This window comes from Zestomonas ipomoeae (genome assembly GCF_057128665.1).
Genome location: NZ_JBSKHQ010000015.1, coordinates 57,672 through 112,671, shown reverse-complemented (window position 1 = coordinate 112,671; position 55,000 = coordinate 57,672). Strand labels below are relative to the sequence as shown.

At 66.0% G+C, this 55,000-nt stretch carries 51 protein-coding genes and 3 pseudogenes (1 of these 54 running past the window's edge); 27 read left to right on the top strand and 27 right to left on the bottom strand.

Going from position 1 to position 55,000, the window contains the following annotated elements:
- Window positions 1–73 carry the start of a coniferyl aldehyde dehydrogenase gene (locus ACWKV7_RS16545; RefSeq protein ID WP_483858807.1) on the bottom strand. 1,397 nt of this gene lie to the left of the window's left edge, so the window shows 73 of its 1,470 coding nt (coding positions 1–73); it begins with the start codon at window positions 71–73; its stop codon lies beyond the left edge, outside the window.
- Between the two features lie 152 nt (window positions 74–225).
- Between ACWKV7_RS16545 and ACWKV7_RS16540 the strand changes: the two genes are divergently transcribed.
- Entirely contained in the window at window positions 226–894 is a 669-nt protein-coding gene (locus ACWKV7_RS16540; protein ID WP_483858786.1) for a TetR/AcrR family transcriptional regulator, read from the top strand.
- Here the strand turns inward: ACWKV7_RS16540 and ACWKV7_RS16535 are convergent.
- Genes ACWKV7_RS16535 through ACWKV7_RS16520 form a run of 4 tightly spaced genes read right to left on the bottom strand, consistent with a single transcriptional unit; the run spans window position 858 to window position 5,407 of the window.
- Entirely contained in the window at window positions 858–1,907 is a 1,050-nt protein-coding gene (locus ACWKV7_RS16535) for a hydrolase (RefSeq protein ID WP_483858785.1), read from the bottom strand. The two genes, ACWKV7_RS16540 and ACWKV7_RS16535, sit on opposite strands and share 37 nt — an antisense overlap.
- Window positions 1,908–1,964: 57 nt before the next feature.
- Entirely contained in the window at window positions 1,965–2,576 is a 612-nt protein-coding gene (gene rsmD, locus ACWKV7_RS16530; protein ID WP_483858784.1) for a 16S rRNA (guanine(966)-N(2))-methyltransferase RsmD, read from the bottom strand.
- 1 nt (window position 2,577) lies between these two features.
- Window positions 2,578–4,059 carry a M16 family metallopeptidase gene (locus tag ACWKV7_RS16525; RefSeq protein WP_483858783.1) on the bottom strand — a complete coding sequence of 494 codons (1,482 nt, stop codon included), beginning with the start codon at window positions 4,057–4,059 and terminating at the stop codon, window positions 2,578–2,580.
- Window positions 4,052–5,407, bottom strand: coding sequence for a M16 family metallopeptidase (locus ACWKV7_RS16520; RefSeq protein ID WP_483858782.1), 1,356 nt, complete (start codon window positions 5,405–5,407; stop codon window positions 4,052–4,054). Before ACWKV7_RS16520 ends, ACWKV7_RS16525 begins: the two co-directional genes overlap by 8 nt.
- A 131-nt stretch (window positions 5,408–5,538) precedes the next feature.
- On the opposite strand from ACWKV7_RS16520, the gene ftsY reads away from it, so the two are divergent.
- The 5 genes from ftsY to ACWKV7_RS16495 all read left to right on the top strand — a co-directional run bounded on the left by ftsY (window position 5,539) and on the right by ACWKV7_RS16495 (window position 10,349).
- Window positions 5,539–7,029, top strand: a complete 1,491-nt coding sequence (gene ftsY, locus ACWKV7_RS16515; protein ID WP_483858781.1) for a signal recognition particle-docking protein FtsY — start codon at window positions 5,539–5,541, stop codon at window positions 7,027–7,029.
- Window positions 7,026–7,694, top strand: a complete 669-nt coding sequence (gene ftsE / locus ACWKV7_RS16510) for a cell division ATP-binding protein FtsE (RefSeq protein WP_483858780.1) — start codon at window positions 7,026–7,028, stop codon at window positions 7,692–7,694. Before ftsY ends, ftsE begins: the two co-directional genes overlap by 4 nt.
- Window positions 7,691–8,704 (top strand): permease-like cell division protein FtsX, encoded by a 1,014-nt coding sequence (gene ftsX, locus ACWKV7_RS16505; protein ID WP_483858779.1) that lies wholly within the window; start codon window positions 7,691–7,693, stop codon window positions 8,702–8,704. The genes ftsE and ftsX overlap by 4 nt, the downstream gene beginning before the upstream one ends.
- A gap of 116 nt (window positions 8,705–8,820) precedes the next feature.
- Window positions 8,821–9,675: an RNA polymerase sigma factor RpoH gene (gene rpoH / locus ACWKV7_RS16500; RefSeq protein WP_483858778.1), complete on the top strand. Its 855-nt coding sequence runs from the start codon at window positions 8,821–8,823 to the stop codon at window positions 9,673–9,675.
- Between the two features lie 83 nt (window positions 9,676–9,758).
- A complete protein-coding gene (locus tag ACWKV7_RS16495) occupies window positions 9,759–10,349 on the top strand; it encodes a hypothetical protein (protein WP_483858777.1) in 591 nt (196 codons plus the stop codon).
- Between the two features lie 12 nt (window positions 10,350–10,361).
- On the opposite strand, the gene mtgA is transcribed toward ACWKV7_RS16495, so the two are convergent.
- Window positions 10,362–11,090, bottom strand: a complete 729-nt coding sequence (mtgA, locus tag ACWKV7_RS16490; RefSeq protein ID WP_483858776.1) for a monofunctional biosynthetic peptidoglycan transglycosylase — start codon at window positions 11,088–11,090, stop codon at window positions 10,362–10,364.
- 69 nt (window positions 11,091–11,159) lie between these two features.
- Here mtgA and ACWKV7_RS16485 point away from each other — a divergent pair, with 69 nt between their 5' ends.
- The 5 genes from ACWKV7_RS16485 to ACWKV7_RS16465 all read left to right on the top strand — a co-directional run bounded on the left by ACWKV7_RS16485 (window position 11,160) and on the right by ACWKV7_RS16465 (window position 14,985).
- Window positions 11,160–11,528 carry a DUF423 domain-containing protein gene (locus ACWKV7_RS16485; RefSeq protein WP_483858775.1) on the top strand — a complete coding sequence of 123 codons (369 nt, stop codon included), beginning with the start codon at window positions 11,160–11,162 and terminating at the stop codon, window positions 11,526–11,528.
- A 126-nt stretch (window positions 11,529–11,654) separates the two neighbouring features.
- Window positions 11,655–11,855 (top strand): sulfur carrier protein ThiS, encoded by a 201-nt coding sequence (thiS, locus tag ACWKV7_RS16480; RefSeq protein WP_483858774.1) that lies wholly within the window; start codon window positions 11,655–11,657, stop codon window positions 11,853–11,855.
- 18 nt (window positions 11,856–11,873) lie between these two features.
- A complete protein-coding gene (locus ACWKV7_RS16475) occupies window positions 11,874–12,668 on the top strand; it encodes a thiazole synthase (protein ID WP_483858773.1) in 795 nt (264 codons plus the stop codon).
- 22 nt (window positions 12,669–12,690) lie between these two features.
- A complete protein-coding gene (gene trmB, locus ACWKV7_RS16470; protein ID WP_487249222.1) occupies window positions 12,691–13,407 on the top strand; it encodes a tRNA (guanosine(46)-N7)-methyltransferase TrmB in 717 nt (238 codons plus the stop codon).
- A 264-nt stretch (window positions 13,408–13,671) separates the two neighbouring features.
- Window positions 13,672–14,985, top strand: a complete 1,314-nt coding sequence (locus ACWKV7_RS16465) for a DUF1329 domain-containing protein (protein ID WP_483858805.1) — start codon at window positions 13,672–13,674, stop codon at window positions 14,983–14,985.
- 148 nt (window positions 14,986–15,133) lie between these two features.
- On the opposite strand, the gene ACWKV7_RS16460 is transcribed toward ACWKV7_RS16465, so the two are convergent.
- From ACWKV7_RS16460 to ACWKV7_RS16410, 11 genes are all read right to left on the bottom strand, one after another.
- On the bottom strand, window positions 15,134–15,457 hold the full coding sequence (locus ACWKV7_RS16460) for a DUF3392 domain-containing protein (protein WP_483858772.1): 324 nt from the start codon (window positions 15,455–15,457) through the stop codon (window positions 15,134–15,136).
- Window positions 15,458–15,472: 15 nt separating this feature from the next.
- Window positions 15,473–16,654, bottom strand: coding sequence for a radical SAM family heme chaperone HemW (gene hemW / locus ACWKV7_RS16455; RefSeq protein ID WP_483858771.1), 1,182 nt, complete (start codon window positions 16,652–16,654; stop codon window positions 15,473–15,475).
- Window positions 16,651–17,244: an RdgB/HAM1 family non-canonical purine NTP pyrophosphatase gene (gene rdgB / locus ACWKV7_RS16450; RefSeq protein WP_483858770.1), complete on the bottom strand. Its 594-nt coding sequence runs from the start codon at window positions 17,242–17,244 to the stop codon at window positions 16,651–16,653. The genes hemW and rdgB overlap by 4 nt, the downstream gene beginning before the upstream one ends.
- A complete protein-coding gene (locus tag ACWKV7_RS16445; RefSeq protein ID WP_483858769.1) occupies window positions 17,241–17,660 on the bottom strand; it encodes a DUF4426 domain-containing protein in 420 nt (139 codons plus the stop codon). The genes rdgB and ACWKV7_RS16445 overlap by 4 nt, the downstream gene beginning before the upstream one ends.
- Window positions 17,661–17,683: 23 nt before the next feature.
- The gene (metW, locus tag ACWKV7_RS16440; RefSeq protein ID WP_483858768.1) at window positions 17,684–18,304 is read right to left on the bottom strand and encodes a methionine biosynthesis protein MetW; all 621 of its coding nucleotides are present in this window, start codon (window positions 18,302–18,304) and stop codon (window positions 17,684–17,686) included.
- Between the two features lie 2 nt (window positions 18,305–18,306).
- Window positions 18,307–19,446, bottom strand: a complete 1,140-nt coding sequence (metX, locus tag ACWKV7_RS16435; protein ID WP_483858767.1) for a homoserine O-succinyltransferase MetX — start codon at window positions 19,444–19,446, stop codon at window positions 18,307–18,309.
- Between the two features lie 134 nt (window positions 19,447–19,580).
- Window positions 19,581–21,569: a dynamin family protein gene (locus ACWKV7_RS16430; protein WP_483858766.1), complete on the bottom strand. Its 1,989-nt coding sequence runs from the start codon at window positions 21,567–21,569 to the stop codon at window positions 19,581–19,583.
- Window positions 21,570–21,711: 142 nt separating this feature from the next.
- The gene (locus tag ACWKV7_RS16425; RefSeq protein WP_483858765.1) at window positions 21,712–22,008 is read right to left on the bottom strand and encodes a DUF167 domain-containing protein; all 297 of its coding nucleotides are present in this window, start codon (window positions 22,006–22,008) and stop codon (window positions 21,712–21,714) included.
- A 1-nt stretch (window position 22,009) separates the two neighbouring features.
- On the bottom strand, window positions 22,010–22,603 hold the full coding sequence (locus ACWKV7_RS16420; RefSeq protein WP_483858764.1) for a YggT family protein: 594 nt from the start codon (window positions 22,601–22,603) through the stop codon (window positions 22,010–22,012).
- A 9-nt stretch (window positions 22,604–22,612) separates the two neighbouring features.
- The gene (gene proC / locus ACWKV7_RS16415) at window positions 22,613–23,446 is read right to left on the bottom strand and encodes a pyrroline-5-carboxylate reductase (RefSeq protein ID WP_483858763.1); all 834 of its coding nucleotides are present in this window, start codon (window positions 23,444–23,446) and stop codon (window positions 22,613–22,615) included.
- A 10-nt stretch (window positions 23,447–23,456) separates the two neighbouring features.
- Window positions 23,457–24,152, bottom strand: coding sequence for a YggS family pyridoxal phosphate-dependent enzyme (locus tag ACWKV7_RS16410; RefSeq protein ID WP_483858762.1), 696 nt, complete (start codon window positions 24,150–24,152; stop codon window positions 23,457–23,459).
- A 68-nt stretch (window positions 24,153–24,220) separates the two neighbouring features.
- Between ACWKV7_RS16410 and pilT the strand changes: the two genes are divergently transcribed.
- The 4 genes from pilT to ACWKV7_RS16390 all read left to right on the top strand — a co-directional run bounded on the left by pilT (window position 24,221) and on the right by ACWKV7_RS16390 (window position 27,901).
- Window positions 24,221–25,255, top strand: coding sequence for a type IV pilus twitching motility protein PilT (gene pilT, locus ACWKV7_RS16405; protein WP_483858761.1), 1,035 nt, complete (start codon window positions 24,221–24,223; stop codon window positions 25,253–25,255).
- Window positions 25,256–25,364: 109 nt separating this feature from the next.
- Window positions 25,365–26,510: a PilT/PilU family type 4a pilus ATPase gene (locus ACWKV7_RS16400; protein ID WP_483858760.1), complete on the top strand. Its 1,146-nt coding sequence runs from the start codon at window positions 25,365–25,367 to the stop codon at window positions 26,508–26,510.
- Between the two features lie 70 nt (window positions 26,511–26,580).
- A complete protein-coding gene (locus ACWKV7_RS16395) occupies window positions 26,581–26,982 on the top strand; it encodes an NINE protein (RefSeq protein ID WP_483858759.1) in 402 nt (133 codons plus the stop codon).
- Between the two features lie 121 nt (window positions 26,983–27,103).
- Window positions 27,104–27,901: a substrate-binding periplasmic protein gene (locus ACWKV7_RS16390; protein ID WP_483858758.1), complete on the top strand. Its 798-nt coding sequence runs from the start codon at window positions 27,104–27,106 to the stop codon at window positions 27,899–27,901.
- 23 nt (window positions 27,902–27,924) lie between these two features.
- Here ACWKV7_RS16390 and ACWKV7_RS16385 read toward each other — a convergent pair whose 3' ends face one another.
- The 7 genes from ACWKV7_RS16385 to gshB all read right to left on the bottom strand — a co-directional run bounded on the left by ACWKV7_RS16385 (window position 27,925) and on the right by gshB (window position 33,763).
- Window positions 27,925–29,196, bottom strand: a complete 1,272-nt coding sequence (locus tag ACWKV7_RS16385) for a dihydroorotase (RefSeq protein ID WP_483858757.1) — start codon at window positions 29,194–29,196, stop codon at window positions 27,925–27,927.
- Entirely contained in the window at window positions 29,196–30,206 is a 1,011-nt protein-coding gene (locus ACWKV7_RS16380; protein ID WP_483858756.1) for an aspartate carbamoyltransferase catalytic subunit, read from the bottom strand. Before ACWKV7_RS16380 ends, ACWKV7_RS16385 begins: the two co-directional genes overlap by 1 nt.
- A gap of 10 nt (window positions 30,207–30,216) precedes the next feature.
- On the bottom strand, window positions 30,217–30,723 hold the full coding sequence (pyrR, locus tag ACWKV7_RS16375; RefSeq protein WP_483858755.1) for a bifunctional pyr operon transcriptional regulator/uracil phosphoribosyltransferase PyrR: 507 nt from the start codon (window positions 30,721–30,723) through the stop codon (window positions 30,217–30,219).
- Window positions 30,724–30,740: 17 nt separating this feature from the next.
- Window positions 30,741–31,169, bottom strand: coding sequence for a Holliday junction resolvase RuvX (ruvX, locus tag ACWKV7_RS16370; RefSeq protein ID WP_483858754.1), 429 nt, complete (start codon window positions 31,167–31,169; stop codon window positions 30,741–30,743).
- Window positions 31,166–31,735 carry a YqgE/AlgH family protein gene (locus tag ACWKV7_RS16365; protein WP_483858753.1) on the bottom strand — a complete coding sequence of 190 codons (570 nt, stop codon included), beginning with the start codon at window positions 31,733–31,735 and terminating at the stop codon, window positions 31,166–31,168. The genes ruvX and ACWKV7_RS16365 overlap by 4 nt, the downstream gene beginning before the upstream one ends.
- Window positions 31,736–31,810: 75 nt before the next feature.
- Complete coding sequence (locus ACWKV7_RS16360; RefSeq protein WP_483858752.1) at window positions 31,811–32,704, bottom strand: energy transducer TonB; 894 nt, start codon at window positions 32,702–32,704, stop codon at window positions 31,811–31,813.
- A gap of 87 nt (window positions 32,705–32,791) precedes the next feature.
- On the bottom strand, window positions 32,792–33,763 hold the full coding sequence (gene gshB / locus ACWKV7_RS16355; protein ID WP_483858751.1) for a glutathione synthase: 972 nt from the start codon (window positions 33,761–33,763) through the stop codon (window positions 32,792–32,794).
- A gap of 244 nt (window positions 33,764–34,007) precedes the next feature.
- Between gshB and pilG the strand changes: the two genes are divergently transcribed.
- The 9 genes and pseudogenes from pilG (at window position 34,008) to ACWKV7_RS16315 (ending at window position 47,572) form a co-directional block, all read left to right on the top strand.
- On the top strand, window positions 34,008–34,415 hold the full coding sequence (pilG, locus tag ACWKV7_RS16350) for a twitching motility response regulator PilG (RefSeq protein ID WP_119692218.1): 408 nt from the start codon (window positions 34,008–34,010) through the stop codon (window positions 34,413–34,415).
- A 46-nt stretch (window positions 34,416–34,461) separates the two neighbouring features.
- The gene (pilH, locus tag ACWKV7_RS16345) at window positions 34,462–34,827 is read left to right on the top strand and encodes a twitching motility response regulator PilH (protein WP_483858750.1); all 366 of its coding nucleotides are present in this window, start codon (window positions 34,462–34,464) and stop codon (window positions 34,825–34,827) included.
- A 47-nt stretch (window positions 34,828–34,874) separates the two neighbouring features.
- Window positions 34,875–35,411, top strand: a complete 537-nt coding sequence (locus ACWKV7_RS16340) for a chemotaxis protein CheW (RefSeq protein ID WP_483858749.1) — start codon at window positions 34,875–34,877, stop codon at window positions 35,409–35,411.
- Window positions 35,412–35,569: 158 nt separating this feature from the next.
- Window positions 35,570–37,618 (top strand): methyl-accepting chemotaxis protein, encoded by a 2,049-nt coding sequence (locus tag ACWKV7_RS16335; RefSeq protein WP_483858748.1) that lies wholly within the window; start codon window positions 35,570–35,572, stop codon window positions 37,616–37,618.
- 65 nt (window positions 37,619–37,683) lie between these two features.
- Window positions 37,684–38,550, top strand: a complete 867-nt coding sequence (locus ACWKV7_RS16330) for a CheR family methyltransferase (protein WP_483858747.1) — start codon at window positions 37,684–37,686, stop codon at window positions 38,548–38,550.
- Window positions 38,547–39,404, top strand: a pseudogene (locus ACWKV7_RS23765) (Hpt domain-containing protein); the annotation flags it as partial. The gene ACWKV7_RS16330 and the pseudogene ACWKV7_RS23765, both read left to right, overlap by 4 nt.
- A gap of 1,245 nt (window positions 39,405–40,649) precedes the next feature.
- A pseudogene (locus tag ACWKV7_RS16325) lies at window positions 40,650–46,067 on the top strand (hybrid sensor histidine kinase/response regulator); the annotation flags it as partial.
- Window positions 46,060–47,091: a chemotaxis protein CheB gene (locus ACWKV7_RS16320; protein ID WP_483858746.1), complete on the top strand. Its 1,032-nt coding sequence runs from the start codon at window positions 46,060–46,062 to the stop codon at window positions 47,089–47,091. The pseudogene ACWKV7_RS16325 and the gene ACWKV7_RS16320, both read left to right, overlap by 8 nt.
- Before the next feature lie 10 nt (window positions 47,092–47,101).
- On the top strand, window positions 47,102–47,572 hold the full coding sequence (locus ACWKV7_RS16315; protein WP_483858745.1) for a chemotaxis protein CheW: 471 nt from the start codon (window positions 47,102–47,104) through the stop codon (window positions 47,570–47,572).
- 83 nt (window positions 47,573–47,655) lie between these two features.
- Here ACWKV7_RS16315 and ACWKV7_RS16310 read toward each other — a convergent pair whose 3' ends face one another.
- Both ACWKV7_RS16310 and ACWKV7_RS16305 read right to left on the bottom strand, forming a co-directional pair.
- The gene (locus ACWKV7_RS16310; RefSeq protein WP_483858744.1) at window positions 47,656–48,375 is read right to left on the bottom strand and encodes a 16S rRNA (uracil(1498)-N(3))-methyltransferase; all 720 of its coding nucleotides are present in this window, start codon (window positions 48,373–48,375) and stop codon (window positions 47,656–47,658) included.
- A 165-nt stretch (window positions 48,376–48,540) separates the two neighbouring features.
- Complete coding sequence (locus ACWKV7_RS16305; RefSeq protein WP_483858743.1) at window positions 48,541–49,947, bottom strand: adenosylmethionine--8-amino-7-oxononanoate transaminase; 1,407 nt, start codon at window positions 49,945–49,947, stop codon at window positions 48,541–48,543.
- Window positions 49,948–50,116: 169 nt separating this feature from the next.
- Between ACWKV7_RS16305 and ACWKV7_RS16300 the strand changes: the two are divergent.
- From ACWKV7_RS16300 to ACWKV7_RS16290, 3 genes and pseudogenes are all read left to right on the top strand, one after another.
- Window positions 50,117–51,508, top strand: a pseudogene (locus ACWKV7_RS16300) (flavin monoamine oxidase family protein); the annotation flags it as partial.
- Window positions 51,509–51,726: 218 nt separating this feature from the next.
- Complete coding sequence (locus tag ACWKV7_RS16295) at window positions 51,727–52,281, top strand: cytochrome b (protein ID WP_483858742.1); 555 nt, start codon at window positions 51,727–51,729, stop codon at window positions 52,279–52,281.
- Between the two features lie 32 nt (window positions 52,282–52,313).
- Window positions 52,314–52,892, top strand: a complete 579-nt coding sequence (locus ACWKV7_RS16290) for a YceI family protein (RefSeq protein ID WP_483858741.1) — start codon at window positions 52,314–52,316, stop codon at window positions 52,890–52,892.
- A 218-nt stretch (window positions 52,893–53,110) separates the two neighbouring features.
- Here the strand turns inward: ACWKV7_RS16290 and rhlE2 are convergent, their stop codons facing one another.
- Window positions 53,111–54,925: an RNA helicase RhlE2 gene (gene rhlE2, locus ACWKV7_RS16285; protein ID WP_483858740.1), complete on the bottom strand. Its 1,815-nt coding sequence runs from the start codon at window positions 54,923–54,925 to the stop codon at window positions 53,111–53,113.
- Window positions 54,926–55,000 lie beyond the last annotated feature (75 nt).

Sequence of the window (55,000 nt, the reverse complement as noted above, 5' to 3'; positions counted from 1 at the left end):
GGGTGCGTTGCAGGTAAGCGATGTCGGCGACCATTCGGGCGTTCCTCGGCGATCGGCTGTGGCGTGCGAGAATTTTTAGAGTAATTACTCTAAACTGTCAAATAGCATCTCGCGCCGGGTTAAGCTGCGCACCTGCCGAAAAGTTGGGCAGCCCCTGCCGGCTGCGTTACCTTTTGCCCGGCGCCGCCCTGCGGCAGCGCTACCCGAAAGCCGATCGAGCGAGTCATGGCCCCACGCAGCAACACCCGCGAACGTATCCTGCAAGCCAGCCTGGAGCTGTTCAACGCCCAGGGCGAGCGCAGCGTCACCACCAACCACATCGCCGCGCACCTGGGCATATCGCCGGGCAACCTGTACTACCACTTCGCCAACAAGCAGGTGATCATCGCCGAGCTGTTCGCCCGTTACGAAGGCCAGGTCGATGCCTTCCTGCGCCTGCCCGAGGGGCGCCGGCTGACGGTGGAGGACAAGACCTTCTACCTGGAGGCGCTGCTGGCCGCCATGTGGCACTACCGGTTCCTGCATCGCGACCTCGAACACCTGCTGGACAGCGATCCCGACCTGGCGGCGCGCTACCGGTTGTTCGCCGCCCGTTGCCTGCACAGCGCCCAGGGGATTTACCAGGGCTTCGTCGATGCCGGCATCCTGCGCATGGATGCCGCGCAGATCGAGGCGCTGACCCTCAACAGCTGGATCATCATGACCTCCTGGGTACGCTTTCTCGGCACCACCCGCGGCGACCCGGGCGATCTCAGCCAGGAACTGCTGCGCCGCGGCATCTACCAGGTGCTGGCGCTGGAAGGCGGCTATATCGCCCCGGAGGCGCAGGAGGCGGTCAAGGCGCTGTACCGCAAGCTCTACGTGCCGCTGGACGAGGTGCTCGCCGAGCGCTGACCGCTAGGGGGCGCCGACAATGGGGCGACTGCCGCCTGATCCAGCAGCCACTGCGGAATGCGCCGCTCCAGGTAATAGCCCGGGCGGTGCGGCGGGCCGTCGATAAAGCCGACGTGGCCGCCCTTGGCGTGCAGTTCGAATTCGGTGCCTGAGGAAAGCTCGCTCGCATCCGGCAGGCTGTGGGGAAAGATGAAGGGATCGTCGGCGGCCTGGACGATCAAAGTCGGTACGCGAATGGCACCGAGGAAGTAGCGGCTGGAGGCGCGCCGGTAGTAATCCTGGGCATCCTGGTAGCCGTGCAGCGGCGCGGTGATGCGACCGTCGAAATCCCAGAAGGTGCGCAAACCTTCCAGCGGGCCGAGCCGGTTGAGCACCGCCAGGCGCTCGGCCAGGTTCTGCTCGCTGAACAGACGTTGCTTGGTCTTCACATAGTCGATCATGGCGCGCATGAAGTGCGCCTGGTAGAAGCGCGACAGGCCGATGCCGATGCGGTCGGCACATTGGTCCAGGCGGAACGGCACGGAGACCGCCACCGCCGCCTGCAGCGGGCAGTGTGCGCCGGTTTCGCCGAGGTACTTCAGCAGCACGTTGCCGCCCAGCGAATAGCCCGCCGCGTAGAGCGGCGCCAGTGGTCGCTGCGCGCGCAGGTGCGCGACCGCTTCGGCGAGATCCTCGCTGGCGCCGGAGTGATAGCCACGGGGCAGCAGGTTCGGTTCGCCGGAGCAGCCGCGCCAGTTCAGCGCCACGCTGGCCCAGCCCCGGGCGGCCAGGGCCTGCTGCAGTCCGAGCACATAGAGCGAACGGGAGCTACCGGTCAGCCCGTGCAGCACCAGTACCAACGGTGTCCGCGCCTCGTGCGGGCCGTACCAGTCGAGATCGAGGAAGTCGCCATCGGTCAGCCACAGCCGCTCGCGGCGCCGCTGCAGCGGCGGCGGCCGACGGCACAGGGCCGACCAAACGGTTTGCAGATGCGCGCCGGGCAACCACCAGGCGGGAGAAAAGGTTGGGTGCATGGCTGAACGCTCGGGACTCTCCGCTTGCTGCGCCGCATGGCGCCGGGCCATCGGGGGCTAGGCGCCCCGTTGCCACAACGCGTAGTACACCTTGCCCGCCTGTTTCTCCCGGTGCAGGCGCCAGTTGTCCGGCAGGCCGAGGGAGGAGGGCGGGGCTTCGCTTTCGGTATAGATCCAGGCGTTCGGCGCCAGCCAGCCCTTCTGTTCCAGCAGCAGGCAGGTCGGGGTCAGCAGGTCGCGCTCGAACGGCGGATCGAGGAACACCACGTCGAAGGCGCTGGCGCTCTGGTGTTCCAGGTAGCGCAGCGCATCGCTCTGCAGCAACTGACCGTTGCCGCAGTTCAGGGTATCCAGATGCCGGCGCAGGTTGGCGATGGCGTCGCCGTTCAGGTCCAGTGCCAGGGCGCGCTCGGCGCCGCGGGACAGCGCTTCGAGGTAGAGCGCGCCGCTGCCGGCGAAGGGGTCGAACACGCTGGCCCCTTCGAGATAGGGCGCCAGCCAGTTGAACAGGGTTTCGCGCACCCGGTCGGGGGTTGGGCGCAGGCCGGGCGCATCGGGAAAGGCGAAGCGTCGCGAGCGCCACTGGCCGCCGATGATGCGCAACTGGCCCTGGCCGCCGTGGGCCTTGCCGGGGCGTGCCGGGCTGGGTTTCACGCTCTTGCCGCGCATCTCAATGCCTCGGCATGTCGAGCGGCTGCTCGGCTGTGCGCTCGGTGGGCGGCGGCAGCGCCTGCTGCTCCACCGTCGGGCCGGCGCTGACGACGACAAAGGCGCCCGGGTCCAGGTGCTTGGCCATCGCCGTCTTGACCTGCTCGGTGCTGAGCGCCTGAATCTGTTCCATGAAGTTCTCCAGGTAGTCCAGCGGCAGGTCGTAGAAACCGATGGAGGCGAGCTGGCCGACGATATCGGCGTTGCTCGCGGTGGTCAGCGGGAAGCTACCGGCCATCTCGCGCTTGGCGTCCTTCAGTTCCTGCTCGGTGGGGCCCTCGGCAAGGTAGTCGCGCAGGATCTCCTGCACCAGGGCCAGGGTGCCTTCGCTCAACGGGGCGCGGGTCTGCAGGCTGATCATGAACGGGCCGGTGGCCTGCATGGGGCTGAAGCCGGAGCTGATGCCGTAGGTCAGGCCGCGCTTCTCGCGCACCTCGGTCATCAGCCGGGTGCCGAAACCGCCACCGCCGAGGATCTGGTTGCCCAGGCTGAGGGCGGCGTAGTCGGGGTCGCCGCGGGCGATGCCGAGCTGGGCGAGCAGCAGGTGGGTCTGCTTGGAGGGGAACTCGATGTGCGTATGGCCGGGCTTGGGCGGCTCCGGTTGGGCGATCTTCGGCAGCGCCGGACCTTGCGGCAGCGCCTCGGATACCTGGGTGGCCATCGCTTCGGCTTCGGCGCGGCTGAGGTCGCCGACGATGGCGATCACCGCGTTGCCGGCGGTGTAGGCGCGGTTATGGAAGGCCCGCAGCTGGTCGACGTCGATGCCCGGCACCGTCTCCTCGTTGCCATCGCTGGAGTGGGCATAGGGATGGTCGCCATAGAGCTGCCGGAACAGGGCCAGGCTGGCCAGTTGGCCGGGGTTCTGCTTGCGGTATTCGAAGCCGGCCATCACCTGGTTCTTGATGCGTGCCAGGGCAAGCTCCGGGAACGTCGGCCGGCCCACCACCTCGGCGAACAGGGCCAGCGCCGGCGCGCGCTTGGCCGGGTCGCTCAGGCTGCGCAGCGAGGCGACCGCCATGTCGCGGTAGGAGCCGTTGCCGAACTCCGCGCCCAGCCCCTCGAAGGCTTCGGCGATGGCGGTGACGTCCTTGCCGGCCACGCCTTCGTTGAGCATGGCATTGGTCAGCATGGCCACGCCGGGCACGCCGTCATCCTGGCTGCTGCCGGCGGCGAAGGTCAGACGCAGGTCGAACATCGGCAGCTCGCGAGCCTCGACGAACAGCACCTTGGCGCCGCCCTCGGTGCGCCAGGTCTGGATGTCCAGGTCGCGGCGGCTGGGCGCATCGCCGTTGAGTTCGGCCAGCGACTCCAGGTGCGGCGCTTCGGTGCTGGGCGCGGCGTCGGGTTGCGGCTTGTGCTGGCGAGCCAACAGGGCCAGCAGCGCGAGCAAAATCAGCAGCCCCAGGCCGAGCAGGCCATAGCGCAGGCCGTTGCGTTCAGTCATGGGGTTTCTCCTCGGGTAGCACGTGGGCGACGCTCAGGCGCGCCGGGGTGAAATAGTGGCGTGCGGCCTCCTGGATGTCCTGCGGAGTGACCGATTCCAGGGCGGCCAGTTCTTCGTCCATCAGTTTCCAGGACAGGCCGACGCTCTCCAGTTTGCCGATGGCGGTGGCCTGGCTGGTGATGGAGTCGCGTTCGTAGACCAGGCCGGCGATCACCTGGGCGCGTACCCGTTCCAGTTCCTCGGCGGACGGCGGCTGGTTCTTCAAGGCGTCGAGTTCGCGCCAGAGCCCGGCTTCGGCATCCGCCAGGGTCTTGCCCTTCTGCACGTTGGGCGAGGCGGACAGCACGAACAGGCTGTCGCCGCGGGTGTAGGCGTCGTACCAGCTGGAGGCGCCGGTCACCAGCTCCTCGCCGCGCTCCAGGCGGGTCGGGATGCGCGCGCTGTAGCCGCCGTCGAGCAGGGCGGAAATCAGCCGCAGGGCATGCACCTGGCGGGCATCCTTGGCAGTGGCCAGCCCCGGCACGTTGAAGCCCATCAGCAGGCTGGGTAGCTGCACCCGCAGGTGCAGGGTCAGGCGTCGCTCGCCCGGCGCATCCAGTTCCAGCGGGCGCTTGGCCGGCGGCACCGGGTGGGCGGCGATGGGGGCGAAGAAGCGCTCGGCGAGGATCTTCACTTCGCTGGCGGCCACATCGCCGACCACCACCAGGGTGGCGTTGTTCGGGGCGTACCAGGCCTGGTACCAGGCGCGCAGGTCTTCGACGGTCATGCGCTGGAGGTCGGCCATCCAGCCAACGGTGGGCGTGCTGTAGCCGCTGGCGGGAAACGCCAGCGCCTTGAAGCGTTCGTAGGCCAGCGCGCTGGGGCGATCATCGGTGCGCAGGCGGCGCTCCTCCTTGATCACCTCGATCTCGCGGGCGAATTCGTCGGCCGGCAGGCGCAGGCTGGCCAGCCGGTCGGCCTCCAGCTCGAAGGCGACGCCCAGGCGGTCGCGAGCCAGCACTTGGTAGTAGGCGGTGTAGTCGTCGCTGGTGAAGGCGTTCTCCTCGGCGCCGAGCTCGCGAAGGATCAGCGAGGCCTCGCCCGGACCGATCTTGCGACTGCCCTTGAACATCATGTGTTCGAGCGCGTGGGACAGGCCGGTCTGGCCCGGCTCCTCATAGCTGGAGCCGACCTTGTACCAAAGCTGGGAAACCACCACCGGGGCGCGGTGGTCCTCGCGCACGATGATTTTGAGGCCATTGTCGAGGGTGAATTCATGGGTGGGTTGCGGTTCGGCGGCCAGGGCCAGCAGCGGAAGGCAAAGGCTGCCAAGCAACAGGCCGGCGACGTGGCGGGCAATCACATTCATCAGTGGATTTGAACCTGTCGAGTGGCCCGCGTGTTCTTAGCGTCGGCGGGCGGGGAGGTGCTAGGATACTCATCCGTTGTGCCGGCGGCCATGCCCGCCGGTGTGTCGCTCCCTTGAGAAAGCCGCCCTCCATGTTTGGTTCCGACGACGACAAGAAGACCCCCGCCGCCGCCGGCGAGAAGAAAGACCTGTTCGGCTGGCTGCGCAAAAAGCCGCAGGAAAAGCCCGCCGAGACGGCCGGCCAGCTGACTGGCGACGCCCCGGCGAGCGACGTGCCGCCGCCGCTCGCCGAACCCGAGCGCGCGGCGGCGCAACCGCCGCTGCCCGCCGCCGAGGAGCCGCTGCCATCCTCCGCGCCCGCTGCGCCGGAGAAGAAGAATCCGTTCGCCTGGCTGGGCATCAAGTCCAGCAGCAACGAGCCGACCACGCCGCCGGCTCAGGTCGAAGCCCTCTCGGCGCCGGCCGTCCCGCCCTCGGCTCCGGTCGAACAAGCTTCGGCCATCGAGCCGGCTGACGCAGCACCGACGCCAACCCAGCCGGCACCCACCCAGGCCGGTGTCGAGCCGGTGGCGGAGGATGAGTCGGCCACGCCGGGATTCCTCGCCCGTTTCAAAGGGGTCGCCAGCCCCGCGGTCGAGGCCCCGGTCGAGCCCCTGGCGCCGACTGCGCCGCTGGCCGCCAAGGACACCCAGGTCAACTTCTTCGCCCGCCTCAAGCAGGGGCTGTCGAAGACCAGCGCCAGCCTCGGCGAGGGCATGGCCAGCCTGTTCCTCGGCAAGAAAGCGATCGACGACGATCTGCTCGATGAATTGGAAACCCGCCTGCTTACCGCCGACGTCGGCGTCGAGGCCACCACCGCGATCATCCAGAGCCTGACCAAGCGCGTCGCGCGCAAGGAACTGGCCGACAGCGGAGCGCTCTATAAGGCCTTGCAGGAAGAGCTGGCGGCGCTGCTCACGCCGGTCGAGCAGCCCCTGGCCATCGACGGCGGCAAGCAGCCGTTCGTGATCCTGGTGGTCGGCGTCAACGGCGCCGGCAAGACCACCACCATCGGCAAGCTGGCGAAGAAGCTGCAGGGCGAGGGCAAGAAGGTCATGCTCGCCGCCGGCGATACCTTCCGCGCGGCGGCCGTCGAGCAGTTGCAGGTCTGGGGCGAGCGCAACCGCATCCCGGTGATCGCCCAGCACACCGGCGCCGATTCCGCTTCGGTGATCTTCGATGCGGTGCAGGCCGCCAAGGCCCGCGGCATCGATGTGCTGATCGCCGATACCGCCGGACGGCTGCACACCAAGGACAACCTGATGGAAGAGCTGAAGAAGGTCCGCCGGGTGATTGGCAAGCTCGATGAAACCGCCCCCCATGAAGTGCTGCTGGTGCTCGACGCCGGTACCGGGCAGAACGCCATCAACCAGGCCAAGCAGTTCAACCAGGCGGTCAGCCTCAGTGGCCTGGCGCTAACCAAACTGGACGGCACCGCCAAGGGCGGGGTGATCTTCGCCCTGGCCAAGCAGTTCAACCTGCCGATCCGCTACATTGGCGTCGGCGAGGGCATCGACGATCTGCGCACCTTCGCCGCTACCGACTTCGTCCAGGCCCTGTTCGCGGAGAAACAGCCGGCATGATTCGCTTCGAGCAGGTCGGCAAGCGCTACCCCAACGGCCATGTCGGGTTGCACGAACTGTCCTTTCATGTGCGCCGGGGCGAATTCCTCTTCGTCACCGGCCACTCCGGCGCCGGCAAGAGCACTTTGCTGCGGCTGATCCTGGCGATGGAGCGGCCGACCACCGGCAAGCTGCTGCTGGCCGGGCAGAACCTCGGGCAGATCACCACCGCGCAGATCCCCTTCCTGCGTCGGCAGATCGGCGTCGTTTTTCAGAATCACCAATTGCTGTTCGATCGCAGTGTGTTCGACAACGTCGCCCTGCCGCTGCAGATCCTCGGCCTGGCCAAGGCTGAAATCGTCAAGCGGGTCGGCGCGGCGCTGGAGCGGGTCAGCCTCGGCGACAAGGCCCAGCAGTTCCCCGGCGACCTCTCCACCGGCCAACAGCAGCGGGTCGGCATCGCCCGCGCGGTGGTGCATCGCCCGGCGCTGCTACTGGCGGACGAGCCCACCGGTAACCTCGACCCGCGCCTGGCGGCGGAAATCATGGGCGTATTCGAGGATATCCATCGCCTGGGCACCACTGTATTGATCGCCAGCCACGACCTGGCGCTGATCGCACGCATGCGCCACCGCATGCTGACCCTGCAGCGTGGCCGCCTGATCGGCGACGGAGAGGCCGCATGAGCGCCACCCGCACGCCGCCGCCCAAGCCCGCCGAGCGGGTTGGCGCTACGCCGAAGAAGGCCCGCACGCCCAGCAGCGGTGAGCCGGATTTCAACAGCCTGTTGCGTGCCTGGTTGGAAAGCCATCGCGCCAGCCTGCTGGACAGCCTGCGTCGGCTGGGCAAACAGCCGGTCGGCAGCTTCTTCACCTGTCTGGTGATGGCCGTCGCTCTCAGCCTGCCGATGGGGCTGTCTTTGCTACTGGGCAACGTCGAGCGGCTCAGCGGCTCCTGGCAGCGCGCCGCGCAGATTTCCCTGTTCCTGCAGCTCGATGCCAGCGACAGCGAGGGCCAGCAGCTGCGTGAGCAGATCGCCGCGATGGACGACGTGGCAGAGGCCGAATGGATCAGCCGCGAGCAGGCCCTTGACGAATTTCAGCAGCAATCCGGGCTGGGCGAGGCACTCAAGGAGCTGCCGGAGAATCCGCTACCCGGGGTGGTGCTGGTCACGCCCAAGAAAGTCGACCGTGCCGGCCTGGAGGCGCTGCGCCTTCGTCTGGCCGAGCTGCCCAAGGTGCAACAGGCGCAGCTGGACCTGCTCTGGGTCGAGCGGCTGACCGCGATCCTCAAGCTCGGCGAGCGCTTCGTCTTTGGCCTGACATTGATCCTGATCATGGCGCTGCTGCTGGTGATCGGGAATACCATACGTCTACACATCGAGAACCGCCGCAGCGAGATCGAAGTCATCAAGTTGGTGGGCGGTACCGATGGCTATGTGCGCCGGCCCTTCCTTTATATGGGCGCGCTCTATGGCTGCGGTGCCGGTCTGCTGGCCTGGCTACTGCTGGCCTTCGGCCTGGACTGGCTGAACGAATCGGTGGTACGCCTGGCCGGGCTCTACGGCAGCGATTTCTCGCTGGGCGGGGTGCCGGGCGACGATGGCCTGTCGCTGGTACTCGGTGCCGTGTTGCTCGGCTACATTGGCGCCTGGCTGGCGGTGGCGCGTCACCTGAGCGAGCTGGCGCCGCGCTGAGCGCCGTCGACGAGCGAGCGGTCTGCCTGGCAAGGTGTAACGAAACTTTTACGCCCCCTTGCAGTCAGATTGCTCGATGCTACACTGCCGCAGCTTTAGTGAATCGGAGGATTCGCATGACCACTTCCCTGCAACCTGTTTATGCCCTGGCCCCCGGTGCGAACCTCGAGGCCTACGTGCATGCGGTGAACGGCATCCCGCTGCTCACCCCCGAGCAGGAGCGCGAACTGGCCGAACGTCTCTTCTACCATCAGGATCTGGAAGCGGCCCGGCAAATGGTGCTCGCGCACCTGCGGTTTGTCGTCCACATCGCTCGCAGCTATTCCGGCTACGGCCTGGCTCAGGCCGACCTTATCCAGGAAGGCAACGTCGGCCTGATGAAGGCCGTCAAGCGCTTCAACCCCGAGATGGGTGTGCGGTTGGTGTCTTTCGCCGTGCACTGGATCAAGGCGGAAATCCACGAGTTCATCCTGCGCAACTGGCGCATCGTCAAGGTGGCCACCACCAAGGCGCAGCGCAAGCTGTTCTTCAACCTGCGCAGCCAGAAGAAGCGCCTGGCCTGGCTGAACAACGACGAAGTGAATCGCGTGGCCGAGAGCCTGGGTGTCGAACCCCATGAAGTGCGCGAGATGGAAAGTCGCCTGACCGGCCAGGACATGGCCTTCGACCCGGCCGCCGAGGCCGATGACGACAGCGCCTTCCAGGCTCCGGCGCACTACCTGGAAGACCATCGCTACGACCCGGCCCGCCAATTGGAGGATGCCGACTGGAGCGACAGTTCCACGGCCAACCTCCATGAGGCCCTGGACGGTCTCGACGAGCGCAGCCGCGATATCCTCTACCAGCGCTGGCTGGCCGAGGAGAAGGCGACCCTGCACGACCTGGCCGCCAAGTACAACGTCTCCGCCGAGCGCATCCGCCAGTTGGAGAAGAACGCCATGAACAAGCTCAAGGGCGTGATCCAGGCGTAACCCCAGTCCCCTCGAAAAAAGCCGCACCCTGTGCGGCTTTTTGCTATCCGAGATTGCCTTTCCTCCTGCTGTCGGAGCCCGCCATGTCGTCGCTGCGCCCCTTGCATTGGATTCTCTTCGTCGTGGTCGGCGTGCTGTTCTTCTCCTGGGGCGTCTGGCTGATGCAGTCCCGCCAGGCCAAACCGCTGCCCTGGTTGCTGCACTGGGACCAGCGCCTGCTGCAGCCGCTGGCAGACGATCGGCTGGATCTGCAAACCCTGCACGCGGCTGCGGACGGCGAGCTCTGGCTGCAGGCGCGGCTGGATCGACCGCACCTGTTGTACCGCGCCGAGGTGTCCGGCGGGCACGTGGAAGCCGAGCTGGGCCTGACCCCGCAGCAACGCGACAGCCTGGCGGCGGCCGTCGGTGCCAAGCCGGGTGCCGGAGACCAGCCGCTCGGTCGGCAGATGATCGGGGATCTGGGCCGGCAACCCATCGCCTCGATTGCGCTGAAACCTGCCGAACCGCTGGAGGGCGAGCGCCTGGTCGCAAGCTTCGGGGCGCCGAAACTACGCCTGGAACTGGCCGAAGGCCAAGCCTGGATGTACCCGCAACGGGGGCTTACCGCGCATGTGCAGGGCGACGAGGTACACCTGCTGCACGTCGTGCCGCGTAGCGCCCTGCGCCTGCCTTGAAGCGGCGCGCCTTCAAAGCCAGCTCGGCCACCACTGCGGATACTCGGGTTTCAGGCGGTTCAGGTAGTGGCTGCCGCCAAGCTGGTAGATCTGCTGGCGTACCCGCGCGGCCTCGCGATTGATGTAGGCGCTGGGATGGCCGGCGCTCCATTCCCGTGGGTTGGGCAGGGTGGCGGCGAGCAGGCTGGCCTGCTGGCGCGACAGATAGGCGGCGCCGACGCCGAAGTGATGACGGGCGGCGGCTTCGGCGCCGAAGATGCCATCACCCCATTCGGCGCTGTTCAGGTAAACCTCCAGGATGCGCTCCTTACTCCAGAACAGCTCGATCAGCACGGTGAACCAGCTTTCCAGCCCCTTGCGCAGCCAACTGCGGTCGGACCAGAGGAACAGGTTCTTCGCCACCTGCTGGCTCAGCGTGCTGGCGCCCCGCAGCGAACCGCCCCGCGCATTGTGGGCCAGCGCGGCACGAATGGCCGGCAGGTCGAAGCCCCAGTGCTCGTCGAAGCGCTGGTCCTCATGGGCGATCACCGCCATTTTCAGGTGGTCCGGCAGTTGGCTCCAGGGGCGCCATTCGCGCTTCAATTCCAGCGACTTGCCTTCGCGCCAGGCTTCGACCTTGCGTTCCACCATCAGGGCGCTGCCCGGTGGCGGCAGCCAACGCAGCGCCAGCACCAGCAGGGCCGAGGCGAGGAGGAGGTAGAGCAGGCCCCTGAACAGGCGGCGAAACAGGGATCGAAGCATGTCTGGCTTGGCCGGTGCTATTGAGCGGGCCATTATAGCGGCCGCCTTTCGACTATTTGGAGCTTACCCATGGCGCGTGGCTTTCTCCTGCTGGCCGCCTTTTTCGGCTTCACCGGCGTCGCCCTTGGCGCGTTTGCCGCCCATGGGCTGAAGAACCGGCTCGCCGCCGACTACCTGGCGGTGTTCCAGACCGGCGCGCACTACCAGCTGATCCACGCACTGGCGCTGTTCGGTGTCGCGCTGCTGGCATTGCATGCGCCGAGTCGCCTGCTGAATGCCGCCGGCGGGCTGTTCACCCTGGGCATCGTGCTGTTTTCCGGCAGCCTGTATGCGCTGACCCTGAGCGGCGTTGGCAAGTTGGGCATGATCACGCCGTTGGGCGGCACGGCGTTTCTTGCCGGTTGGCTGTGTCTGGCTTTGGCCGCTTGGAGGCTGTGACGGTTCCCTAAGGGCTTTTTTTGACCCGCGCGTCAGAAAATGAAGACGAATGACCGCCTTATGCCTTGGTGCGCCGTCGCGATCGGGCTAGAATGCCGACCCCTTCCAAGGTTGTGACCGCTGCGCATGCGCATACAGTTGAATGGCGAATCGCTGGAGCTGCCCGACGGCCAGACCGTCGCGGACCTGCTCGCACGCCTGGATCTGGGTGGGCGTCGCGTCGCGGTCGAGCTCAACCTGGACATCGTGCCGCGTAGCCAGCATGCCGCCACCGCGCTGCGCGACGGCGACCGGGTGGAAGTGGTGCACGCCATCGGTGGTGGTTAACCCGCACGAGGAATCCCCATGAGCCAAGTTCGCAGCGACAAGCCCTTCACCCTGGCCGGTCGTACCTACCAGTCGCGCCTGTTGGTCGGCACTGGCAAGTACAAGGATCTCGACGAGACCCGCGAGGCCATCGAAGCCTCCGGCGCGGAAATCGTCACCGTCGCGGTGCGCCGCACCAACATCGGCCAGAATCCGGGCGAGCCGAACCTGCTCGACGTGATCAGCCCCGAGCGCTACACCATCCTGCCGAACACCGCCGGTTGCTATACCGCCGAGGATGCGGTGCGCACCTGCCGTCTGGCCCGCGAGCTGCTGGACGGCCACAAGCTGGTCAAGCTGGAGGTGCTGGCCGACCAGAAGACCCTGTTCCCCAATGTCATCGAAACCCTCAAGGCCGCCGAGGTGCTGGTCAAGGACGGCTTCGACGTGATGGTCTACACCAGCGACGACCCGATCATCGCCCGCCAACTGGCCGAGATCGGCTGCATCGCGGTGATGCCGCTGGCCGGGCTGATCGGCACCGGCCTTGGCATCTGCAACCCGTACAACCTGCGCATCATCCTCGAAGAGGCAACCGTGCCGGTGCTGGTCGATGCCGGCGTGGGCACCGCGTCCGATGCGACCATTGCCATGGAACTGGGCTGCGAGGCAGTGCTGATGAACAGCGCCATCGCCCACGCCCAGGACCCGGTGATGATGGCCCGCGCCATGAAGCACGCCATCGAGGCCGGCCGCCTGGCCTACCTGGCCGGACGCATGCCGAAGAAACTCTATGCCAGTGCCTCTTCCCCCCTGGAAGGCCTGATCCTGTAAACCGCCATTCGCCGAGTTGATCATGGTTGAAGAGCTCACCCCCGAGCAGAACACTGCCGCCCGCCCGCTGCGTGCCATCAAGAGCTTCGTTATGCGGGCCGGGCGCACCACGCTCGGCCAGCAACGCGCACTGGAGCAGGGTTGGCCGCTGTTCGGCCTGGAACTGGCCGATGGTCCGCGAGATTTCGACCAGGTCTTCGGGCGCAGCGCGCCGCGCACCTTCGAGATCGGCTTCGGCATGGGCCAGTCCCTGCTGGAAATGGCCGTTGCTGCGCCGGAGCAGGATTTCATCGGCGTCGAGGTGCACAAGCCCGGCGTCGGTGCTCTGCTCAGCGGACTGCTGAGCCAGGAATTGCGCAACGTGCGGGTGTACAGCTGCGATGCGCTGGACGTATTGCGCGACTGCGTGGCCGATGCCAGCCTGGATCGCGTGCTGCTGTTCTTTCCCGACCCCTGGCATAAAAAGCGTCATCACAAGCGGCGTATCGTGCAGCCGGCATTCGCCGAACTGGTGCGCCGCAAGCTCAAGGTCGGCGGTGTGTTGCACATGGCCACCGACTGGCAGCCCTATGCCGAGTACATGGCCGAGGTGCTCAGCGCCGCGCCGGGCTATCGCAACCTCGCCGAGGGCGGCGACTTCGTCGAGCGCCCGCCGGAAAGGCCGATCACCAAGTTCGAACGCCGTGGCGAGCGCCTCGGGCATGGCGTCTGGGACCTCAAGTTCCAGCGCATCGAGTGACCCGTGGCGGCATGCCTGTGCCGTCGCCGTTCAGCGGACCAGGGGTCGATAGAGCCCCGTCCGGAATTGAAGTTGCATGGCCGCCTGGCGGCCGCAGGGACGATCAATAGACCGGGACCACCCGGCGTCAGGATGGCTTCCTCACCTCACGCAGACGGCAACAACCCAAGCGCGGCCTACACTGACCGTGCGCATAAAAAATGCAGTGCGCCCACTCGCTGCAAGGAGAATGCTGTGTTGAGAAGCTTCGCAACTCTGATCCTGATGACGATTGCCTGGCAGGTTCATGCCCAGGTCGACGCGGCCCAGGCGGCTCGCCTCGGCCAGGACCTGACGCCGCTTGGCGGCGAACGCGCCGGCAATGCCGCTGGCACCATTCCCGCCTGGGACGGTGGCCTGAGCAGGCCCCCGGCCGGTTACCAGCCGGGCATGCACCACCCCGATCCCTATGCCGGCGAGGCGGCGCAGTACGTGGTCAACGGCGGCAACGTCGAGCAGTACAAGACGGTGTTGCCGCAGGGCCTGCAGACGCTGCTCAAGCTGTATCCGGACTACCAGGTGCGGGTCTTCCCCACTCATCGCAGTGCCAGCGCGCCGCAGCGCATCTATGACGCCACGCGCTTCAACGCCACCCATGCCGAGCTGATTTCCGGCGGCAACGGCGTGTCTGGCGTAGCGGCCGGTATTCCCTTCCCGCTGCCGAAGACCGGCCAGGAAGTGATCTGGAACCACATCATGCGCTACCGCGGCGAGCAGTTTCATGCCGTCACCAACCAGGCGGCGGTGCTCGCCAGCGGCGGCTACAACCTGCTCAAGCTGGAGCGCGACATCTACTTCGTCTATGGTCGTGACGGCATGAGCCCGCAGGATCTGGACAACACCCTGTTCTATTACAAGTACCGCGTGGTTGCGCCCTCCAAGCTGGCCGGCTCGGCGCTCGTGGTGCAGGAAACCCTCGACCAGGTGCTGGCGATCCGCAAGGCCTGGCGCTTCAACCGTGGCGAACGCCGAGTCCGGCGCCTGCCAATGCTGGCCTACGACAGCCTGCAACCGGACACCAACGGCCTGGCCACCGCCGACGTGGTCGACGCCTACAACGGTGCGCCGGACCGCTATGAGTGGCAGTTGATCGGCAAGCAGGAAATGCTGGTGCCGTACAACAGCTACCCGGTGCACCAGAAGGGCATTCCCTACGAGAAGATCCTCCAGGACAAGACTGTCAACCCGGACCTGCTGCGCTACGAGCTGCACCGCGTGTGGGTGGTCGAGGCGAAGCTGCGCATCGGCTTCAGCCACCTGTACGCCAAGCGGCGCTTCTATGTCGACGAAGACAGCTGGCAGATCCTTGCCGTCGACCTGTATGACGATAAGGGCGAGCTGAGCGGCCTGCAGGAGATCCATCCGATCAACTACTACGACGTGCCGATGGTCAGCAGTACCCTGGAAACCCTCTACGACTTCAAGGGCGGCCGCTACTTCGTCGACGGCATGGACAACAACGAGCCCATGTACGATTTCGACGCCAACCTCAACCCTCGGGACTTCACACCCCAGGCGTTGCGCCGCGAAGGCAACTGAGTCGAAAGAAGCCGCCCCGAGGGGCGGCTTTGTCGTCAAGGGCAGGTGATCGGCGAGCCGCCGCGACATGATCAGGGGCGGGTGAATTCAGTCACCTGGGCGAATGAATGACTTTCTCGTCGGAGCCACGCTCAGCAGCCTGGCTGCCCTAGTTGCGGTCGGCGATCACGCCAATGAGGAAGAACACCAGCAACAGCACCGGAGCCAGGGTGAAGTTGTTGAAGTGGCCGAGGCCCTTGGCGACCCAGGGGGTGAGAAAGACGATCGCCAGGCCGTAGCCCACGGCGCAGACCAGTACGAAGATCAGTGTGCGCAGGAAGAAGTTGAACTGGCTGATGCTACGTTGCACCCAGGCGTTGAGGTGTGGGCCGAACAGCACGAACAGCGTGGCCATGATGGCCAGGGAAATGTCGTACAGGTGGCTGCGGCTCCAGCGGGAAACGGTGGCGATCAGGTCCAGTACCAGATCCATGGGCGGTCCTCGGGCTCAGGGTAGGAAGAGTTGAAGAAGGTCGTTGAGGAAGAGCTGGCCCTTGGCGGTGGCCGCCAGGCGCGACGGGTCGGCGAGCAGCAGTCCGCGGGCTTCGGCTTCGCTGCGGCCGTCCGCCAGGGTGGCTAGCGGCAGGGCGGTGCGCTGGGTGAACAGCTCGGCCGGCACGCCATCGCTCAGGCGCAGGGCGTTCATCAGGAACTCGAAGGGCAGTTCGGTCGCCTCCAGCGCGCGCGTTCCGGCGCGGAACGGTTTGGCTGGGTCGAGGTAATCCTTGGGCAAGCGGGTCTTCCAGGTGCGCTGGATACGTCCGTCGGCCTCGCTCAGCTTGCCATGGGCGCCAGCGCCGATGCCGATGAAGTCGCCGAAGGTCCAGTAGTTCAGGTTGTGCCGTGCCCGCCGTCCGGGCAGGGCGTAGGCGGAGACCTCATACTGGGCATAGCCCTGTTCGGCCAGCAGGGCTTGCCCCGCCTCCTGGATATCCCAGAGCACGTCGTCCTCCGGCAGCACCGGTGGCTGGCTCCAGAACACCGTGTTCGGCTCCAGGGTCAGTTGGTACCAGGATAGATGGGTCGGCGCCAGGGCGATGGCCTGGCGCAGGTCGGCAAGGGCGTCGTGCAAGCTCTGCCCCGGCAGGCCGTGCATCAGGTCCAGGTTGAAGTTGTCGAAGCCGGAATCGCGCGCCATGTCTGCCGCGCGCAGCGCCTCGGCACCGTCATGGATGCGGCCGAGGGCCTTGAGTTGCTGCTCCTGAAAACTCTGTATGCCGATCGACAGGCGGTTGATGCCGAGCGTGCGGTAATCACGAAACTTGGCCTGCTCGAAGGTGCCGGGGTTGGCTTCGAGGGTGATCTCGATGTCGGCCGCGAACGGCAGGCGGCGCTCGACGCCTTCCAACAGGCGGCCGAGGGCCTGGGCGGAAAACAGGCTGGGCGTGCCGCCGCCGAAGAAGATCGAGGTCAGCTCGCGGCCCTGGGCCTGCGGCAGGTCGCCATCGAGGTCGGCGAGCAGGGCGTCGACATAGGCGGCTTCCGGCAACTGCGGCCCGGCAGCGTGGGAGTTGAAGTCGCAGTACGGGCACTTTTTCACGCACCAGGGAATGTGCACGTAGAGCGCCAGGGGCGGCAGCTCTAAGCCGCCGTGGCGCCTGGCGACGTCGGCCTTGTCATCAGGGCTCATAGCCCCAACCGCTGCCTGAGCAGTGCAATCGCCTTGGCGCGGTGGCTCAGTCGGTTCTTGGTCGCGGCCGGCAACTGGGCGCTAGAGCACTCGCACTCCGGTACCCAGAACAGCGGGTCGTAGCCGAAGCCATGTTCGCCGCGCGGTGCGTCGAGGATGCGCCCGTGCCAGAGTCCTTCGCAGAGGATCGGCAGCGGGTCGTCGGCATGCCGGACCAGCGCCAGGGCGCAGACGAACTGGGCGCCGCGCTGTTCCTCGGGCACCTCGCGCAGGGCCTGCAGCAGCTTGGCGTTGTTCGCCGCATCGCCCTGGCCGTCGGCGTAGCGTGCCGAATAGATGCCGGGCGCGCCGCCGAGGGCATCGACCGCCAGCCCCGAGTCGTCGGCCAGTGCCGGCAAGCCGGATACCCGTGCGGCATGGCGCGCCTTGAGAATGGCGTTCTCGACGAAGGACAGACCGGTTTCTTCCGGCTCCACGTCGCTGAACTCGCCGATCGAACATAGCTGCACGGCGTCGCCGAGCATGGCCTGCAGTTCCTTGAGCTTGCCGGGGTTGTGGCTGGCCAGCACCAGTTGCTTGAGCGGCATCATTCTTCGGGGAAAAACTCCTGATTGAATTCGAAGCTGTGGGGCGGGCTGCCGGCGGTCTGTACCTGCACGTTGAACCGCAGGGTCTCGCGCCCCTCGAAGGGGAACTGTGCGAGGTAGTAGATGGCCTCGCCTTCCTTCACCTGTTTGAACTGCAGTTGATGGACCTGGCCGAGCAGGTTCTTCACCTGTCCGCTGACCTGGGCGGCGACCGGCTGCCCGGCCTTGCGCGCGGCAATGTTCAGCACGCCGAGGGTCTTGCTGCGCGCCAGGTTCGCGGCGGCGGCGATGTCCGGCTGGAGGAAACCGGAGTTGAACGCACTGTAGTGCACATCCAGGTCGCCGAAGCTTTGCTTGCGCTCGGCGGCGGCAGGCAGGGCCAGGCAAAGAGCGAGGAAGAAAAGCGCTAGACGGGACATGTGTGGCTCCTTGTCGTCGAGGTTCAGGGATGGGACCGGCGATCTGCCGCGCCCGGACGACTGACGCGATAGATGCCGATCTCACCCAACAGATTAGGCCATGCACGGCTCAGCCAGTCGTGGCGATGCGCGCGGTCGACCGCCAGGCGGTCCAGTACCTTGACCTGCTGCTGGTGGCAAAGTGCCTCGAAATCCTCGAAGGTGCAGAAGTGAATGTTCGGCGTGTTGTACCAGGTATACGGCAGGAACTCCGATACCGGCATGCGCCCCTTGGTCGCCAAGTACCAGCGGCAGCGCCAGTGGCCGAAGTTGGGGAAGGTGATGATGCAGGTCTTGCCGACCCGCAGCATTTCCGCCAGCACCTTGTCCGGATAGTGCAGGGCCTGCAGCGACTGGGTCATCACCACCACGTCGAAGCTGTCGCTGGCGAAGTTGCCCAGGCCCAGATCGAGGTTCTGCTCGATCACGTTGACCCCTCTTTCGATGCACTGGGCGATCTTGTCGGGGTCGATTTCCAAGCCGTAGCCGCTGACCTGCTTGTGCGCCTGCAGCCACGCCAGCAACTCGCCGTTGCCGCAACCGAGGTCGAGCACCCGGCTGCCGGCGGGAATCCAGTCTTGAATGATGTCCAGATCGGCTCGCATGGTTACACCGCAATCCGTTTCATGTAGCTGCTGAATGCCTGCAAGTAGCGGGGAATGGGCATCAGGAAGGCGTCGTGGCCCTGCGGCGCGTCGATCTCCAGGTAACTCACGTTCTTGCCGGCGGCCACCAAGGCATCGACGATTTCCCGCGAGCGTGCCGGCGAGAAGCGCCAGTCGGTGGTGAAGGACAGTACGCAAAAGTTCGCCTGGGCGACTGCCAGGGTTTTGACCAGATCGCCCTCGTGGGCGGCGGCCGGGTCGAAGTAATCCAGCGCCTTGGTCATCAGCAGGTAGGTATTGGCGTCGAAGCGCCCGGAGAATTCCTCGCCCTGGTAGCGCAGGTAGCTTTCCACCTGGAACTCGACGCTGTGGAAGTCGTAGTTGAGTTTTTCGCTCTTCAGGCCGCGGCCGAATTTCTCGCCCATGGCATCGTCCGACAGGTAGGTGATGTGGCCGACCATGCGCGCCAGCATCAGCCCGCGCTTAGGGATCACGCCCTGTTCCTGGAAGTGGCCGCCGTGGAACTCAGGGTCGGTCAGAATGGCCTGGCGCGCCACTTCGTTGAAGGCGATGTTCTGGGCCGACAACTTCGGCGCCGAGGCGATGGCCATGCAGTGGCGCACCCGCTCGGGGTAGCTGATCGTCCATTGCAGGGCTTGCATGCCGCCGAGGCTGCCGCCGATCACCGCTGCCCAGCGTTCGATGCCCAGGCGGTCGGCCAGCCGTGCCTGGCTATGTACCCAGTCCTCCACCGTCATCACCGGGAAGTCGGCGCCGAACGGCTTGCCGGTGGCCGGGTTGAGGCTGGACGGGCCGGTGGAGCCGTTGCAGCCACCGAGGTTGTTCAGGCTGACGACGAAGAACCTGTTGGTGTCGATGGGCTTGCCCGGGCCGATGCAGCTGTCCCACCAGCCGGGCTTGCGGTCTTCGGCGCTATGGTAGCCGGCGGCGTGGTGATGGCCGGACAACGCGTGGCAGATCAGCACGGCGTTGCTGCGCGCGGCATTCAGTTCGCCATAGGTTTCGTAGACCAGTTGGTAGTCGGCCAGGCTGCGCCCACAGGCAAGCGCCAGGGGTTCGGCGAAGTGCAGTACCTGGGGGGTGACCAGGCCGACGGAGTCATCGGGGAAGACGGATGGCACTATCCTGCTCTCGCTGAAAGGAGGCGCCAAAGTCTAATGGGAAGCGCCGCGCAATTCATCCTGTATCGCACCCTGGCGTGGCCCGACCCGGCCAAGGACTGGACTTCGGGCGGGCGCGAAGCGGCGACCGGGCGTCAGGCCTGGTCGCTGACTTCCTGCTGGCGCTTGGCACTGGGCAGGCTCACCACTTTGCCCTGGCGCAGGATCGGCGCCGGGCGGCGCAGGATGCGCAGCATGTCGTTGGCCTGGGCCTGCTGCTGTTCCAGGTCCTTGGCGTAGCGCGCCAGCTGCTCGCTGCGCTGGCGGGCCTGCTGGGTTTCCTGGGCCAGTGCTTTGAGCCGCAGCATATGGCTTTCCAGCATCTGCTTGTGCTCCAGGGCATGCTGCATCAAGGGCGTCAGGGTATCGCCGGTCCACTGTTCGGCATCCTTGCGCAGGCGCTGGTGCATGCCGATCACTTCCTGTACCAGGGTGGCGAAGAAGCGTCGGGTCAGGCTGCGCTGCTCGGTGAGCAGCGTCTTCGGATGCAGGCGGAAGTGGTCGGCCTTGGCTTGCAGATGCTGCAGCTCGCGGCGGTAGCGGGCGACGTTGAACTGCGGCGCGTCGATGCCGTGCAGCGGGTTTTCGTCATTGTGCCGGCGGTAGATGGCGGCAACGATCTTGTTGGCGATTTCCGCCTCCTGCTCGAGGATGTCCAGATCGTTCTCGACGCTGTTGAAGAAGTGCAGGATCGCCTGGTTGATGCCGACGGTGGTCCAGCTGCCGCTCAGGTTGCGGCGCAACTTGTTGAGGTGGGCCTCCAGGCGCTGCGGGCGGGTGCCCGAACGCAGGGGCTCGGCCTGGCGCACCAGCAGGCGCTGGTTGCTCTTCAGGCTCAGCAGGCGCTTGTGGTGCAGGCTGTGCTCTTCCTTGGTCTTGGCGGTGAGTTCGAGCAGCAACTGGCCGTTATCCTGTTGCTGGTTGCTGAGCAGGGTGTACTGCTCGCGCACCTTGTCCAGGCGCAGGTTGAGCACGTGCTGGCTGTTCTGCAGCAGGCCGAGCACCTGGTTGACCACGTGGTCTTCGAGCAGGCGCTCCTTCTGCGCGACGATGCGCTCGCACAGCAGGTGTTCCAGGTTGGACAGCTGGCTGCGTTCGAGCAGCGCCTGGTCGTTGCGCACCTTGGCCAGCAATGCCTGCTTGGCCGACAGCGGCAGCACGTCGTCCTTGTTGATGCCGAGCTGCAGGGCAGTGGCGGTCTGGATCTGGGCGATGGCGTTGTGCACGAAGGCGTCGCCGGCGAGGTCGTCCCAGAGCACGTCGATCTTGTTCAGCACGGCGAACAGGCTGGTCTGGGTGTCGTCGTCGAGCTGGCGAATGTGTTGCTGCCAGACCTGCATGTCGCTGGCGGTGACGCCGGTATCGGCGGCCAGCAGGAAGATCACCGCCTGGGCGCTGGGCAGCATCGACAGGGTCAGTTCCGGTTCGCTGCCCAGGGCGTTGAGGCCGGGGGTGTCGAGAATGCGCAAGCCCTGGCGCAGCAGCGGGTGATCGAAATTCACCAGTGCATGGCGCCAGGCCGGCACCAGCACCTGGCCGGGCTTGCCGGCGGATTCCAGCATATCCGGATGGAAACCGAGCTGGATCGCCTGCTCCACTGGCATCGGCTTGGTCTTGGCCACCTGGGTGAAGGCCTGGGCCATGTTGTCCGGATCGCTGATGTCCAGCGGGATGTTCACCCAGTGCCGGGGAATGCGCTTGAACTGGGCGATACTGGCATCGGCGACGCGGGTCTCGATGGGCAGCAGGCGGATATAGGAACGCTCGGAGCGCGGATCGAAGAACAGCTCGGTCGGGCACATGGTGGTGCGCCCGGCGTGGGAGGGCAGCATGCGCTGGCCATATTCGGAGAAGAACAGGCTGTTGATCAGCTCGGTCTTGCCGCGCGAGAACTCGCCGATGAAGGCCAGGGTGATGTGGTCGGTGCGCAGCAGGCGCAGGGCGCGTTCGAGCTTGGCCTGCACCGCGTCGGAGTTGAGCCGGTTGTGCTCCAGCCAGCTGCGGTAGCGGGTGATTTCGCGAATCAATTCGCGCTTCCATGCAACGTAGGCTTCAACCTGTTGGTTGAGACGTTCCATGCTCATTCTCGCTCTCCTCTGGGTAGCGCCTGCCAGGCCTCTGGGCTTACGGCCGCGCGGCGTGCAGCGCAACGGTGGGATGTTCGCATTATGCGGGGAGTCCCCGGTGCGTCAATCGCACTGGGTCACAGTCCCGCCTTAAGGTCGGTCAGGTGGGGCGAGCGGTCAGTTCGGGCAGCTCCGGCAGTCGCTGCGGGTCTTCGATGCGCACGCGCTTCTGGCGGTTCAGCTCGCCGGCCTCCAGCCGTACCCGGCTCTTGGCGACGCCGAAGGCCTCGGCGAGAAAGGCCAACAGGTGGGCGTTGGCCTTGCCTTCCACCGGCGGGGCGGTGAGGCGGATCTTCAGCCGCTCGCCATGCAGCCCGGCGAACTCGTCGCGGCTGGCCTTGGGCTGCAGGTGGCAGTCGAGCAGCAGGTCGGCGCCGTCCCAGCGGTAGTAGGCCATCTCACATGAACGGGCTGAGGATCGGCGGCATGCCGGTGGCGACGATCAGGTTGCCGAGCACGAAGCGGTCGATCAGGTTGATCGCGATAAAGGCGAAGATCGGCGAGATGTCCAGGCCGCCGAGGTTGGGTAGCAGGCGGCGGAACGGTGCCAGCAGCGGCTCGCAGATCTGGTTGACCAGTTGCGCGGCGGGGTTGTAGCTCTGCGGCGCGACCCAGGACAGGATCACGCTGACGATCAGGGCAAAGAAGAACACCTTGAGGAACAGCGAGGTGATGCTGATGATCGACCAGATCAGCAATTGCACCAGCAGACTGCCGAATCCGTAGCCCATGAGCATCAGGGTGACCACCATCAGCAGCAGCTGGATGAGGATCGCCAGCAGCAGCGAGGACATGTCCAGCCCGGCGAGGCTGGGAATCACCCGGCGCATCGGTCGCAGCAGCGGCTGGGTGGCGCGCACGATGAACTGGCTGAGCGGGTTGTAGAAGTCGGCTCGCACCAGTTGCAGGATGAAGCGCAGCAGCACGATCAGCAGGTACAGGCTGCCGAGGGTCTGGATGATATAGATGAGGGCTTCGATGAATCCGGACATCAATGACTCCTATTGACTCAGTTGTTCGGCCATCTCGGCGGAACGCCGGGCGGCGGCGTCCATCGCCTGGTGCACGAGGGCTTCGAAGCCGCCGGCCTGAAAGGTTTTGATCGCCGCTTCGGTGGTGCCGTTCGGCGAGGTCACCCGGCGCCGCAGTTCGCTGGCCTCTACGCCGCTTTCGATGGCCATGCGCGCTGCGCCGAGGGCGGTGTGCTGGGCCAGCAGCCCGGCGGTTTCCCGCGGCAGGCCGAGCGTTTCGCCGGCGGCGGTCATCGCTTCGAGCATCAGGAAGAAATACGCCGGGCCACTGCCGGACACGGCGATGACCGCATCGATCAGCCGCTCCTCCTCCAGCCACAGGGCCAGGCCGACGGCGGAGAGCAGGTGCTCGGCCTGTTGACGCTGGGCCGCCGACACCTGGGCATTGGCATACAGGCCGGAGACGCCCTGGCGCAGCACAGCCGGGGTATTGGGCATGCAGCGCACGATGGCCGGGCGGGCGTCCGGCCCCTTGGCCAGCCAGCGCTCGAGGCTTGCACAGTCGATGCCGGCGGCGATGGAGATGATCAGCTGGCCGTCCTCAAGGCTGGGTGCCAGGGCCTGGCATACTGCTTTCATCACCTGCGGTTTGACCGCCAGCACCACCACCTCTGCGCCACGGATGGCTTCGGCGTTGTCGGCGAATAGCTCGATGCCGTGCTCGGCGGCGATGCGCGCGCGCTGCTCGGCGCCGGGGTCGCTGGCGCGGATGCGTTCGGCGGCAACGCCTTCGGCGCGCAGACCGCCGATCAGGCTGGCGGCCATGTTGCCGGCGCCGATGAAGGCAATGCGTGGATCGTTCATGGGGGATTCCTTATTCAGTGCGTGGGGCGCCGTAGTCGCGGGCGCCGAACAGGGCGGTGCCGATGCGCACCCAGGTGGCGCCTTCGGCAATGGCGGCTTCCAGGTCGTGGCTCATGCCCATGGACAGGGTGTCGAGGCCGAGTCCCAGGCTGTCGCGCAAGTCGCGTAGCCGGGCGAAGGCGGCACGCTGGGCGGCGACGTCTTCGGTCGGCTCGGGAATCGCCATCAGCCCGCGCAGACGCAGGCGCGGCAAGTGCGCGACGGCTTGCGCCAGCTCCGGCAGGTCTTGCGGGGCGCAGCCGGACTTGCTGGCTTCGCCGCTGACATTGACCTGCAGGCAGATATCCAGGGGTGGCAACCCGGCCGGGCGTTGCTCGGCGAGGCGTTGGGCGATCTTCAGGCGGTCCACGGAATGCACCCAGTCGAAGTGTTCGGCGATGGCTCGGGTCTTGTTCGACTGAATGGGGCCGATGAAATGCCAAATCAATGGCAAATCCGCCAATTGCCGCTGTTTCTCCAGGGCTTCCTGCAGGTAGTTTTCGCCGAAGTTGCGCAGGCCGGCGGCATGGGCCTCGCGAATCGCCTCGGCCGGCTTGGTCTTGCTCACCGCGAGCAGGCCGACGGTCGCAAAATCGCGCTGCGAGGCTTGCGCCGCCTCACGGATGCGCGCGCCGACCTTTGCAATATTCTCTGCTATCGTGGACATTACCTGCGCTCTTTCGCCCGGCCACCTTGGGTCTGCGGCATTCTAACCGCTTGGAATTGGGGAGTCCCATGGATATTACTGAGCTGCTTGCCTTCAGCGCCAAGCAAGGCGCTTCGGACCTGCATCTCTCTGCCGGTCTGCCGCCGATGATTCGTGTCGACGGCGATGTGCGGCGGATCAACCTGCCGGCCTTGGACCACAAGCAGGTGCACGCGCTTATCTACGACATCATGAACGATAAGCAGCGCAAGGATTTCGAAGAATTCCTGGAGACCGACTTTTCCTTCGAAGTGCCCGGTGTGGCGCGCTTCCGGGTCAACGCCTTCAACCAGAACCGTGGCGCTGGTGCGGTGTTCCGGACCATTCCTTCCAAGGTGCTGACCATGGAAGACCTGGGCATGGGCGAAGTGTTCCGCAAGATCACCGACGTGCCGCGCGGCCTGGTATTGGTCACCGGCCCCACCGGTTCGGGCAAGTCCACCACGCTGGCGGCGATGCTCGACTACCTGAACAACAACAAGTACCACCACATTCTCACCATCGAAGACCCGATCGAATTCGTTCACGAATCGAAGAAGTGCCTGGTCAACCAGCGCGAAGTGCACCGCGACACCCTCGGCTTCTCCGAGGCGCTGCGCTCGGCCCTGCGGGAAGACCCGGACATCATCCTGGTGGGTGAGATGCGCGACCTGGAAACCATCCGGCTGGCGCTGACCGCCGCGGAAACCGGTCACCTGGTGTTCGGCACCCTGCACACCACCTCGGCGGCCAAGACCATCGACCGGGTGGTCGACGTGTTCCCCGCCGAAGAGAAATCCATGGTGCGTTCCATGCTTTCCGAGTCCCTGCAGGCGGTCATCTCCCAGACCCTGCTGAAGAAGGTCGGCGGCGGTCGGGTAGCGGCCCACGAGATCATGATCGGCACCCCGGCGATCCGTAACCTGATCCGCGAGGATAAGGTGGCGCAGATGTACTCGGCGATCCAGACCGGTGGCTCGCTGGGCATGCAGACCCTGGACGCCTGCCTGAAGGGCTTGTTGGCGAAAGGGCTGATCAGCCGCGAAGGCGCGCGGGAAAAGGCCAAGATCCCGGAGAACTTTTAAGCACAGGCGGGCCGTCCCGCCTCCCGTCGTCCGCGGTACACGCCGGCGGACGGCTCGCGCGGCGCATCGCGTTGCGGCATGAGATTGGCGTGAAAGGCGAGAAGACTCCATGGAATTCGAAAAACTGCTGCGCCTGATGGTCGAAAAGGGCGGCTCCGACCTGTTCATCACCGCTGGCGTGCCGCCGTCGATGAAGGTCAACGGCAAGATCATGCCGGTGACCAAGAACCCGATGTCCCCGGAGCAGACCCGCGAGACCGTGCATTCGGTGATGAACGACCAGCAGCGCCGCGAGTTCGCCGAGAACCATGAGTGCAACTTCGCCATCAGCGCCCGTGGTATCGGCCGCTTCCGGGTCAGCGCTTTCTACCAGCGCAACCTGGCCGGCATGGTGCTGCGCCGCATCGAAACCAATATTCCCACGCTGGACGACCTCAAGCTGCCGGAGATCCTCAAGAAACTGGCGCTGACCAAGCGTGGCCTGGTGCTGTTCGTCGGCGCCACCGGTACCGGCAAATCCACCTCGCTGGCGGCGATGATCGGCTACCGCAACAAGAACACCAGCGGCCACATCATTTCCATCGAAGACCCGATTGAATACATCCACCAGCACCAGAGCTGCATCGTTACCCAGCGCGAAGTGGGCATCGATACCGAGTCCTTCGAGGTGGCCCTGAAGAACACCCTGCGCCAGGCGCCGGACGTGATCCTGATCGGCGAGATCCGTACCCGTGAAACCATGGACTACGGCGTCGCGTTCGCCGAAACCGGCCACCTGTGCCTGGCCACCCTGCACGCCAACAACGCCAACCAGGCGCTGGATCGCATCATCAACTTCTTCCCGCCCGACCGGCAGAACCAGGTGTGGATGGACCTGTCGCTGAACCTCAAGGCCATCGTCGCCCAGCAGCTGGTGCCGACCCCTGACGGCAAGGGCCGGCGCGCGGTGATCGAGGTATTGATCAACACCCCGCTGGCCGCCGACCTGATCCGCAAGGGCGAGGTCCACGAGCTCAAGGCGCTGATGAAACGCTCCACCGAGATGGGCATGCAGACCTTCGACCAGGCGCTGTACAACCTCTACACCCAGGGCGAGATCACCTACGAAGATGCGCTGCTCTACGCCGACTCGGCCAACGACCTGCGCCTGATGATCAAGCTGGGTTCGGAAACCGATGGCGACCACCTGACCAGCATGACCCAGGGACTGTCCCTGGAGGTCAGCGACGACGACCAGCCGCGGCGTTTTCGCTGAGCCGCTGTCGTTGTGCTAAAACCCGCCGAGTGCGGGTTTTTTATCGGCAGGTGATTTCAGCGAGGTATTCATGGTTGAGCAACACGACACCCACAGCAAAGTCTTCGGCTACCTGCTGTGGATCTTCGGTTTTCTCGGGTCCCACCGCTTCTACTACGGCAAGCCGGTTACCGGCACTCTCTGGTTCTTCACCCTGGGCTTGCTGTTCATCGGCTGGATCATCGACCTGTTCCTGATCCCCGCCATGGATCGCGAGGCCGACCTGCGCTTCCAGGGCGGTGAAACCGACTACAACATCGCCTGGCTGCTATTGACCTTCCTGGGCGTGCTCGGCGTGCACCGCATGTACATGGGCAAGTGGATCAGCGGCATCCTCTACCTGCTCACCGGCGGCTTCTTCCTGATTGGCGTGCTGTACGACTTCTGGACGCTCAATTCGCAGATCTCGCTGCTCAACGCCAAAACCTCCTGAGGCGCGGCGGGCTGCGGGCAATCTGTTGCTAGGCTAAAGACAGCGTCGCTGGTTTGGCTGACGCCGGCGGTCGGGGCGGGCGATGTTCCAGCCCGTCGGGTTGCATTGGCGGAGGAGGCCTATGCGCTTGTGCAGTGCTCTTCGCATGCTGCTGGGTGCGCTGTTGCTGTGCTCATGCATGGCCAGTGCGCAGGGGCGAACGTTGGTGATCGGCGGTATTCCGGAGGTTCCGGTGCGCTATCTGGACTCTGACGACGGAGCCGTCAAGGGGCTGGATGTCGACATCGTGGCGCACATCTTCGGCCTGCTGGGGGTGCCCTATCGGGTCATGCTGGAGTCGTCCTCCGCCCGCCTGGAAAGCAACTGGCGGCAGGGCAAGCTGTACGACATGGTATTCACCTATTCGCACAAGGACGAGCGTTTGCCGTACCTGCTGTATGCCCGCGAGGCGCACATCTACAACAGCTGGCACTTCTTCGTGCGCAAGCAGGACCAGGATCGTTTCCGCTACGACAGCCTGGATGACCTGCGCGGGCTGCGCATCGGCGCCACCCAGGGATTTTCCTACAACAAGGAGTTCTGGGCCGCCGTCGACGCCGGTGCGCTGACGGTCGACCTGGTGACCCAGAATGCCCTGCAGATCCAGAAGCTGCTGCACGGACGCATCGATGCGGTGCCGTTGCCGGTCATGGTGACGCTCTACGAGGCCCGCCAGGGCGGCTACGCCGAGCGGATCGCCTACCTGCCCAAGCCGCTGAAGAGCGAGCCCTACTACAACACCTTCGTCAGGGGCTCGACCTATCCGGGGTTGGCGGAACTGGCCCAGCGCTACGACGAGCAGTTGCGGCAGATGAAGGCGGACGGCACGTTGCGCAGGTTCTACGGGAAATACGGCCTGGAGCAGCACTATCCATTCTGAAGCGGCTGCCCCGGCCCCTGACGCTATCCCTCGAAGCTGATCCTGCCGTCCAGCAGCGTGTAGCGCACCCGGCCTGGCAGGCGGTCGCCGATGAAGGGGCAGTTGCGTCCGCGCGAGCGCCAGGTTTCGCCGGCGAGCGTCGAGGCCTCGGGATCGAACAGCACCAGGTCGGCGGGAGCGCCTACCGCCAGCTTGCCGGCCGGCAGGTGCAAAGCGGCGGCTGGGCCGCCGGTGAGACGGGCGAGCAGCGTCGGCAGGTCGAGCAAGCCGTCCTGAACCAGTCCCAGGGCCAGCGGCAGCAACAGCTCGACGCTGCTGATGCCGGGCTCTGTGGCACCGAACGGGGCGAGCTTGGCATCCGCCTCGTGGGGTTGATGATGGCTGGCGATGCTGCCGATAACGCCGCTCTTCACTGCCTCGCGCAGGCCTTCGCGGTCGACCTGGGTGCGCAGGGGAGGCTGCACGTGGTAGAGGCTGGAGAAGCCGTGCAGGGCCTCATCGGTGAGCAGCAGTTGGTACAGCGCCACGTCCGCCGTCACCGGCAGGCCGCGGGCCTGGGCTTCGGCGATCATGTGCGCGCCGCGGGCGCTGGTCAGTTGGCTGAAGTGGGCACGCACGCCGGCCTGCTCGACCAGCAACAGGTTGCGTGCCAGGGCCACGGTCTCGGCGCTTTCCGGAATCCCGGCCAGGCCGAGGAAGCTGGCCGTCGGCCCTTCGTGGGCCAGGCCGCCCTCGGCCAGGTCGGCATCCTGGGAGTGGAAGATCACCGTCAGGTTGAAGGTGGCGGCATATTCCAGGGCGCGGCGCAGGGTGCGGTTGTTGGCGAAGTTGGCCAGGCCGTTGCCGAAGGCGACGCAGCCGGCGTCGCGCAGGGCCACCAGCTCCGCCAGTTGCTCGCCGGCCAGGCCCTTGGTCAGGGCGCCGATCGGGTAGACCTTGGCATGGCCGGCTTCCTGGGCGCGTTCGAGCACCAGTTCGGCTACCGCCGGGGTGTCGAGGACCGGCTTGGTCTGGGGCGGGCAGCACAGGCTGGTCACGCCGCCAGCGGCGGCGGCCAGGGTCTCGCTGGCGATATTGCCCTTGCGGCTGTAGCCGGGCTCGCGCAGGGCGACCGAGAGATCCACCAGGCCGGGGGCGGCGACCAGGCCTTGGGCGTCGATGCTGCGATCGGCGACGAAGCCGCTCGGTGCCTGGTCGAGCGCGACGATCTTGCCGGCCTCCAGGTAGAGGTCGCCGGTGCGGTCCAGGCCGGTGGTCGGATCGATCAGGCGGGCGCCGAGGATACGGGTACGCATCAGTTCTGCTCCTCGGAGTCTTGGTTCAGTTGGCGCTGCGCGGCCTGGCCGCTCATGGCCATCGACAGCACGGCCATGCGCACGGCGATGCCGTAGGTAACCTGGTTGAGAATCACCGACTGCGGGCCGTCGGCCACCGCGGACTCGATCTCGACCCCCCGGTTGATCGGTCCTGGATGCATGACCAGGGCATCCGGCTTGGCCAGCCTGAGGCGTTGCTCGGTAAGGCCGTACAGCCGGTAGAACTCGCCCTCGCTGGGCAGCAGGCCGCCCTGCATGCGCTCGCGCTGCAGGCGCAGCATGATCACCACGTCGACGTCCTTCAGGCCTTCGGCCAGGTCGTGGTAGACGCTGACGCCATACTGCTCCATGCCGATGGGCAGCAGGGACTTCGGCGCGATCACGCGGATGTCGCTGCAGCCCAGGGTGCGCAGCGCCAACATGTCCGAGCGGGCCACCCGCGAATGCAGGATATCGCCGACGATCGCCACCGAAAGCTGCTCGAAGTTGCCCTTGTGGCGGCGGATGGTCAGCATGTCGAGCATGCCCTGGGTCGGGTGTGCGTGGCGGCCGTCGCCGCCGTTGATCACCGCCACGTGGGGGCAGACGTGCTCTGCGATGAAGTGCGCCGCACCGGAATCCGCATGGCGGACCACGAACATGTCGGCGGCCATCGCCTCCAGGTTGCGCAGGGTGTCGAACAGCGTCTCGCCCTTGCTGGTGGAGGAGGTGGAGACGTTGAGGCTGATCACGTCGGCGGACAGCCGCTGGGCAGCCAGCTCGAAGGTGGTGCGGGTGCGCGTGGAGTTCTCGAAGAACACATTGCAGACGGTCTTGCCGCGCAGCAGCGGGACTTTCTTCACCGCGCGGGTGCCGACTTCGAGGAAGGAATCGGCAGTATCGAGGATTTCGGTCAACAGCTCGCGAGGCAGGCCGTCGAGGGACAAGAAGTGGCGCAACTGGCCTTGGTCGTTGAGTTGCAGCGGGCGCTTGGCGGCGGTCGGCGTCATCGCGGGGGTCTCAGTGGGAGAGGGTCTGGCGCTCGAGTACGAGCGGCGCGGGGCCGAGCAATTTTACCCGTTCGTCGGCAGCGAGCGACAGATTGGCGCCGACCACGTCCGGCCGGATCGGCAGCTCGCGGGCGTCCAGGTCGAGCAGGCAGACCAGTGTCACGCTGGCCGGGCGGCCGTAGTCGAACAGCTCGTTGAGTGCGGCGCGCACGGTGCGGCCGCTCATCAGCACGTCGTCGATCAGCACCAGGTGCTGCCCCTCGATCTCGAAGGGCAGGGCCGAGGGCTTGACCTGCGGATGCAGGCCGTTCTGGGTGAAGTCGTCGCGGTAGAACGAGACGTCCAGGTGACCGAGCGGCTCCTGGCTGCCGAGGGTCTCCAGCAGGGCCTGGGCGACCCATACGCCGCCGGTGCGAATGCCGATGTAGCGTGGTTCGGCGATCTGCCGCTTGGCCAGGTGGGCGTTCAGCGCCGCCGCCATCCGTGGCAGCAGTTCGGTGGGGTTGGGCAGGTCCATGGTCTCTCCTGTGGAGGTCAGGCGTCGGTGCGGGCCGCCAGCCAGCCTTCCAGCAGAAGGGCCGCGGCCAGTGCGTCGACAGGGTTTTCCCGATAGCCGCCGCGTTGGCCTTGGTGGAGGCGCTGGCCCTTGGCTTCGAAGGTGGTGAGGCGTTCGTCGTGCATGTGTACCGGCAGGTTGAAGCGGCCGTGCAGGCGGCGGGCGAACTTTTCGGCGCGGGCGCTCATCTCGCTCGGCGTGCCATCCATGTTCAGCGGCAGGCCGACGACGATGGCGTCCGGCTGCCATTCCTTGATCAGGGCTTCCACCTTGAGCCAGTCCGGCACGCCGTTCTGCGCCTTGAGCACGCAGAGCTCGCGCGCCTGCCCGGTGATGGCCTGGCCCACGGCGACGCCGATCTGCTTGCTGCCGTAGTCGAAGCCGAGCAGCAGGCGCAGTTCGCTCATGCGTGGCCGGCCTGGCTGGTGAGCAGGCTGAGGTTGACCCCGAGGCGCGCCGCGGCGGCGGCGAGACGCTGGTCGTGGGGCTGGTCGAAGAGGATCGCCGCATCCGCCGGGCAGGTCAGCCAGGTATTCTCGACCAGTTCGCTATCCAGCTGGCCAGCCTCCCAGCCGGCATAGCCGAGGGCGATGAGGAATTTTTCCGGGCCCTGGCCATCGGCGATGGCGAACAGCACGTCCTGGGAGGTCGACAGCGCCAGTTCGCCCAGCTCCAGGGTGGCCTGGAAACTGTAGCCGCTGGGGTGCAGGACGAAGCCGCGATCAGTCTGCACCGGGCCGCCGGAGTAGATCGGAATGTTCTGGCAAGCCAGTGGCGGCTCGCTGTCCGGGCGCAACTGCTCGAGCACGTCGGACAGGGTCAGGCCGCTCGGACGGTTGACGACCAAGCCCATGGCGCCCTGCTCGTTGTGGTCGATCAGGTAGGTGAGGGTCTGGGCAAAATTCGGATCGGCCATGTGCGGCATGGCGATCAGGAAGTGATGCTTGAGATAGCTGGCGGCGGAAACGTTCATGGGCGGTAGTTTCGGGCTTCGCGGGCGGGGCATCAAGCTCCCCGTCTCCAGTGAGGAGCTAAAAGCCGATGCGGCTCAGCGGCTCGACAACCGGTCGCCACGCTCGAAACGCCAGGTGCGAATGATTTCCAGGCGGTCGATGTCCGCTAGGTCGCCGGTGAACGGGGCAAAGGGCGCGGCCAGGCGCACGATCTTCAGCGCCGCCTGGTCCAGCAGCGGCTGGCCGGAGGACTCCAGCACCTGTACCTCATACAGCGTGCCGTCGCGGTTGATCGACACCAGCAGGCGCAGACTGCCGTAGACGCGTTGGCGGCGTGCCTCGTCGGGGTAATTGAGGTTGCCGATACGCTCGACCTTCTTGCGCCAGTCTTCCTTGTACCAGGCGCCCTTGTCACGCATGGTCGAGGCGGCGTTCAGGCGGTGGATCTTCGGGCGCTTGGCATACAGCTGTTGTTCCTGGGCCAGTTGCGCTTCCAGGCTGGCGATCTCGCTGGACAGCTGGCTGCTGTCGAATGCAGGGGTCGCGCGGGTGTTCGGATCGGGCTTGGTTTCCTCGCGTTTGACCGGAGTCTTCTCGCGCTGGCGCGTAACGGTGGCGACGGCGGACTTCGGGGTCTGCTGGCGGGCGCTCGGTGGCGGAGTGGTGGGCGGTGTGACGCGCTTGACCTCGGTGTCCTGGAACAGCGCCTGCTCGGTGGTGGTGGGCGTCGCCTCGTGTTCCAGGGTGCCGCTACCCTGCTGGTTGTCCTGGGCGAGGAAGTCGGCCTTCTTCGGCTTCTCGTCGCTCTTGAAGGTGGCCAGGGTGATTTCCAGCGTCTTGCTGATCTGGGTCGGTTCGGCCAGGGTGAAGCCGAGGCCGAGAATCAATGCCACGTGCAGGACAGCGGCAAGGAACAGGGTAAAACCAAGGCGATCCGCCGGGCGGATGCCGGCGGTATCGAGGGTCGACGGGTTGGCGGCTGCGTTCATCGCGATTCGGGTAGCTTCGAAATGCTGCGCAGTCTGACGGCATCGCGCGGCAGGCTGCAAGCGACAAGCTTCAAGCTGCCACCTGCATCAAGCTTTCGGCGTTCGGCTCAGTGCCTTGAGCTTGCCGTCGATGGCCTCCATCAGGCGTTCGCCGATGCGCGTGTCGAAGGCCTTGTCGATCTCGCGGATGCAGGTCGGGCTGGTGATGTTGATCTCGGTGAGGTGTTCGCCGATGACGTCCAGGCCGACGAACAGCAGGCCGCGCTTGCGCAGTTCCGGGCCGACCGTCGCGGCGATCTCGAAATCCCGCTCGGACAGCGGCTGGGCGACGCCACGCCCGCCGGCGGCGAGGTTGCCGCGGGTTTCGCCGGCGGCGGGAATCCGTGCCAGGCAATAGGGGATCGGCTCGCCGTCGATCATCAGGATGCGCTTGTCGCCGTCCTTGATCGCCGGCAGGTAGCGCTGCGCCATGATCTGCCGGTTACCGTGGTCGGTCAGCACTTCGAGGATAACCGACAGGTTGGGATCGCCCTCCCGGTGGCGAAATATCGAGGCGCCACCCATTTCATCCAGGGGTTTGAGAATGATGTCACGCTGCTCTTTGGCGAACTCGCGCAGAATGTCGGCCCGTCGACTGACCAGCGTCGGCGGGGTGCACTGCGGAAACTGGGTGGCGAAGAATTTCTCGTTGCAATCGCGTAGACTCTGCGGCCGGTTCACCACCAGGCTGCCGTCGCGCTCGGCGAGCTCCAGCAGGTAGGTGGCATAGACGTACTCGCTGTTGAACGGCGGATCCTTGCGCATGAGGATCACGTCCAGTTCGGCCAGGGCGATGTCCTGTTCCTCCTCCAGCGCGTACCAGTGCTGGGCGTCATCGAATACCTGAAGCTGGCGGGTGCGGGCGCGGGCCTGGGCGCCGGCCTGATAAAGGTCCTGCTGCTCCATATAGAACAGCTGCCAACCGCGGGCTTGGGCGGCGAGCAGCATGGCCAGCGAGCTATCCTTCTTGAAGGCGATGCGCGCGATGGGGTCCATGACAATCCCGAGGCGAACGCTCATGGGGGAATCCTCCGAGGGGAATTTCGGCAGCGTTGGGCTACCACGACTAGACTGATCGGCGCCAGGGTGGCGCCGGCGCTCCTCCCGGTCAAGGAAAAACCTTGTGCGTCGGGGGCTTATAGATTGCATCTGGAGAGTGTGCTAAAAAGGCCCGACGATTGGGTTGCAGCCCGTCGGTGATAGGGCCTCAGGCGCACTGATATAACGCAAAATAACGACTCACCGAGGCGATGGTAGGGCGAAAATGGAACAGCATTCCGAGGGTTTGAAGGTGATGGTGATCGACGATTCGAAAACGATTCGTCGCACTGCGGAAACTCTGCTGAAGAAGGTGGGTTGCGAGGTCATCACGGCTGTGGATGGCTTCGATGCGCTGGCCAAGATCGCCGACACTCATCCCAGCATCATCTTCGTCGACATTATGATGCCGCGGCTCGATGGTTATCAGACCTGTGCCCTGATCAAGAACAACAGTGCTTTCAAATCCACCCCGGTGATCATGCTGTCCTCCAAGGACGGCCTGTTCGACAAGGCCAAAGGCCGTATCGTCGGTTCCGACCAATACCTCACCAAGCCTTTCAGCAAGGAAGAATTGCTCGGCGCGATCAAGGCCCACGTCCCCGACTTCACCCCGGTGGAGCAAGCCTCCTGATGTCCGGCCTCCAGGCCGGTGATGCCTATTCCGTATGGGGAACACCATGGCTCGAATTTTGATTGTTGATGACTCTCCGACCGAGATGTACAAGCTGACCGCAATGCTGGAGAAGCACGGTCACCAAGTGCTCAAGGCGGAAAACGGCGCCGATGGCGTGGCTCTGGCCCGTCAGGAAAAGCCCGACGCGGTTCTGATGGATATCGTCATGCCCGGCCTCAACGGCTTCCAGGCGACCCGTCAGCTGACCAAGGACGCCGAAACCAGCCACATTCCAGTGATCATCGTCACCACCAAGGACCAGGAGACCGACAAGGTCTGGGGCAAGCGCCAGGGTGCGCGCGACTACCTGACCAAGCCGGTGGACGAAGATACGCTGCTGAAAACCCTGAATGCCGTATTGGCCGGCTGATGCCGCGCCATTACGCCTGAAGAATAAATAAGAAGAACAAGGCCGGCATGTCGGACGCTCAGACTCCCTTCCAGCTCCTCCTCGAGATCGACCAGCGTTGCCGCCAACTGGCAGCCGGCCTGCCGTCCCAGCAGGAAACGGTACAGACCTGGAGCGGCATTGGCTTTCGCATGGGCGAGCGCTTGTTCGTGGCGCCCATGGGCGAAGTCAGTGAAGTGCTGCACGAGCCGCGACACACCTTGCTGCCCGGCGTCAAGAGCTGGGTCAAGGGCGTGGCGAACGTGCGCGGTCGCCTGTTGCCGATCATGGATCTGTGCGGCTATTTCGGCGGCGAGCTGTCGCCGCTGCGCAAGAAACGGCGAATCCTGGTGGTGGAGCATCAAGACGTCTTCGCCGGGCTGACAGTCGACGAAGTATTCGGCATGCAGCATTTCCCGGTGGACGCGTTCTCCGAGCAGTTGCCTCCCCTGGAGGCGGCGATTCAGCCCTTCGTCCATGGGGTCTTCCAGCGCGAGAATCCCTGGTTGGTGTTCAGCCCCTATGCGCTGGCACGTTATCCGGATTTTCTCGACGTGGCGATTTGAGGGAGTCGACTGGGTCACCAGTCGAATGGCGGGTCGAGCACAGGTTCGGCCGGCAGGCGGTGCGTAAGTGACCGCGGAGTTTACGGTTGGGTCGGCCTGGTCGGCCCTTTGGCGTTATTTGGGAAACGTAGTGCGGTAGGTCCAGGCGGGGGCCAGATATGAAGAAACTAGACGCAGGCAATCTCTTGGCAGGTATGCGCAGCAGCACGCTGATCGCTGGACTCTTCGTGGTCCTGATCGTTTCCATCGTGTTGTTGTTCGCCAACTTCGCCTATCTCAACACCCAGTCGAACTACGACAAGGAATACATCAGTAACTCCGGCGAGTTGCGGGTGCTTTCCCAGCGTATTGCGAAGAACGCCACGGAAGCGGCGGCGGGCAAGTCCGAGGCCTTCGCCCTCTTGCGCGAAGCACGCAACGACTTCGGCAAGCGCTGGGAGTCGCTGGTCTCCGGCGACGAAAGCACCGGCCTACCGCCGGCGCCTGCCGCGGTGTCCGAGCAGATGGCCGCCGTGCAGCAGGACTGGGACAGCCTGCGTCGCAACGCCGACGCCATTCTCGCCAGCGAGCAGACCGTTCTCTCCCTGCACCAGGTAGCCGCGACGCTGGCGGAAACCATTCCGCAGCTGCAGGTCGAGTACGAAGAGGTGGTCGACATCCTGCTGGAAAGCGGGGCGCCGGCAGCCCAGGTTTCGGTGGCCCAGCGCCAGTCGCTGCTGGCCGAACGTATCCTCGGCTCGGTGAACAAGGTACTGGCGGGTGACGAAGATTCGGTACAGGCCGCCGACATGTTCGGTCGCGACGCCAGCCTGTTCGGTCGCGTACTCAACGCCATGCTCGAAGGCAACGCGGCGATGGAAATCTCCCGCGTGACCGACGAGGAAGCGCTCGAGCGTCTGGCAGAGATTTCCGAACTCTTCGAATTCGTATCCGGCTCGGTGGACGAGATTCTCGAAACTTCCCCGGAACTGTTCCAGGTCCGCGAATCGGCCAACTCGATCTTCAGCGGTTCCCAGGAACTGCTGGAAAAGGCCTCGGTGCTGGCCAACCGCTTCGAGAACCTTGCCGAAGGGCGCTACCTGAACATCGTCGCTGGTTACGTGCTGGGTATCCTGGCGCTGGCATCGATCATCCTGATCGGTCTGGTCATGGTGCAGGACACCCGCCGTCGCCTGTCCGAAACCGCCGAGAAGAACGAACGGAACCAGTCTGCGATTCTGCGACTGCTCGATGAAATCGCCGACCTCGCGGACGGTGACCTGACCGTGGCCGCGACGGTAACCGAAGACTTCACCGGTGCCATCGCCGACTCCATCAACTACTCCATCGACCAGCTGCGCGACCTGGTACTGACGATCAACCAGACCGCCGTACAGGTGGCCGCCGCTGCCCAGGAAACCCAGGCCACGGCAATGCATCTGGCCGAGGCGTCCGAACACCAGGCCCAGGAAATCGCCGGTGCATCCGCGGCGATCAACGAAATGGCCGTGTCGATTGACCAGGTATCGGCGAACGCCTCGGAATCCTCCGCGGTAGCGGAACGTTCCGTAGCCATCGCCAACAAGGGTAACGAAGTCGTACACAACACCATCACCGGCATGGATAACATCCGTGAGCAGATCCAGGACACCTCGAAGCGGATCAAGCGCCTCGGTGAGTCGTCCCAGGAGATCGGTGACATCGTTAGCCTGATCAACGACATTGCCGACCAGACCAACATCCTCGCACTGAACGCCGCGATCCAGGCGTCCATGGCCGGTGATGCGGGTCGCGGCTTCGCCGTGGTAGCGGACGAGGTACAGCGCCTCGCGGAGCGTTCCTCCGCTGCGACCAAGCAGATCGAGGCCCTGGTAAAGACCATTCAGACCGATACCAACGAAGCGGTTATCTCCATGGAGCAGACCACCTCCGAAGTGGTACGCGGTGCCCGCCTGGCGCAGGACGCCGGTGTGGCCCTGGAGGAGATCGAGAAGGTATCCAAGACCCTTGCGGCCTTGATCCAGAACATCTCCAACGCTGCACGGCAGCAGGCCTCGTCGGCCGGTCACATCTCCAACACCATGAACGTGATCCAGGAGATCACCTCGCAAACCTCCGCCGGTACCACGGCGACCGCCAAGAGCATTGGTAACCTGGCCAAGATGGCCAGCGAGATGCGTCGTTCGGTTTCCGGCTTTACCCTGCCGGACGCCAGGGAACAGGCTTGAGCAGAGGAAGCGCGGCGGCCTGAGGCCGCCGTTACGCGGCCATGAACGAGAGGGATGGGGACGGCATGCAATCGAGCGGCGTCTGGGCCTTGCAACCTCTGGCCGACATGTCCAAGGCGGAGTTCCATGCCTGGCAAACGCTGCTGGAGGAGCGCACCGGCGTGGTGATCAACGAGCAGCGCCGCTCCTTCCTGCAGACCAACCTCAGCGCACGCATGCGTGAACTGGGGGTTGCCGACTACGCCAGCTATTACCGTCAGGTCACCGACGGTCCGCGTGGCGCAGTGGAGTGGTCGACGCTGTTGGACCGCCTGACCGTTCAGGAAACCCGCTTCTTCCGCCATCGTCCCTCGTTCGATGTGCTGGAGAGTTACTTGCAGGAGCGCTTGGCCCGGGGTGTGCTGGAGCAACCGCTGGCCCTGTGGAGCGTGGGTTGCTCCAGTGGCGAGGAACCGTATTCCCTGGCGATCTGCGCCGCCGAGGTGCTGCGCGACAGCCCCTGGCCCGAGCATTTCGGCGTGACCGGTACCGATATCAGCCTGAACGCCCTGAGCAAGGCGCGCGACGCTCTCTACGGGGCGCGCAAGCTGGAACAGATGGACGGCGACCTGGTGGCGCGCTATTTCGAGGCGCAACCGGATGGACGCTACAAAGTATTGCCGAGTCTGACCGCACGCATGTGCTGTGCCCGGCTCAATGTGCTGGAGTTGGCCAAGGCGCCGCTCTCCGGCATGGACGTAATTTTCTGCCAGAACTTGCTGATCTACTTTCGTCGTTGGCGTCGCCGCGAAATCCTCAACCGCCTGGCCGAGCGCTTGGCACCGGGGGGGCTGCTGGTGGTCGGCGTGGGTGAAGTGGTCGGTTGGCAGCATCCGGATCTGGTTCCGGTGGCTGACGAGCGGGTTCTGGCGTTTACCCGGAAGAGTTTATGAGCGGAGTCGCTATGGGTGATCGGCACGATTATGTCGCCCTGGAGTGGGTCAAAGGCGAGATCGCGGAAACCCTGAAGCAGGCGCGACAGGCCCTGGAAGCGTTCGTCGAGAATCCCCAGGATCCGACGCGCATGCGTTTCTGCCTGACCTACGTGCATCAGGTCCACGGCACTCTGCAGATGGTGGAGTTCTACGGCGCGGCCTTGCTCGCCGAAGAGATGGAGCACCTGGCCCAGGCGCTGATGGAAGGCCGCGTCGCCAACCAGGGCGAAGCCCTGGAAGTGCTGATGCAGGCGATCCTGCAACTGCCGGCCTACCTGGAGCGTATCCAGGCGGCGCGTCGCGACCTGCCGATGGTGGTGTTGCCGCTGCTCAACGACCTGCGCGCCGCCCGTGGCGAGAAGCTGCTTTCGGAAACCAGTCTGTTTTCCCCGGACATGTCCCGGCGCCTACCGGCATTGCCCAGCGAGTCCCTGGCGCAGTTGCGCACCGCCGAGCTGCCGCTGCTGCTGCGCAAGCTGCGGCAGATGCTGCAGATGGCGTTGGTCGGGGTCATTCGCAACCAGGACCTGGCGACCAATCTCGGCTACATGGCGCGGGTCTTCGCTCGTCTCGAGGGCCTGTGCAAGGACGCGCCGCTGGGCGCGCTCTGGCAGATCGCATCCGGTCTGGTCGAAGGCATCGCCAACGGCAGCATCGTCAACGGCACCTCGGTGCGCACCTTGCTGCGCCAGGTCGACAAGGAACTCAAGCGCCTGGTCGAGCAGGGTGCCGATGGCATCAACCAGCCGGCCCCGGACGATCTGAGCAAGAACCTGCTGTTCTACGTCGCCAAGGCCCCGGTGCAGTCGCCGCGCATCAGCGCGCTCAAGGCCCAGTACCGCCTCGAGGACGCCCTGCCGGACAGCGAGGTGGTCGACGAGGAGCGTGCCCGCCTGGCCGGCCCCGACCGCGACGCCATGCGCTCGGTGGTCGGTGCGCTGTGCGAGGAGCTGGTGCGGGTCAAGGACAGCCTCGACCTGTTCGTGCGCAGCGACCGCAAACAGGTCACCGAGCTCGATGCCCTGTTGCCGCCGCTCAAGCAGATCGCCGATACCCTTGCGGTGCTCGGCTTCGGCCAGCCGCGCAAGGTGATCGTCGACCAGATTGACGTCGTGCACGGTTTGTCCCTCGGCAAGCAGGAGCCCAACGACGCGGTGCTGATGGATGTCGCCGGCGCGCTGCTGTATGTCGAAGCGACGCTGGCCGGCATGGTCGGCCCCAGCGAAGAGGGCGGTCGCGAGGAAAGCCATCTGCCGACCACCGACGTCGGGCAGATTCACCAGCTGGTGATCAAGGAAGCGCGCAATGGTCTGGAACAGGCCAAGGACGCGATCATCGAATTCATCGCTTCGCAGTGGAACCACGAGCATCTGGCCCGCGTGCCGGAACTGCTGACCCAGGCCCGTGGTGGCCTCGGCATGATTCCGCTGACCCGCGCCGCGGCGTTGCTGGACGCCTGCAACCGCTATATCCAGGAGCAGTTGCTGGCGCGCAAGGTGGTGCCGAACTGGCAGAGCCTCGACACCCTCGCCGATGCCATCACCAGCGTCGAGTACTACCTCGAGCGCCTTGCCGAGGACCATGCGACCCAGGGCGACGCGATCCTCGACGTGGCCGAGGAGAGCCTGGAAAACCTTGGTTACCCGCTCAAGGCCAAGCCGTCGATCCTCGATCGCGTCGAGCCGGAAGAAGATTTCGCGCCGCTCAGCGATCCCATGGAGGAGATGGAGGTCATTGCCGAAGAGCCGCAGGCTCCCGAGCCGACCTTCGACGAGCCCCAGGCGGAACCGGAGTTCGAGGCCCCGCTGGCGGACCTCGCACCCGAGGAGCAGCCTGGCGTCGAGTTCGCCGAGCTGGCCCAGGACACCAGCGAGCTGTTGGTCTCCGATGACAACTGGGCATTGGGCGAGCCCCTGCCCAGCGGCGAAGACGCCATCGATTTCAGCCTGGACATGCCCCAGGAGCCGACCGTCGACCAGGACGAGCCCGGCATCGTGCTGGAAGAGCTGAGCCTCGACTCCTATGGCGAAGGCCCGATGAGCTGGGACGAAGCCAATATCGCCGATCTCGAACTGCCGGAAGTGGAACTGCCGGGCGCGCCCGAGGCCCAGCCGCAGGCCGAAGAGCCGGAAAAGCCGCTGACCATGGCCGACGTCATGGCCGCTCCGGTGCAGTCGATCAATCCACCAGCCCAGGATGTGCCGCCGAGTCTGCTGCCGCCGCCCGCCGACGAAGAGCCGGTGGACGAGGAGTTGCTCGAAGTCTTCATCGAAGAAGCCGCCGAGGTGCTGGAAACCATCGGCGAGTATCTGCCGCAGTGGCAGGCTGATATCAGCAACAAGGACGCCCTGGTCGAGGTGCGCCGGGCGTTCCACACGCTCAAGGGCAGCGGCCGCATGGTGCGCGCGCTGATCATCGGCGAGCTCGCCTGGTCGGTGGAGAACCTGCTCAACCGAGTGCTCGATCGCAGCATCGAGCCGGGTACCGACGTCAAGCAACTGGTCAGCGACGTGGTGTCGCTGATGCCGGCGCTGGTCGACGAGTTCGCCGCCAAGGCCCAGCGCCAGCGCGACGACGTCGACCGCCTGGCGGCCAACGCCCACCTGCTGGCCAAGGGACAAAGCCTCCCAAAATATGAAGCCCCGGCCGCAGCGCAGGCAGCCGAGCCCGTGGGCGAACCTATCGCTGCCATCGCCGTGGACGAGGACGACGACGTTCTCGATCCGCAGCTGCTGGAGATCTTCCGCAACGAGGCGGAAACCCACCTGGATACGCTGGTGGGCTTCCTCGCCGATTGCGCCCAGGAACTGCCCCAGCCGGTCAACGACCCATTGCAGCGCGCCCTGCACACGCTCAAGGGCAGCGCGCACATGGCCGGCATCCTGCCGATCGCCGAGATCGCCACGCCGCTGGAGAAGCTGGTCAAGGAGTACAAGACCAACCTGATCTCGGTGGACATGGCCGAAGCCGAATTGCTGCATACCGCCGAACAACTGTTCCGCCGCGGCCTGGAGCAACTCGACAGCGACCCGCTGGCTCCGATCGAGGGCGCCGCCGAGTTCCTCGAGCGGGTTCGGCGTCTGCACAGCGAGCGCCTGGAAACGGCCGAGAACGAGCGGCACGGCGTCCAGGGCGAAGTCCGCGATCCACATTTGATCAGTATTTTCCTTGCCGAGGGCATGGACATCCTGCTGGATGCCGAAGACCTGCTGCGCCGCTGGCGCCAGCATCCGGATCAGCGGCAGGAACTCAGCGCCCTGCTCAACGAGCTGACCACCCTTGGGCGGGGTGCCGAGATGGCCGAGCTGCCTCAGGTGGAGGAACTCTGCCAGGCGCTGCTGGACCTCTACGGCGCCGTGCAGGATGGCCGGCTGGCCGTCAGCGAGCGGTTCTTCGATGAGGCCGAGCGGGCCCACGAGGCGCTGATCGGCATGATGGACCAGGTCGCCGCTGCCCTGCAGGTCACGCCCCAGGACGAACGTGTGGCGGCCTTGCGTGCATTGATCGCCGATGGCGGCCACCCTGAAGCCGAAGCCGAAGCCGAAGCCGAAGCCGAAGCCGAAGCCGAAGCCGAAGCCCAGCCGGAGCTTGAGGCTGAGCCCGAGCCCGAGGCGAGCCTGGCCGAAGAGTCACTGACGCTGGACGATGAGCCGCTGCCTGGCGAGGACGCCGAGTTGCCGGCGCCCCTGGCGGAGGTCACCGAGGAACCATTCGAGCTTACCGATCAGGAACAGACCTGGCAGCCGGAAGAGGCTCCGGTTGCGCCGGTGTCGCCGGAGCCCGAGCTTTCCGCCGCTGACCAGGCGCTGGACGAGGAAATGGTCGACATCTTCCTCGAGGAAGCGGTGGACATTCTCGACAGCGCCGGCCAGGCCTTGGACCGCTGGTTGGGCGAGCCCGACAACCATATGGCCTTGACGTCGCTGCTGCGCGATCTGCACACCCTCAAGGGCGGCGCGCGCATGGCCGAGATTCGTCCGATCGGCGATCTTGCCCACGAACTGGAAACCCTCTACGAAGGCCTGGTCGATCGCCGCTACAGCTATTCGCCGGCCATGGCCGGCCTGTTGCAGCAGAGCCATGACCGCCTGGCCGTGCTGCTGGACCAATTGCAGGCGGGACGTGCCCTCGGCGAGCCCCGCGAGCTGATCGAGGCGATCCGAGCCTTCCGCCAGAACGGTGGGCAGGTTCCGCTGCCCGTGCAAGAAAGCGAAGCGCCTGACTTGACGGCCGAGGCGAGCCCCATCGAGCCTGTCCTCGAAGCCGAAGCCGAAGCCGAAGCCGAAGCCGAAGCCGAAGCCGAAGCCGAAGCCGAAGCCGAAGCCGAAGCCGAAGCCGAGTCTGTGCTCGATCATGAGCCCGAGCCGAGCCTGCCGGAAGAACTACCGGTTCTCGAAGACGAGCCATTGCCCGGCGAAGATGCCGAACTGCCGCCGTTGCCTTCGCTGGAAGAGGATGAGGCCGAGCCAGACTTCGAGCCGCTGGATTTGCCGGAGATCGAGGAGGTCAGCCTCGATGAGCTGCCTCTGGTCGAATTCGACGATCCGCAGGCCGAGGCAGTGCCCGAGCCGGCTGCCGAGGTAGAGCCGCCGCAGGAAACCGAGCCAGAACCGGAAGTCCCGGTCGAACCGCCGGTCGCCGAGCCGACCGCGTTCGACGACGACCGCGACCCCGAGCTGGTGGAAATCTTCCTCGAGGAAGGTTTCGACATCATCGAGAGCGCCGGCGCCGCGCTGCAGCGCTGGATGGATGACGTCAACAACAGCCTCGAAGTCGAGGCCCTGCAGCGCGACCTGCATACCCTCAAGGGCGGTGCGCGCATGGCCGAGATTCGCCCGATCGGCGATCTCGCCCACGAACTGGAATTCCTCTACGAAGGCCTGTGCGGCGGCCGCCTGCGCGCCAGTCCCGCGCTCTTCGAGTTGCTCCAGGCCTGCCATGATCGCCTGGCCGAAATGCTCGAGGCGGTGCGCGACAAGCGCGCGGTTCCGGACGGCCTGGCGCTGATCGATACCATCCGCCGCTTCCGTGCCAACCCCGACGAGCAGTTGAGCATGCCGGCCAGCGTGCACCTGCAGGCGGCTGCCGAGGACCAGGACGACGATGCCGAGTCGGACATCCTGGAGATCTTCCTGGAGGAGGGTGACGACCTGCTCGAGGCGATGGAGTCCACCATCGGGCGTTGGGACCAGGACCGCGAGGATGGCAAATCCATCGAGGAACTGCAGCGCATCCTGCATACCCTCAAGGGCGGTGCGCGGCTCGCCGGGCAGAAGCGCCTGGGCGACCTGAGCCACGCGTTGGAACAGCACCTGAGCGAAGCCCAGCAGCAAGGCGCGCCCTGGCCCGAAAGCCTGTTCGTCGACGTGCAGTCGGCATTCGACGGCCTGCAAGCCGAGCTCGACCAGTTGCGCCAGCGCCTGGCTGCCGAGGCCGAGGCCGAGATCGCCGAGCCCGAAACCGTCGAGCCGCCGTCCAAGACGGCCGAACCGAGCACCCCGGCCGTTGCCCTGAGCAGCCCGATCGTGGCCGCCAGCGCCGCGCCGGCGGTCACCACCGCGGCCAAGGTCCTGCCATTCGTGCGCCAGGCGCAGGAAGCTGCGCAGGAAGCGGCGTCCCGTCGGGCTCCGCAGGAGCTGGTCAAGGTCCCGGCGGACCTGCTCGAAGGCCTGGTGAACCTGGCCGGCGAGACGTCCATCTTCCGTGGTCGCGTCGAGCAGCAGGTTAGCGACTTCGGCTTCACCCTCGGCGAAATGGAAGCGACCATCGACCGGGTGCGCGACCAGTTGCGCCGTCTCGACACCGAAACCCAGGCGCAGATCCTCAGCCGTTACCAGGCCGAAGCCGAGCGTGCCGGCTACGAGGACTTCGACCCGCTGGAAATGGACCGCCACTCGCAGTTGCAGCAGCTCTCCCGGGCGCTGTTCGAGTCCGCGTCCGACTTGCTCGACCTGAAGGAAACCCTGGCCGCGCGTAACCGCGACGCCGAGACCCTGTTGCTGCAACAGGCGCGGGTCAACACCGAACTGCAGGAAGGCCTGATGCGCACCCGCATGGTGCCGTTCGACCGCCTGGTCCCGCGCCTGCGCCGCATCGTGCGCCAGGTGGCGGGCGAGCTCGGCAAGCAGGTCGAGTTCGTCGTCGGCAACGCCGAGGGCGAAATGGACCGCACGGTGCTGGAGCGCATCGTCGCGCCGCTGGAGCACATGCTGCGCAACGCCGTCGACCATGGCATCGAGCCCGGCGACGTGCGCCGCGCATCCGGCAAGCCGGAAACCGGCACCATCCGCCTGAACCTCGGTCGCGAGGGTGGCGATATCGTGCTGACCCTGGCCGACGACGGCGGCGGCATCAAGCTCGAAGCGGTGCGCCGCAAGGCCATCGAGCGCGGCCTGATGGATGCCGACAGCGACCTGACCGATCACGAAGTGCTGCAGTTCATTCTCGAGGCCGGCTTCTCCACGGCGGAGAAGGTCACCCAGATTTCCGGGCGCGGCGTCGGCATGGATGTGGTGCACTCCGAGGTCAAGCAGCTCGGCGGCTCGATGAGCATCGATTCGACCATCGGCCAGGGTACCCGCTTCACCATTCGCCTGCCGTTCACCGTATCGGTCAACCGCGCGCTGATGGTGCTGTCCGGCGAGGACCTCTACGCCATCCCGCTGAACACCATCGAGGGCATCGTGCGGGTCTCGCCCTACGAGCTGGAGGCCTACTACGCGCCGGATGCGCCGCGCTTCGAATACGCCGGCCAGGCCTATGAGCTGAAGTACCTCGGCGACCTGCTGAACAACGGCCAGCAGCCCAAGCTGGTCGGGCAGAGCCTGCCGCTGCCGGTGATCCTGGTGCGTTCGGCCGAGCACGCCGTGGCGGTGCAGGTGGACAGCCTGGCCGGCTCGCGGGAAATCGTGGTGAAGAGCCTTGGTGCGCAGTTCGCCGGCGTGCACGGGATTTCCGGTGCAACCATTCTCGGTGACGGCCGCGTAGTGGTGATTCTCGACCTGCTGGCGGCGATTCGCGTCCGCCATGCCCACCACCTGATCTCCCAGCAGCCGCGCCTGGCCAGCCGCACGGCCCAACCGGCGGAGCTCGAGCACGAGCGGCCGACGCTGGTCATGGTGGTGGACGACTCGGTCACCGTGCGCAAGGTGACCAGCCGCCTGCTGGAGCGCAACGGCATGAACGTGCTGACCGCCAAGGACGGGGTCGATGCCATTACCCAGCTGCAGGAGCACAAGCCGGACGTCATGCTGCTGGACATCGAGATGCCGCGCATGGACGGCTTCGAAGTGGCCACGCTGGTGCGCCACGACGAGCGTCTGAAGGATCTGCCGATCATCATGATCACCTCGCGTACCGGTGAGAAACACCGCGAGCGGGCCATGTCCATCGGTGTCAACGAATACCTGGGCAAGCCGTACCAGGAATCCCTGCTACTCGAAACCATTCAGGAGTTGGTCAAGGGACATGACTGAGAAAACCTCTGCCCGCATCGCCGTAATCGCCGACACCTCGTTGCAGCGCCATGTGCTGCAACAGGCGCTGGTCGGCAACGGCTACCAAGTGGTTCTCAACAGCGACCCTGCGCGCCTCGACGAGGATGCCCTGGCCACTTGCGAAACCGATCTGTGGCTGGTCGATCTGGCCCAGTCGGAGGATTCGCCGCTGGTGGACAACCTGCTGGAGCGCGCCAACGCGCCGGTGTTGTTCGGCGAGGGTCACGCGCCCGAACGCCACTCGGAAAACTATCCGCGCTGGGAGCGGCGTCTGTTCGGCAAGCTGAAGCGCCTGGTGGGTGACCCCTCGCAAGCTGTCGGCCCGACGCTCGAGGCGCTGCTGGCCGAGGCCCAGCGGCCGTCCCGCCTGGATCTGCCGCAAGCCCTGGCCGGTACGCCGCTGCAGGCGGGCGAGCCCGCGCGCCAGGTGTGGTTGCTGGCGGCCTCGATGGGCGGGCCGGAGGCGGTCAAGGCGTTTCTCGACGCGCTGCCCGGCGGCTTGCCGATTGCTTTCCTCTACGCCCAGCACATCGACGCCAGCTTCGAATCGGCCCTGCCCCAGGCAGTGGGTCGACACAGCCAGTGGCACGTCAATCCGGTGCGCAACGGCGACAAGCTGCGCTGCGGCGAGGTCATCGTAGTGCCGGTGGCCTGCGAACTGGGCTTCGCCGAGACCGGCGAGATGCAGGTCGCCGACCGGCCCTGGCCGGAACCCTACAGCCCGTCCATCGACCAGATGATGCTCAACCTGGCCCAGTGCTTCGGTGCCCACTGCGGGGTCATCGCCTTCAGCGGCATGGGTACCGATGGCAGCGCCGCGGCTGCCTACGTGCGCCGCCAGGGTGGCCTGATCTGGACCCAGCGCGCCGATAGCTGCGTCTGCCCGAGCATGCCCGACAGCCTGCGCGAGGGCGGCTACAGCGCCTTCAGCGGCGATCCGCGCGAACTGGCCGCGGCCCTGGTCAACCACCTGGCCCAGCAGTGCACCCCTGGCGCCGCATAGGAACTCCCCCATGAGCCAAGCTGTAACCACTTCCCAGGCCGGCGCCAGCCTCACCGCACTGATGGTGCCGCTGGCCGACCGCACCCTGCTGCTGCCCAACGTCGCGGTGGCCGAGCTGATCCCCTACCGCGCGCCGCAACCGGCCGAGGGCCTGCCCGACTGGTTCATCGGCCAGGTGGCCTGGCGCGACCTGCGCTTGCCGCTGCTCTCGTTCGAGGCTGCTTCCGACGGCCAGGCCCAGGTGGGTGTCGGGGCGCGGGTGGCGGTGCTCAACGCCGCTGGCGGGCGCCCCCATGTGAAGTTCATCGCGCTGCTGGTGCAGGGCATTCCCCGCTCGATCAAGGTCGACAGCGAACTGGCCAGCGCCGGCGCGCCCCTAGCTCCCCTCGAGCTGGAATCGGTGCTGATCGGCGAAGAGATGGTCAAGATCCCTGACCTCGTCGGGCTCGAGCAGAAGCTGGCGGATGCCGGCTTGATCTGACAAGGCAGCAGCCAGCTACAAGCCATACGCTGCAAGCGCAGGCCAATCGCGGTATCGCCGCTACTGCCCTTACCGCTTACCGCCTAAAAGTCTCCCCACAGTTGCTGCGCCACGGCCAGCGCCACGACCGGCGCGGTTTCCGTGCGCAGCACCCGGGGCCCCAGGCGGGCGGCGTGGAAGCCGGCCTGCCGGGCCTGTACCACTTCGGTATCCGACAGGCCGCCCTCGGGGCCGATCAGAAAGGCCAGCGAACCTGGCCGGGCATGGCTGGCCAAGGGCTCGGCCACCGGGTGCAGGACCAGCTTGAGATCGGCCTCGGCCTGCGCGAGCCAGTCGCCGAGCGTTTGCGGCGGGTGGATCAATGGCAGCACCGAGCGACCGCACTGTTCGCAGGCGCTGATCGCCACCTGGCGCCAATGGGCCAGGCGCTTGTCGGCGCGTTCGTCCTTCAGGCGCACCTCGCAGCGTTCCGAAACGATCGGCGTGATGATCGCCACGCCCAGTTCGGTGGCCTTTTGGATTGCCCAGTCCATGCGCTCGCCACGCGACAGTCCCTGGCCGAGGTGCACCTTCAGCGGCGATTCCGGCTGGCCGGGCACGGCTTCGCGCAGGTCGACCCGCACGTTCTTCTTGCCCACCTCGATCAGCTCGCCCCTGAACTCGCTGCCGCTACCGTCGAACAGCTGCACGGCGTCGCCGGCGGCCAGCCGCAGCACACGGCCGATGTAGTGGGCCTGGGCTTCGGGCAGGTCGTGGTGGCCGAGGGACAGAGGAGTGTCGATGAAGAAGCGGGATAGGCGCATAGAGGCAGCTGCAAGCGGCAAGTGGAAAGCCGCAAGCTTAAAGCACCGGTCCCTGACCTCGCAGCTTTTACTTGGGATGCGTCACGTGCGGCTAACCGCTGCTGTTGGGCGGGCGCCTTGTCCGTCCACCAACCAGGCAGGTCGAGTGCATCATCCTCCCGGCGCTTAGCCGGGGTCGCGATGATCGGGGTACAGGTCGCTGGCCACGCTGACGCTGACCGCCTCGCGAGTGGCCAGGTCGATGCCTTCGCTGGCGACCTCGGCGAGGAAGTCGATCTGCTCGGGGGTAATCACATAGGGTGGCAGGAAGTACACCACGCTGCCCAGCGGCCGCAGCAGGGCGCCACGCTCGAGGGCGTGCTGGTAGACCTTCAGGCCGCGGCGTTCCTGCCAGGGATAGGCGGTCCTGGCGGCCTTGTCCTGCACCATCTCGATGGCCAGGGCCATGCCGGTCTGGCGCACGTCTGCGACATGCGGGTGGTCGGCGAGGTGCGCCGTGGCGCTGGCCATGCGTGCGGCCAGGGCGCGGTTGGCCTCGATCACGTTGTCCTGCTCGAAGATATCCAGGGTCGCCAGCGCCGCGGCGCAGGCCAGTGGGTTGCCGGTGTAGCTGTGGGAATGCAGGAAGGCGCGCAGGGTCGAGTAGTCGTCGTAGAACGCCTGGTAGACGGTGTCGGTGGTCAGGCAGGCGGCCAGCGGCAGGTAGCCGCCGGTGAGGGCCTTGGACAGGCAGAGGAAGTCCGGGGTGATGCCGGCCTGCTCGCAGGCGAACATCGTACCGGTGCGGCCGAAGCCGACGGCGATTTCGTCGTGGATCAGGTGCACGCCGTAGCGGTCGCAGGCTTCGCGCAGCAGCTTGAGATACACCGGATGGTACATGCGCATGCCGCCGGCCCCCTGGATCAGCGGCTCGACGATTACCGCGGCCACCTCCCGGTGGTGCTCGGCCAGGCACTGTTCCATGTGGGCGAACATCGCCCGCGAGTGCTCCTCCCAGCCCATGCCGTCCGGGCGGTGGTAGCAGTCCGGGCTGGGCACCTTGAGGGTGTCCAGCAGCAGGGCCTTATAGGTATCGGTGAACAGCGGCACGTCGCCCACCGACATGGCGGCGACCGTCTCGCCGTGATAGCTGTTGGTGAGGGTGACGAAGCGCTTCTTCTGCGGCTGGCCGACGTTGATCCAGTAGTGGTGGCTCATCTTCAGCGCCACCTCGATGCAGGACGAGCCGTTGTCGGCGTAGAACACCCGCTCGAGGCCGGCGGGGGTCATCGCCACCAGGCGCTCGGACAGCTCGATAACCGGCTGGTGGCTGAAGCCGGCGAGTATCACATGCTCCAGTTGGTCGACCTGGTCCTTGATGCGCTGGTTGATGCGCGGGTTGGCATGGCCGAATACGTTGACCCACCAGGAGCTGACCGCGTCGAGGTAGCGCTTGCCGTCGAAGTCCTCCAGCCACACGCCCTCGCCGCGGCGGATCGGCACCAGCGGCAAGCGCTCGTGATCCTTCATCTGCGTGCAGGGGTGCCAGAGCACGGCAAGATCGCGCTGCATCCAGTCGGCGTTACGGCTCATGGGGTGGGTCTCCTTCGGTGACGGCGGTGGGCGGCTGCGCACGCGGCGCCGACGCAGCCTATCAGATGAGTGGCCGCGCTTTCTCGGCACACTGACGGATGTGTCTGGTTCGTGGCGCATCGGCTGACGTATGCTGCCGGCCCTGATCCGGTAGTGAAGGATGATCGAGATGTCTGGGTTTTGCGTGCGCGCGGCGATGCTGCTGATGCTGGGGTGGTGCAGTGGCTGGGCGTTTGCCAAGGACGCGTCGCCGACGGCGATCGTCGTCGGTGGCGGGTTGGCCGGCCTGGCGACCGCCTATGAACTGCAGCAGAGTGGGTGGCAAGTCACCCTGCTCGAAGCCAAGGCACAGATCGGCGGGCGTTCGGCACTGGCCGGCGGCGAGTGGATCGGCAACGCCAAGGCGCAGCCGGTGCTCAATGCGTATTTGCAGCGTTTCAAGTTGCCGACCCAGCCCGCTCCGGAGCTGGTGCGCGAGGCGGGTTACCTGATCGACGGCCTGTACTACAGCCCAGCGCAACTGGCCGAGAAGCAGCCGCTCACCTTCGACGGCCTGAAGCGCTTCGACAAGGCCCTCGACGAGCTGGCCGCCACCCTCGAAGACCCGCTGAACCCCACCGCCACCCGGGCCCTGTTCGCCCTCGACCAGACCAACGCGGCACGCTGGCTGGATACCCTCGGCCTGCCGGAAACCGCGCGCTTGCTGATCAACCAGCAGATCCGCTCGCGCTACGACGAGCCGTCGCGGCTGTCGCTGCTGCACCTGGTCCAGCAGACCCGCGTGCAGCGCGGTGTCGACGAGCGCGACCGGCGTGCCGCGCGCCTGCCCGGCGGCAGCCCGGTGCTGGCCAAGGCTTTCGCCAAGCAGCTGAAGACGGTCAAGACCAACGCCCAGGTATCGTCCATCGCGCAAGACGAGCGCGGCGTCACCGTCAGCGCCGGCGGCAAGGACTACCACGCCGACTACGCAGTGCTGGCGGTGCCGCTGCGCGCGCTGGGCAAAATCCAACTCACCCCGGCGCTTTCCGAGGTGCAGCGCAGCGCCATGCAAGGCACTACCTACGGTTGGCGCGACCAGATTCTGCTCAAGTTCAAGCGCGCCCCCTGGGATGCCAAGAGTGCGCTGAGCGGGGAAATCTACAGCGACCAGGGGCTCGGCATGCTCTGGGTCGAGCCGGCGCAGAAGGGCACCGCCCAGGTGCTGGTCAACCTGTCCGGCGACAACGCTCGGTTGCTGCAGAGCTTTGGCGATCGCCAGGTGGTCGACCAGTTGCTGATCCGTCTGCATGAGCACTACCCGAAGACCCGTGGTGCCTTCAGCGGCTACGAAATGCGCCGCTACAGCAGCGACCCTGGCACCCAGGGCGCCTACCTGGCCTACGGGCCGGGGCAGATCAGTCGCTTCTGGCGGTTGTGGGAGCAGCCGTTGCAGCGCGTCGCCTTTGCCGGCGAGCACACCGACGCGCTCTATCCCGGTACCCTGGAAGGCGCGCTGCGCAGCGGCCAGCGTGCTGCGGGCCAGTTGCGCGACCTGCTGGCCGGCAAGCCACTGCCGTCGGCTGTGCAGACGCTCGCTGCCAGCAAGCCATAGGGCTCGACCGGCGGTCGCCCGGGCGGTGCCTGCCGCGCGAATCTTTTGCGTGCGCGGGCGGTCCAAGCGCAGCCGCCCCCGGGGTGGCTGACTCATCGTATTTCTCGATATTTCAAAGCGAAATTTTCCGCTTTAAATCGATGGGTTTGTCGTTAACCTTGCGCCATTGTTTTCCGGAAGCCCTCTCCATGCAGCTGCGCAACTCTCCCTCACGCTACGGCCTGGTCAGCATCGTCTTGCACTGGGGCGTGGCCCTGGCGTTCTTCGGCCTGTTCGGTCTCGGCCTGTGGATGGTGGGGCTGGACTACTACAGCGGCTGGTATCGCCGGGCGCCGGAATTGCACAAGGGCATCGGCATCCTGCTGTTCCTGGCGATGCTTGTGCGCCTGTGCTGGCGCTTTCTCAGTCCCCCGCCGGCGCCCCTGCCCAACCATGGGCCGCTGACTCGCCTCGGCAGCAAGCTCGGCCACGGCCTGCTCTACCTCGGGCTGTTCGCCCTGATGATCTCCGGCTATCTGATTTCCACCGCCGATGGCCGGCCGATCAGCGTGTTCGGTTGGTTCGAGGTACCGGCGCTGGTCAGCTCGATTCCCGATCAGGAGGATGTTGCCGGGCTGGTGCACGAGTTCCTTGCCTGGGGCTTGGTGGTCTTCGCCAGCCTGCATGCCCTGGCCGCCCTCAAACACCATTTCTTCGACCGCGACGCGACGCTGATCCGCATGTTCGGGCGCGCCGCCAAATAAGCCATAACCGACCCCTCACCAGGAGACTCCCCATGCTCAAGAAGACCCTCGCCGCCCTGGCGCTCGGCTCCGCCCTGCTCGCCGCGAGTGCGGCCCAGGCGGCCGACTACAAGATCGACAAACAGGGCCAGCACGCTTTCGTCAACTTCAAGATCAGCCACCTCGGCTACAGCTGGCTGTACGGCACCTTCCGCGACTTCGACGGCGGTTTCAGCTTCGACGAGAAGAATCCCGAGGCGAGCAAGGTCAAGGTGACCATCCAGACCGCCAGCGTTGACACCAACCACGCCGAGCGCGACAAGCACCTGCGCAGCGACGATTTCCTCAGTGTCGGCAAGCACCCGACCGCTACCTTCGAGTCCACCTCGGTGAAGTCCACCGGCGAGAACACCGCCGATATCACCGGCAACCTGACGCTCAACGGCGTGACCAAGCCGGTGGTGATCCAGGCCAAGCTGACTGGCCAGGGCGACGACCCCTGGGGTGGCTACCGCGCTGGTTTCGAAGGCCGCACCACGCTGAAGCTGAAGGATTTCGACATCCAGAAGGACCTCGGCCCGGCTTCCCAGGAAGTGGAGTTGATCCTCTCCGTCGAGGGCGTGCGCCAGTAAGCGCGCGGCCGGAAACGCAAACGCCGACCCTTGGGTCGGCGTTTTGCATTCCGGGATCGACAAGTCGAGGGGCTGATGGGCGGCCCCTGCATATTGCCCGCCCAGGCCACCAGGCGAAGCTCGGGCGAATTGATTCGCCGAACGGGATCTGGACGCCCGTGGAACCGCCGCTCCAGAAACGAAAACGCCGGCATTGGCCGGCGTTTTCGTGGGGGCGCTTAGCTTTCGCGGTTGCGCGTCAGCAAGGCCGGCTTCTCGCCGCGCGGGCGGTTCGGCAGTTGCTCCAGTTGCTCGAGCTGTTCCGCGGTGGGCAGGCGCTCGCCACGGGACTTGTGCAGGATCTTGGGCTGGGTCTCGCGGGGGCTTTTCACTGCAGCCGGCTCGCGCAGCGGGGCATCGCTGCCGCGGGCGGCGCGGGAATCGCCGCGGCGGGCCTGGCCACCCTGGCCGCCGCCGCTACGGCCTGCGCCGCCGCGTCCCTGGCGCTTGCCTTCGCCGCCCCTGGCGGGGGCACCCTGGCTGCTGCCACGGGGAGCCTGGCCGCGTGCTGCGCCCTGGGCCTGGCCGCCAGCGGCCGGACGCCGCCCACGGGACGGCTTGTTCTGGTGCGGGCTGACATAGTCGACCCGGTTGCCGAAGTTATCGATCTCGTCGTCGAGGAACACTTCCGGATCGCGGTCCGGAGGTAACGGTGGAATGGCCGGGGCGGCGGCCTGGGCGCCACGGGCCGGCTGGGCCTGGCGCGGCTGGCGGCTCTTGCCCTTGTCCTTGCCCTTGTCCTTGCGCCCGCCCTGGTGCTGCTCGGCGCTGCCGCCGGCACGCGGGCCGCGAGGTGCACGGGGTTCGCGCGGGGCGCGGGTTTCCGGGCGCTCGGCTTCCACGGTGCTGGCGTCGAAGCCCATCAGGTCGCCGTCCGGGATCTTCTGCTTGGTCATGCGCTCGATGCCCTTGAGCAGCTTCTCCTCGTCCGGCGCCACCAGCGAGATCGCCTCGCCGCTGCGGCCGGCGCGGCCGGTACGGCCGATACGGTGCACGTAGTCTTCCTCGACGTTGGGCAGCTCGAAGTTGACCACATGGGGCAGTTGGTCGATGTCCAGGCCACGGGCGGCGATATCGGTGGCGACCAGGATGCGCACCTTGTTCGCCTTGAAGTCGGCCAGGGCCTTGGTGCGGGCGTTCTGGCTCTTGTTGCCGTGGATCGCCTGCGCCGGCAGGCCATGCTTGTCGAGGTACTCGGCCAGGCGGTTGGCGCCATGCTTGGTGCGGGTGAACACCAGCACCTGTTCCCAGGCGCCGGCGGTGATCAGGTGGGCGAGCAGGGCACGCTTGTGGCTGGCCTGCACGCGGAACACGCGCTGTTCGATGCGCTCGACCGTGGTGTTCGGTGGGGTGACCTCGATGCGCTCGGGGTTGTGCAGCAGCTTGCCGGCGAGGTCGGTGATGTCCTTGGAGAAGGTCGCCGAGAACAGCAGGTTCTGCCGCTTGGCCGGCAGGCGGGCGAGCACTTTCTTCACGTCGTGGATGAAGCCCATGTCGAGCATGCGGTCGGCTTCATCGAGCACCAGGATTTCCACGTGGGAAAGGTCGACGCTGCCTTGCCCGACGAGGTCGAGCAGACGACCGGGACAGGCGACGAGCACGTCGACGCCCTTGGCCATGGCCTGCACCTGGGGGTTCATGCCAACGCCGCCGAAGATGCAGGCGCTGACGAATTTCAAATCGCGGGCATAGACCTTGAAGCTGTCATGTACCTGGGCGGCGAGTTCGCGGGTGGGGGTCAGCACCAGCACGCGCGGTTGTTTCGGACCGTGGCGCTGCTCGCGATCCGGGTGACCGTTGGGGAACAGTCGCTCGAGGATCGGCAGGGCGAAGCCGCCGGTTTTACCTGTACCCGTCTGGGCCGCCACCATCAGATCGCGACCTTGCAACACGGCGGGGATGGCCCGCTGTTGCACCGGAGTGGGTTGGGTGTAGCCGGCGGATTCGACCGCACGGACTAAAGCCTCGGAGAGACCGAGGGAGGCAAAGGACATGTGAAATCCTGTCTGTTTGGGGCGTGTTCGCCCGATGGGGATAGTGTCTGGCTTGAATCGCACTCAAGGGAGCGA

Bases quoted from the DNA above. Each gene is read 5' to 3' on its own strand.
- ACWKV7_RS16360 (WP_483858752.1), bottom strand. From the start codon at position 32,704: ATGAACGCAGCCGCCAACCCGTCGACCCTCGATACCGCCGGCATCCGC.
- ACWKV7_RS16315 (WP_483858745.1), top strand. From the start codon at position 47,102: ATGAGCCAAGCTGTAACCACTTCCCAGGCCGGCGCCAGCCTCACCGCA.
- ACWKV7_RS16295 (WP_483858742.1), top strand. From the start codon at position 51,727: ATGCAGCTGCGCAACTCTCCCTCACGCTACGGCCTGGTCAGCATCGTC.
- ACWKV7_RS16395 (WP_483858759.1), top strand. From the start codon at position 26,581: ATGGTTGAGCAACACGACACCCACAGCAAAGTCTTCGGCTACCTGCTG.
- ACWKV7_RS16305 (WP_483858743.1), bottom strand. From the start codon at position 49,947: ATGAGCCGTAACGCCGACTGGATGCAGCGCGATCTTGCCGTGCTCTGG.
- pyrR (WP_483858755.1), bottom strand. From the start codon at position 30,723: ATGGACCTGCCCAACCCCACCGAACTGCTGCCACGGATGGCGGCGGCG.
- ACWKV7_RS16365 (WP_483858753.1), bottom strand. From the start codon at position 31,735: ATGAACGTTTCCGCCGCCAGCTATCTCAAGCATCACTTCCTGATCGCC.
- ACWKV7_RS16425 (WP_483858765.1), bottom strand. From the start codon at position 22,008: ATGGCCTACTACCGCTGGGACGGCGCCGACCTGCTGCTCGACTGCCAC.
- rpoH (WP_483858778.1), top strand. From the start codon at position 8,821: ATGACCACTTCCCTGCAACCTGTTTATGCCCTGGCCCCCGGTGCGAAC.
- ACWKV7_RS16535 (WP_483858785.1), bottom strand. From the start codon at position 1,907: ATGCACCCAACCTTTTCTCCCGCCTGGTGGTTGCCCGGCGCGCATCTG.
- ACWKV7_RS16540 (WP_483858786.1), top strand. From the start codon at position 226: ATGGCCCCACGCAGCAACACCCGCGAACGTATCCTGCAAGCCAGCCTG.
- ACWKV7_RS16330 (WP_483858747.1), top strand. From the start codon at position 37,684: ATGCAATCGAGCGGCGTCTGGGCCTTGCAACCTCTGGCCGACATGTCC.
- pilT (WP_483858761.1), top strand. From the start codon at position 24,221: ATGGATATTACTGAGCTGCTTGCCTTCAGCGCCAAGCAAGGCGCTTCG.
- ACWKV7_RS16385 (WP_483858757.1), bottom strand. From the start codon at position 29,196: ATGCGTACCCGTATCCTCGGCGCCCGCCTGATCGATCCGACCACCGGC.
- rhlE2 (WP_483858740.1), bottom strand. From the start codon at position 54,925: ATGTCCTTTGCCTCCCTCGGTCTCTCCGAGGCTTTAGTCCGTGCGGTC.
- ACWKV7_RS16320 (WP_483858746.1), top strand. From the start codon at position 46,060: ATGACTGAGAAAACCTCTGCCCGCATCGCCGTAATCGCCGACACCTCG.
- ACWKV7_RS16485 (WP_483858775.1), top strand. From the start codon at position 11,160: ATGGCGCGTGGCTTTCTCCTGCTGGCCGCCTTTTTCGGCTTCACCGGC.
- metW (WP_483858768.1), bottom strand. From the start codon at position 18,304: ATGCGAGCCGATCTGGACATCATTCAAGACTGGATTCCCGCCGGCAGC.
- ACWKV7_RS16495 (WP_483858777.1), top strand. From the start codon at position 9,759: ATGTCGTCGCTGCGCCCCTTGCATTGGATTCTCTTCGTCGTGGTCGGC.
- ftsX (WP_483858779.1), top strand. From the start codon at position 7,691: ATGAGCGCCACCCGCACGCCGCCGCCCAAGCCCGCCGAGCGGGTTGGC.
- trmB (WP_487249222.1), top strand. From the start codon at position 12,691: ATGGTTGAAGAGCTCACCCCCGAGCAGAACACTGCCGCCCGCCCGCTG.
- ACWKV7_RS16290 (WP_483858741.1), top strand. From the start codon at position 52,314: ATGCTCAAGAAGACCCTCGCCGCCCTGGCGCTCGGCTCCGCCCTGCTC.
- rsmD (WP_483858784.1), bottom strand. From the start codon at position 2,576: ATGCGCGGCAAGAGCGTGAAACCCAGCCCGGCACGCCCCGGCAAGGCC.
- thiS (WP_483858774.1), top strand. From the start codon at position 11,655: ATGCGCATACAGTTGAATGGCGAATCGCTGGAGCTGCCCGACGGCCAG.
- ruvX (WP_483858754.1), bottom strand. From the start codon at position 31,169: ATGAGCGAACTGCGCCTGCTGCTCGGCTTCGACTACGGCAGCAAGCAG.
- ACWKV7_RS16465 (WP_483858805.1), top strand. From the start codon at position 13,672: ATGACGATTGCCTGGCAGGTTCATGCCCAGGTCGACGCGGCCCAGGCG.
- ftsE (WP_483858780.1), top strand. From the start codon at position 7,026: ATGATTCGCTTCGAGCAGGTCGGCAAGCGCTACCCCAACGGCCATGTC.
- pilG (WP_119692218.1), top strand. From the start codon at position 34,008: ATGGAACAGCATTCCGAGGGTTTGAAGGTGATGGTGATCGACGATTCG.
- ACWKV7_RS16390 (WP_483858758.1), top strand. From the start codon at position 27,104: ATGCGCTTGTGCAGTGCTCTTCGCATGCTGCTGGGTGCGCTGTTGCTG.
- ftsY (WP_483858781.1), top strand. From the start codon at position 5,539: ATGTTTGGTTCCGACGACGACAAGAAGACCCCCGCCGCCGCCGGCGAG.
- ACWKV7_RS16475 (WP_483858773.1), top strand. From the start codon at position 11,874: ATGAGCCAAGTTCGCAGCGACAAGCCCTTCACCCTGGCCGGTCGTACC.
- ACWKV7_RS16380 (WP_483858756.1), bottom strand. From the start codon at position 30,206: ATGACGCCGACCGCCGCCAAGCGCCCGCTGCAACTCAACGACCAAGGC.
- gshB (WP_483858751.1), bottom strand. From the start codon at position 33,763: ATGAGCGTTCGCCTCGGGATTGTCATGGACCCCATCGCGCGCATCGCC.
- ACWKV7_RS16335 (WP_483858748.1), top strand. From the start codon at position 35,570: ATGAAGAAACTAGACGCAGGCAATCTCTTGGCAGGTATGCGCAGCAGC.
- ACWKV7_RS16410 (WP_483858762.1), bottom strand. From the start codon at position 24,152: ATGTCCACGATAGCAGAGAATATTGCAAAGGTCGGCGCGCGCATCCGT.
- ACWKV7_RS16520 (WP_483858782.1), bottom strand. From the start codon at position 5,407: ATGAATGTGATTGCCCGCCACGTCGCCGGCCTGTTGCTTGGCAGCCTT.
- rdgB (WP_483858770.1), bottom strand. From the start codon at position 17,244: ATGATGCCGCTCAAGCAACTGGTGCTGGCCAGCCACAACCCCGGCAAG.
- ACWKV7_RS16420 (WP_483858764.1), bottom strand. From the start codon at position 22,603: ATGTCCGGATTCATCGAAGCCCTCATCTATATCATCCAGACCCTCGGC.
- hemW (WP_483858771.1), bottom strand. From the start codon at position 16,654: ATGAGCCCTGATGACAAGGCCGACGTCGCCAGGCGCCACGGCGGCTTA.
- ACWKV7_RS16430 (WP_483858766.1), bottom strand. From the start codon at position 21,569: ATGAGCATGGAACGTCTCAACCAACAGGTTGAAGCCTACGTTGCATGG.
- ACWKV7_RS16340 (WP_483858749.1), top strand. From the start codon at position 34,875: ATGTCGGACGCTCAGACTCCCTTCCAGCTCCTCCTCGAGATCGACCAG.
- ACWKV7_RS16445 (WP_483858769.1), bottom strand. From the start codon at position 17,660: ATGTCCCGTCTAGCGCTTTTCTTCCTCGCTCTTTGCCTGGCCCTGCCT.
- ACWKV7_RS16310 (WP_483858744.1), bottom strand. From the start codon at position 48,375: ATGCGCCTATCCCGCTTCTTCATCGACACTCCTCTGTCCCTCGGCCAC.
- mtgA (WP_483858776.1), bottom strand. From the start codon at position 11,090: ATGCTTCGATCCCTGTTTCGCCGCCTGTTCAGGGGCCTGCTCTACCTC.
- ACWKV7_RS16460 (WP_483858772.1), bottom strand. From the start codon at position 15,457: ATGGATCTGGTACTGGACCTGATCGCCACCGTTTCCCGCTGGAGCCGC.
- ACWKV7_RS16400 (WP_483858760.1), top strand. From the start codon at position 25,365: ATGGAATTCGAAAAACTGCTGCGCCTGATGGTCGAAAAGGGCGGCTCC.
- proC (WP_483858763.1), bottom strand. From the start codon at position 23,446: ATGAACGATCCACGCATTGCCTTCATCGGCGCCGGCAACATGGCCGCC.
- ACWKV7_RS16525 (WP_483858783.1), bottom strand. From the start codon at position 4,059: ATGACTGAACGCAACGGCCTGCGCTATGGCCTGCTCGGCCTGGGGCTG.
- pilH (WP_483858750.1), top strand. From the start codon at position 34,462: ATGGCTCGAATTTTGATTGTTGATGACTCTCCGACCGAGATGTACAAG.